We start from the raw sequence: 57671 nt of genomic DNA on the forward strand, positions 1-57671 counted from the left end.
CCGACAAGGCCGACAAGAAGGCCGACAAGGCCGGCGAGAAGAAGGCCGAGAAGGGCAAGTCCTACCCCGACAACCTGGACGGCTGGATCCGTGAGGCCAAGGCCATCATGGACAAGCACGACATCCCCGGCTCCTACGACAGCATCAAACGCAACATCATCCGCGAGTCCGCCGGTGACCCCAACGCCGTCAACGACTGGGACGTCAACGCCCAGAAGGGCACCCCCTCCCGCGGCCTGCTCCAGGTGATCCAGCCCACCTTCGACCAGTACCACGTCAAGGGCACCCCCGATAAGCTCACCGACCCCGTCGCCAACATCGTCGCCGCCTGCAACTACGCAGCCGACCGCTACGGCACCATGGACAACGTCGACTCCGCCTACTGAGCAGAAGGCCCCCAGCCGACAACACCCCACACACCCAGCACACACGCACCACGCATGCGACACCCCGAGCGGGTGGGAGGAACACCCTCCCACCCGCTCGCCGCGTATGCCCCGCGTGGACATGCGGGATCCCGAGGTCTTCTACTGGAGGCCATGAGTCCGCATCCGTCCTGGTCCCGTCTCCGTTCTGCCTCGTCACGCCTGGGTGGGGCCCAGGCCGGGGCTCTGATGGGCGTCGCCTCGATGTCCACCGTCCAGCTCGGTTCCGCCCTGACGGTGCCGCTGTTCGACCGGCTCGGAGCGCCGGGCGCCGCCGGACTGCGGCTGGCGTGGGCGGGCGTGCTCCTGCTGGTGCTGATACGGCCGCGCCGCCGCTCCTTCACCGGGAGGGACCTTTCGGCCTGCGCCGTGCTGGGTGCCGTGACAGCGGGGATGATGCTGTTCTTCATGCTCGCGATCGACCGCCTGCCGCTGGGTACCGCGAGCGCGCTGGAGTTCCTGGGCCCCCTCGCGGTCTCGCTGCTCGGGCCCGGGGGCGGACGCCTCCGCTGGACTGCCGCCGCCGCACTCGGCGTCGTACTGCTGACCGAGCCCTGGCACGGCGGTGTCGACGCGGCCGGAGTGGCTTGCGCGCTGGCCGCCGCCGCGTGCTGGGCCGCCTACATTCTGCTCACCCAGCGTGTCGGGGACCGCGTCACTGGGCTGAGCGGGCTGGCCGTCTCCATGCCCGTGGCCGGCCTCACCGGGCTCGCCGTGGCAGCCCCTTCGCTGGCCGACCGGCTCGCCTGGCAGCCGGTACTGATCATGCTGGGGCTGGCCGCGCTCAGCCCGGTACTGCCCTTCGCTCTGGAGTTCCTCGCGCTGCGCCGCCTGACCGCTTCCGCGTTCGGCACGCTGATGAGTCTGGAGCCGGCCTTCGCCGTGCTGATCGGCCTGCTGGTCCTCGGGCAGGTGCCGGGCCTCGGGCCCGCGGTCGGCGTCGCCTTCGTGGTGGCCGCGGGTATCGGCGCGACCCGCGCCGGTGCCCGTGAGGTCCTGCCCTCACCCGCCGCCGCGCTCGCGCCCGACCCCGCGCCCGACCCGGGCGAGCCGGCCCCCGCGTCGTCGGCATGACGAGCGTGGAGAGGCGGGCCCGGCCGTGCCCGGGACACTGGACGGCACCTCCCCTGTCGCCCTGCGCCGCCCTGCTCCGCTGCGGCGGGTGCGGGGCGCGGATCTGCTGCGGCAAGTGCGGGGCGCGGAGGTGGCGGGCCGCCCTCACGGACTCGGCGGCAGGAAGATCAGCCGGTCCGCGACCGCGTCCAGGTGCCGCGGCGGCAGGTCCGTCGTGACGGACAACTCGGCGACGGAGGAGAAGCCTCCGAGTTGGCCGCGTGCCCGCGCGACCTCCGCTGCGCGGGGCGCAGGGAGGTGCAGCGCCTCCGCCAGCGCGGTCTCCGGCACGTTGTTGACGTCCACCAGACCACCGTCGGGAAACGGGCGGTCGCCGAGGTCCACGCGGCCGATCCGCAACTCCAGAGCCTGCCGCGGGTCGGACGCGGCGAGAGCGCGAGCGGCCTCGCGCGCGGCCTGCGCGTCCCGTTGGGCGGCCAGGGCCTCGCGCTGCTTCTCCAGTAGGGGCCGGAACGTGTGGTGATCCGTGCCGTGCGGTCTCCACACGGCACCGCGGATCGCGAACGCGTGCCCGGTCCCGACGACGAGGTTGAAGAACATCCCCGCTCCGAAGACGGTTTCGCTGGTCGCGGACACGTCCGGGTCGACGGTGAAGACGAGCGCGGTCGCCGCGAGGTAGGGCGCCGTGGCCACCGCCTGCCACCAGCGCTGCATGCGCGCCGCGGCGTGGATCATCATCGGCACCGTCGCGAAGCCGAGTGTGCACACGGGCAGTAGCGCCCACAGTGTCGTCAGTACGGCCCGCAGCAGGCGTGCACGCCTGATCGAGCGCTCCCAGTCGGCCATGCTGCCCCCCGGTGCGGTTCCGCCGTCGGCCAGTCGGTACTGCCGTGGACGATTTTACGGACCCTGCCCGCGCTCGCCGCGTTCCCGAAAGACGCCGACACGCCTTCGTTACCGGCCTGTGCCACCGCGGTCCCACCACCGGGACGGACGGGGCGGTTGGCGCGCCACGACCCGAACGGCCGGGCGGGGGCCGGTCCTGTGGCGCGCCTTCCACGGGAGCAGGCGGGCAGCGGCGACCCTCGAGATCCGGCACGGACACCCACGATTGGGCATGCCCCCTAGGGGTACACGCGCGCCGGACGGTCACCGTGGAAGGGAGCGGAAGGTGCTGAACGGCCCGGTGGGTGGCCTCGCCGCCGCGCTGTCGCTGTTGGCCGTGGTCCTGCTCGCGGTGGGCGGACTCCACGGGGTCTCCCGGCTGCTGCGGGTCTCGGCACAGCCGCTGTCCGCCGTCCCGTTCGGCTCGGGTCTTGAGCCGGCCGAGCACGCGGTCAGCCGGTTCCATGTGCGCTGGTACACGGTCACCATGCTCTTCCTGGCCTTCGACATGGAGATGGTCTTCATGTACCCGTGGACGCGGGTGGTCTCCGCGGTGGGCCCCGGCGCGGTGATCGAGATGTTCGTCTTCTTGGGGATCCTCTTCGCCGGGGTGACGTACGCCTGGCGGGAAGGCGCTCTGCGATGGACCTGACGGGAGCCTTGCTGCGGGCGACGGCTGCCCGGCCGCACGTCCTGCTCGTGACCACGCCGGGCGGAACCGCGGTGCGCCTGGCAGCCGAGCGCCACCTGCGCCGCCTCGACGTGCCGACCGCCGGCACCCCCGCGGACGCCGACGTCCTGCTCGTCGCGGGCCCTGACTGCCCTTCTCTTGAACCGGCGTTCGACCGGCTGTGGCAGGACATGCCCGAGCCGCGCTGCCGGGACCGCGTACGGGGCGCGGACGCGGTCCCCGACGTCGTCGACGACTGCCGCACCGTGCTGGCGTCCGCGACCGGTCGACGCGGAACGGCCGCACACGTCCCGGCGGAGCGCCCGTCGGCCGAGTTGCCGATGGCGGAGGTGGGTCCTGACCGTGACGGGCTGACGCTGGACCGGCTGCACGTGCCGCTGGGCCCCTTGCTGTCCGACTGGCCGACGGGGCTGACGATCCGCCTCACCATGCAGGGCGATGTCGTCGAACAGGCCCGCGTCGAGGGGCTGCCCGCGCAGGCGGCCACGCCCTCTCCCCCGTTCTGGGCGGAGCCCTGGCTGCGTGCGGAGGCCGGGGAGCAGGTGACGGTGGGCGCGGCCGCCCGGCGCCGGGCGGCCGCGCATCTCGACAGCCTGGCCCGGCTTCTGTCGGTGGCCGGGTGGCAGGCCGCGGCGACGACGGCCCGCCGGCTGCGGGACGAGCTGCTGACCGGCGCGGACGCCGCCGCCGTCAGGGCCCGCGTGGAGCGGTTCGCCCGCCGGGTCGGCCGGTCGAGGGTGCTGTACTGGCTGACCCGCGGAATCGGTGAGCTGACCGAGGCCGAGGCACGGCGCGTCGGCGCGCGCACCGGAAACGCGAGGCACGAGGTCGATGAGTGCGCCGGAACCGGCGCGGTGGAGACCGGGTTCGGCCCGGCGGAGGGCCGGGCCCGCGGTGATGTTCCCGCCCGGTACCGGGCCTGGCTCGCCTCCACCGTGCACGCCACGAGCCTGCTGGAGGACGCCAGCCCGCTGGGCGCCGACGGCGAGGGTCCGCGTGGGTGCGTGCGGGACGGCCTGAGGCCCTCGGCCGCCCTGGTCGCCGTCCTGCCTCAGCTGCTGCGGGGCGCTGAGCTGGCGGCGGCCCGGCTGATCGTCGCGAGCCTGGATCCCGACCCCGACGAGCTGGTGACCGCGGCACCGGGGGCAAGGGCCCATGGTTGAGGCGGGAGGGTGGTGGTCGGTGCTGCTCGCCCCGGCTCTGCTCGTGACGGGGGCGCTGCTGGCGGTGGCCGCCGACACGTGTGCGGCCGCACAGCACGCGGGCCGTCGCCGCTCCCTCGGCACGGTCGGGCGGCGGCTGCTGGAGGTCCCGCGGCTGCTGACGGCGCAGCCCCGCACCCTGCCGGCGGCCGACCGGCTGCTGTGGCGGCTCGGCGTGATCGTCGTCCCCGTGGGCGCCGTACTGTCCGTGCTGGTCGTTCCCTTCGGGCACCGTACCGTCGCCGACCTGTCGGTGGGCCTGGTCTGGTTCAACGCGATGGAGGTGCTCACCTGGGCGGGGCTCTGGCTGGCAGGCTGGGGCCCGAACTCCGCGTTCTCCCTGGTCGGCGGCTACCGTTTCGTCGCCCAAGGGCTGGCGTACGAGCTGCCGCTGATGTTCGCGCTGATCTCCGCGGCGACCGGGGCGCAGTCGCTGCGGCTCGGAGACGTCGTCGCGGCCCAGAGCGGCCTGTGGTTCGTGGTGTGGATGCCCGTCGCCTTTTTGGTCCATCTCGCGGGAGTGCTGGCCTTCGCCTTTCTGGGGCCGTTCGCCTACCCGGCAGGCCGCGATCTGGCCGGCGGCGTACTGGCTGAGGTCTCCGGGGTGGACCGGCTGCTGCTCCAGGCGGGCCGGTGGCTGTGGCTGACGGCCGGAGCCGCGATGGCGGTGCCGCTGTTCCTCGGCGGTGGCAACGGGCCGGTGCTGCCCGCCTGGGCGTGGTCGCTGTTCAAGACGCTGGCGGTGCTGGGCCTGCTGGTGTACGGGATGCGCCGGGTGCCGGTGGTGCGCGCCGACCGCTATGTGGAGCTCGCCTGGCTGGTGTTGATGCCGTTGACGATGGTGCAGGTGCTGGCCGTGGCGCTGGTCGTACTGGTCCGCCAAGGAGGTTGAGAGTGGACGCGGTGGTGCTGTGGAGCCTGGGCGTGGTGGCGCTCGCCTGCGCGGTCGCGGTGTTCGTCTGCGACTCGATGGCCCGGGCCACCTTCGCGCTGCTGGGTTCGCTGGTGTGCGTCGGCGGCGTGGTGCTCGTGCTCGGACTTCCCTACCTGGGCGTGGTGATCGTGCTGATGATGGTCATGGAGATGGTCGTGATGGCCGTCTTCATGATCGCCTACATGATGAACCCCGCCGGTCTGATGCCCATGTCGATGCTGCACAACCAGCGCGGCGCGCTCGCGCTCAGCGCCGCGGTGTTCGCGTCGCTGACCGCCGCCGTCTTCCTGGTGCCCTGGCCGCACCGGAGGGGGTCCCCGCCGCGCGACACGACGTTCCAGGTGGGGAAGGCGCTGATGGGCGAGCAGATGCTGACGATGATCGTGCTCGGTTTCGTGCTGCTGGCCACCATGGTCGCGGCCACCGTCCTGGCCCTGCGCCGTGGCCGCTACGACCGTCTCGGCGACGGCCTCGACCGGCGCCCTGCCCGGGATCCGGCCGGTGGAGGGGTCGGCCGATGACCTTCGAGTCGGTGTTCGTCCTCGCGGCAGGACTGTTCTCCGTCGGCCTGTTCGGCGCGCTGTCCCAGCAGTCCATCGTCATGATCATGATGGGCATCGAGCTGATGATCGGCGGGATCGTCGTGGCCGCGGCCGACTTCTGGCACTTCCTGGCTCCGGCCGCCGCTGACGGCCAGGTCGTCATCGTGGCCGCGGTGGTGGCGATGGCGGTGGAGATGGCCATGGGCTTCGCCGTCACCACCGCCCTCTACCGCGCCCGCCAGGTGGACACGACCGACATGGCCCAGGAGCTGAAAGGGTGAGCGCGCTGCTGTGGGCGCTGATCGCTCTCCCCCTGGGTGCGGGGGCCGTGCTGCTCGTGAGCGGACGCCGCTGGAACGCCCTCGCCCCCGGGATCGGACTCGCGGCCGCGGCCGGCACCTTCGGGCTCGCCGTCGCCTCCGCGCTGCTCCGGCCCGAGGCGAGCGCCCCGCTGTTCGCCGGGGTACGGGCCGGGCTGCGGGTCGACGGCCTCTCTGCGGTCCTCGTGGTCGCGGTCGCGGCGGTCACCACGGCGGTGCTCGTCGCCTCGCCCGGGGGGCTGGGGCCGCGGGACAACCGGGGGCGGTTCTTCGGGCTGATGCTGCTGTTCGCCGGTGCGATGACGGTCACGGTCACCGCGACCACCCTTCCCCTGCTGCTCATGGCCTGGGAGGTCATGGGGGCGACCAGTTGGGCGCTGATCGGCTACTGGTGGCGCCGGCCGGACCGGGTGCGGGCGGCCGACACCGCGTTTTTGACCACGCGCGCCGCCGACCTGGGCCTCTACCTCGCCGCGGGCGCCGCCGTGGCCGGCGGGGTGGGCTCCTTGGACCTCACCGCGCTGACCGGGGCTGAGGGAGGGTGGCTGCACGTGGCGTGCGCGGGCCTCGTCATCGCGGCGCTGGGCAAGTCGGCACAGCTGCCGTTCTCGTTCTGGCTCTCGCACGCGATGCGCGGCCCCGGTCCGGTCTCCGCGCTGCTGCACTCGGCCACCATGGTCGCCGCGGGCGCCTACCTGCTGCTGCGCCTGCGTCCCCTGCTGGTGGCCACCGGGTGGGCCGCTCCCCTGGTCGCCTGGGCGGGCGGCGTGACCGCGCTGGCTCTCGGCGTGGTCGCCGTGGCGCAGCGGGATCTCAAGCAGCTGCTGGCGGCGTCGACGTGTTCCCAGGTCGGCTTCATGGTGCTGGCCGCAGGTGTCGGGGCTCCGGCCGGGGGCACGCTGCAACTCCTCGCGCACGCCGCCGCGAAGTCGGCGCTGTTCCTGGCCGCCGGGGCCTGGCTGACGTCGCTGGGCACCGAGCAACTGCCCGCACTGCGCGGGGCCGTGCGCCGTCACCCGCTGATGGGGGCCGGGTTCGTGGCCGGCGCGCTGGCGCTGGCGGGGCTGCCGCCGCTGTCGCTGTGGGTGGCCAAGGACGAGGTCCTGGCCGCTGTCCGCGCGCAGAGCCTGGGGCTGTACGCCCTCGGCCTCGCCGCTGCCGCCGTCGCCGCCGGCTACAGCGTCAAGGCCCTGTGGTACGTCACCCGCCCGCCGCCGCACGACCACGGCGGCGGGCGGCGGCGCGGGACCCGGGGGCTCGGCCGCTCGGTGTCCACGCCTGTGGTGGTGCTCGCGGCAGCCGCCGTGTTCCTGGGCGCGGCGGCGCTGCCAGGCCTTTCAGGACCGCTGCGCGGCGTCGTCGGGGGCGACCGGGGACGCACCCCCGCCCCGTGGGAGATGGGGCTCTCGGCAGCTGTCGCCCTGGCCGCGGCGGGCGCCGCCTGGTGGTGGACGACGCGCTCCGCCCACTCCACCCGCACGGCGTCGCCCGCACAGCGGTGGGCGGCCGGCTGGCTCTGCACGGAACGGGCCGCCCGTGCGGTGCTGGTGCGGCCCGTGCTCGCGCTGGCACGGGCGCTGGCCGCGTTCGACGACCGCGCCGTCGACGGGGCCGTACGCCACCTCGCGCGCGGTGGCCTGGCGTTGGCGCGGGGCGCCGCACGGGCCGACGACCGTGGTGTCGACGGCGCCGTGCGGGCAGTGGCGTACGGCTGCCGCCGGCTCGGCGCGTGGGCGCGCAGACCACAGACCGGACTGCTGCACCAGTACTACGCCCAGGCCGTCGTCGGTTTCACACTGCTGCTCTCGATCGTGCTGTTGGTGAGGTAATCGTCCGTGCTGACCCTCGTCACCTTCCTGCCCCTGCTCGCCTGCGTCGCACTCGCCCTGGCACCGCGCTCGGTGCCCGACAGGGTGTGCGCGTGGGTGTGGGTCGGCACCGCCGCGGCCGATCTGGCGCTGGTCGTCGGCCTGTGGGTGGGCTTCGACCCGCACGGCGGCATGCAGTATCAGCAAAACCACCCGTGGATCCCCGCGGCCGGGGTGGGCTATCACGTCGGCGTCGACGGGCTCTCCCTGCCCCTGGTCGCCATGGCCTGCCTGCTGTTCCTGGCCGGCGCCCTCTACTCGCTGCGTGAGACGCGCCGGGTGCGCTCCTACGTGTGTCTGTTCCTCTTCCTGCAAGCGGTGAGCGTCGGGCTGTTCGTCGCTCTCGACCTGATCCTTTTCTTCGTCTTCTTCGACCTGTCCATCGTCGGGATGTTCTTCGTCGTCGCCGGCTGGGGCCACGGCGGGCGCGCCCGCGCCGCGGCCCTCACCTTCTTCCTGTACACGTTCACCGGATCGCTCGCCCTGCTGCTCGGCTTCATCGGGCTCTCCCTCGCCGCCACCCCGCACACCTTCGACCTGGTGGAGATGGTCCACGGCAACCCGCTCGCGGGACACGGCCTGTACGCGGGTCTCGTCCTGCTGGCACTCGGCGTCGGACTGGCCGTCAAGACGCCCACGGTGCCCTTCCACACCTGGCTGCCGCCCGCCCACACCGAGGCGCCCGCCGCGGGTTCGGCGATCCTGGCGGGCGTCCTGCTGAAGATGGGCGCCTACGGTTTCGTCCGCATCGCCATGCCGCTGCTGCCCGGCAGCTGGCGCCGGTACGCGCTGGTCTTCGTCGTCGTCGGCGCCGTCTCCGTCGTCTACGGCGCGCTGGTCGCGCTGGCTCAGACCGACTTCAAACGCATGATCGCCTACACGTCGGTCACGCACATGGGATACGTCCTCCTCGCCGTCGGCGCCGCGGGCGTCCTCGCCGGAACCGACGCACAGGCCCGTTCCCTGGCGGTGACCGGCGCGGTGGTGCAGATGGTCAGCCACGGTCTGCTCACCGGCGCGCTGTTCCTGCTCACCGGCGTCCTGCACGACCGCGGCGGCACCTACGCCATGGACGCCTACTCGGGGCTGTCCTGGCACGCCCCGCGGTTCGCCGCCGCCACCGGCGTCGCCGCCTTCGCCGGCCTCGGCATCCCGGGCTTCTCCGGGTTCATCGCCGAGTTCCAGATCCTCACCGGCAGCCTCGCCTCACAGGCCGTCGCGACGACGTTCGCGCTCACCGGCCTGCTGATCACCGCCGCGCTGTTCCTGCGCGCGCTCCGCCGCATGTTCCTCGGCCCCTCGCGCCTGCCCCCCGCCGCCCCCGCCACGGGCATCCGCGACCTCGTACCCAGCGAGGCGGCAGCGACCCTACCGCTCCTTGGTGCGGCACTCGTCATCGGCGTCGCCCCGCGCTTCCTGCTGGACGTCGTCGAACCGGCCAGCCGCACCGTGACCCAGCTGGTGGCCAGGTGAACGAGAACCTCACCGCGCTCCTGCCCGAGACGATCCTGCTCGGCGCCGCGGTGGTGGGCCTGCTCGCCGGAAGCCGGCTGCCCCGCCGCCGCCAGTGGGCCGTTGCCGTGCTCGCGGCGGCGGCCTGCCTGGCGGGCGTGGCGGCCACCGCCTGGACCATGGCCACCGGGCGCGAACAGACCGTCTTCGCCCACACGTTCGCCGTCGACGCCGCCACCGGCCTCGGCCGCCTGGCCGTATCGGGCGGACTGCTGCTGATCGTGGCGATGGCCGCGCGGACCGTACGCTCGCACGAGCGCGAGAGCGAGTTCTACGTCCTGCTGCTGATGAGCGGCGCCGGGACGCTCGTCCTGGTAGGCGCCAACGATCTGCTGCTGCTCTTCGCGGGTTTCCTGCTCGCGAGCGTGCCCACGTACGCGCTGGCGGCGTTCGCCAAGGACGGCCCGGGCACCGAGGCCGCCTTGAAGTACTACCTCCTCGGCGCCCTGCTCGGCACCCTCATGCTCGCCGGCACCGCCGTGCTGTACGGCGCCGGGGGCAGCACGCTCTACAGCGACCTGCGCACCACTCTCCCGCACGCCTCCCCCGGCCTGGTCGCCGTCGGCTCCCTGGCCGTGCTGGCCGGGGTGCTGTTCAAGGCCGGGGCGGTCCCCGCGCACTTCTGGGTGCCCGATGTCACCGACGGCGCCCTCGCCCCCGTCGCCGCCCACGTCACCACCCTGACCAAAGTCGGCGGGCTCGTCGCCGCCTACCGCCTCGCCCACCAGCTCCTGTGGGGCACCGAACTCGACTGGCCCTGGCTCTTCGCCCTCCTGGCCGCCCTGTCCATGTCGCTGGGGAACCTGGCGGCGTTCTTCCAGACCTCCGTCCAACGGCTGCTCGCCTACTCGACCATCGGCCAGGTCGGCTACCTCCTTGTCGCCTTCCCCGTCGCCCCGCGGACCGGTCTGGCACAACAGAGCCTGCTCTTCTACCTGCTCGCCTACACGGTGACCAACCTCGGTGCCTTCGCCGTCGTCACCGCGCTCCCCCACGCCCGTACGCTGGAGGACTACCGCGGTCTGGCCCGCCACCGGCCGCCTCTCGCCGCCGTGCTCGTCGTCTGCCTGCTCGGCCTGGTCGGCACCCCACCGACCGGTGTGTTCCTCGGCAAGCTGGAGATCTTCAGCGCCGCCGTCGAGGGCGGCTACACCTGGCTGGCAGCCCTGGCCGTCGCCAACACCGTCGCCTCGCTCTTCTACTACCTGCGCTGGCTCGCCCCCCTCTTCCGCCCCGCCCCCCGCGAGCAACCGGCCGCCGTCCACCGGACCGCGGGCCGCGGCCCCGTCACCACCGCCTGCGCCGCCGCCACCGCCTCCCTCCTCCTCGGCCTCACCGGCGGGACGCTCCTCCCCCTCACGACGGGACCTCTTGTGCGGTGATCCGCCGCCACGAGCCACGCGTGAGGACCCCACGGCCGCGTACGGTCCGTACGCTCGCGGCCACGTGTCGTTCGCAGGGCCGTGCGGCCGGATGCGCTCGTGGGGTCTCGCGGCCAGGCGCGGCTCGCAGGGCCTCGCCGCCATCGGGAGCGAGGCCCCGGCTCGTCAGGACGCGGCCGGCAGCGCCTCCAGAGCGCAGGCCGTCTCCCGGTGGCGGGCGGCCAGTGCCACACCCCGGGAGCCCGGATCTGACGAGTGCCACGTCCCCTCGCAGCCCACCAGCTCCGCCATCGCGTCGCACGTCGCCGGGTAGGCGGCGAGCAACTGCGCGGGACGGCCTCCGGCGCTCCCGCGGCCGGGACGTACGTCCTCGGCCGCGGGTTGTGCCCGCCAGGGCGGCGTCCACGCGTCCAGCGCGTCGAGCCGGCCGGGGAAGGTACGGCCGGCTTCCCGCATCAGCGGGTTGCCGAGCAGTTCGGCGCACCTGGCCCGCAGGTCGGCGCGGGCCAGGTGGCCCAGCTGGGTCTGCGCCGCCCACAGCAGTGCCGTCTTCGAGGCGTCCCGCGGGTGCGACTGGGCGAGCCGCTGGAGACCACGCCCTGCATCCCCCCGTCGGCCAGCTCGACGAACGGCACCTTGGCCAGCTTGCGCGGCCGCGCGGGGCGGTATCACCCGCGCCGCGCTCGCCTTCTCCCAGGCCATCAACGCACGTCCCTCTCAAACCAGTTGGGCTTCCTCGCCCCTGCGGCGAGGACAGGAAGAACATATCCGCGACCACTGACAACGCCGGGGGCCGCGCCTGGGACCGCCCCCGCGCCCGTGTGCCACCTCCACGACGAGCGACCTCCCCGCAAGGCTGCGGATTCCGACGCCCTCTTGGCAGGCGCGTGGGCGCCCGGCACTGTGAACCGCGCACCACAACCCCCCACTTCGGAGTGAACGCATGCGGAAGACACACCCCTCACAGGCGGCCGGGGAAACCCCCGCCGCGCTGCCCGCCCGGTCCACGAGATGGCGCACGAAGGCCCCGGCCGTGGTGGCCGGGGCCTTCGCACTGGTCGTCGCGCTGCCTGGAACGGCACTTGCCGATCCGCCGCAGGCGCTGCCCGCGAACGCGGGCGAGATGGAGAAGAAGTTCCAGCCGGCCTACGACTACGACAGGGACGGCTGCTACGCCACGCCCGCCATCGGCCCTGACGGCACGATCGCACCGGGGCTGAAGATCGGCGGCGACATGAACGGCAACTGCCGCGACGCGACCGACCTGGCGAACACGAACACCTACTCCCGCAGCAAGTGCGACAGCGGCTGGTGCGCCCTCGTCTACGCCTCCTACTTCGAGAAGGACCAGGCGGCACTGGGCGGCGGCAGCGCGGGCCACCGGCACGACTGGGAGCACGTGGTGGTCTGGGTCCACGACGACCAGGTGGAGTACGTCTCGACCTCGAACCACGGAGGGTTCACCGTCCACGCCAAGGACGCCCTGCCCTTCGAGGGGACGCATCCCAAGGTCGTCTACCACAAGGACGGCGTGAGCACGCACTGTTTCCGTGCCGCCAAGAGCGATGGTGGTGACGAGCCGCCCGAGAACCACGAGGGGGCCTGGCAGTATCCGGCGCTCGTCGGCTGGGACGGCTACGCCGCGGGGCTGCGCGAGACGTTGACCGGGGCCGACTTCGGCAGCGCCACACTGGGCATCAGGGACGACACGTTCGCCGACCACCTCGCCGGTGCGAAACCCGACGGCATCCCCTTCGATCCCCGGGCCTGAGGCGACCGGTCCACCACGAGAACCCGGCGGCGTACGACCGGCCGGCCGTGACCGGCTCCGTGGCCGCCTCCGTGGTGGCCGCGGAGCCGGTCACGGTGGGACCGCGTCCCCAACCGGGCGCCGCACCCGCCCGGTCGGGGGCCCGGTCAGCCGTTGCCCGCGCCGTTGCCGGCCAGTACGGGCACGTCGGACAGCAGGTGGGAGAGCGGCTCGTCGCCCTTGTCCTGGGACGAGTTGTCCGCGCACTGCTGGTTTTGCGGGTTCGAGAGAACGTTGACGTCCTGGACGGCCACGTTGGCGATGATGCCGACGACCGACCCCGCGTTGACGTCGGCGGGCAGACCCACGCACAGCTTGTTCAACGACCCCTGGACGAGGTCGAACTGCGGGCTCCCGTTCCCGTGGGTGGCGGCGTTCCCGTAGGTCTGGTCGGCACCGTTGCCGTTGACCGTGGTGGTTCCCCGGTCGTCTCCGATGGCCAGGGCCTGGGGTGCCGCGGCGGCCGACACGCCCACCAGTGACGCCGTGGCCGTGACCGTCGCCCACATCCTCTTCATCGCGTACTCCTTCTCGTCCGAGTCGTGTTGATCACCATGGCGAACACCCGTGGAGGGCGAGCGGTTATCCGGCTTCACTCGAACGGAAGCACGTCACAGGGGCGTTGGCCCGGCCGCCCGGGGGCGCACTCCTCCCGCACGTCCGCCGCATACATGCGGACGAGAGGGGCACTTGGAACTTCCACGAGCTGAGAGGACGCCATGACCCTCATGCACGAGTCGACCGGCCGGGCGGACTCCACACGCAACCCCACGGGGCATTCCGGCGTCGCAGGGGCCGCGCACGGTGAGGAGGAGCCGCCGGAGCTGGCTCGTGAGCGGGTCAACCGAAGATGGAGCGAGACTTTGCAGGAGACCCGCGTCGCCCAGACCGGGGTGCAGATCCTGTTCGGCTTCCTCCTCAGCGTCGCGTTCACGCCGCTCTTCCGCGACCTCGACGTCTTCGACCGCGTCGTCTACACCGTCACAGTGGTGCTCGGTGCCTCGGCGACCGCCGCTTTGATCGCACCCGTCTCCATCCACCGCTTCCTGTCCGGGCAGCGCATGAAGGACGACCTGGTCAACACCGCGAGCCGGCTCATGGTGTGCGGCATGGTGCTGCTCGCCCTCACCATCAGCGGGACACTGCTGCTGATACTCCGCGTGGTGGTGCCGGGGCTGCTGGCGGAGCTCCTGGTCGGCTCCGTCATGCTCTGGTTCGCGGTGTGCTGGTACGGGCTGCCGCTGTGGCTGCGCCGCCGCTCGGGCGGCCGGCCGCGGGGGCCCGGCCGCCCGAGGAGTTGACGCGCCGACGGCTCACCCTCCGCGCGGACGGACGACCCGTTCGCCCTCCGCGCGGACGGACGACCCGTTCGCCCTCCGCCCGGACGGACGAACTGCTCGCCCTCTGCGTGAGCGCGAGAACGGTGCACCGTCCGCGCGGGTTCACGGAGTGACGACGACCTTTCCGTGGACGTGCCCCGCCTGGCTCAGCTCGAAGGCGTCGGCCAGCCGGGTCAGCGGGAAGGTCTCCGCCACCCGAACCGTCAGCTTGCCCGCGTCGGCCAGGTCGGCCAGTGCGCCCAGGTCGTTGCCGTCGGGACGTACCCACATCCACTGACCGCCCGCCCGTGTCACCGTGTCGTCCGCGATGGAGGCGTGCCGGCCTCCTTCGGCGAGGACGGCGGAGGTGGTGTCGAGGACTCCGCCGACAAAGTCGGCGACGACCTCGACGCCGTTCGGGGCGAGCCCGCGCACCCGTTCGACCAGCCCCTCGCCGTAGGAGACGGGTTCGGCGCCCAGTGCCCGCAGCCGGTCGTGGTTGGCCGGAGAGGCGGTCCCGATGACGCGGGCGCCGAGCGAGCGGGCGATCTGCACGCCGAGCGACCCCACCCCGCCGGCCGCGTTGTGGATCAGCACCGTCTCGCCCTCACGCGTGCCCAGCCGGGTGAGTGTCTGGTACGCCGTCAGTCCGGCCAGGGGCAGCCCCGCGGCCTGCTCCCAGGAGAAGGCGGAAGGACGCCGCGCCAGGCACCGTACGGGCACGGTGACGTACTCGGCGAACGTCCCTCCGTGCACGTAGTCCTTGCGGGCGTAGGCGATGACCTCGTCCCCGCGGGAGAACTCGGGCACGTCGATGCCGGTCGCCTCGACGACTCCCGCGACGTCCCAGCCCGGGACGACGGGAAAGACCGTGTCCATGAGGTCCTTCAGACCGCCGGCCATGATCTTCCAGTCGACGGGGTTGACCGCCGCGCCGCGCACCCGGACGAGGACCTCTCCAGGGCCCACCTTGGGCCTCGGCTGCCGCGTCGCCGCCAGCACCTCCGTACCGCCGAACCTGTCGTACGTCATCGCCTGCATCGTCTCGCCGTCGAAGTCGCCGTGAGGCATGCGGTCGCACCCTTCCTTCGGTGATCTGTCCAGAGTCCGAAGAGTACGGGTATGCCCCTGCCACCGTCCGACACCGTGACCGTGCTCACGGGACATCCGCCACAGCGGCGGTAGGCACGTCCCAGCCCCGCGCTCCGGCGCCGCGTGGGGGGCCTGAGCGCCGCTCTGCCGCCGTCACTCTCCCCGGGCGGCCGGCACGGCAAGGACGAGCCGTTCGTGAGGCGGCTCGGGGCCGAGCGGGCGCCACAGCAGGTCGGGATCCGGGGGAAGACCGCTGTGCGGCCGCAGGGCGATCAGGTCGTGGCGGCCGAGGAGGCGGTGACGGAAGAGGGTATGGCCCCCGTCGTCCTCCGCCAGGGTCTCGGGCTGCCAGCCGTGGGCGCGCAGTGACGCCAGGACGGCGGCCGCGTACCCGGGCGCCCGGGCATCGGGAAACCACAGTAGACGCTGCCCGGTCAGCTCCGGCCAGGTCAGCCGCGCCCTGCTCGCGAGCGGGTGTCCGCGGTGCAGGACGGCGCCCAGCGGCTCGTCGCTGAGGACCCGCGGCGACAGCCCCGTGGCGTCCGTGGGGGTACGCAACAGACCGAACGCCAGGGTGCCCGCACACAGGGCCGCGGCCTGCCGCTCGGAGTCCACCTGCCGGCAGACGACCCGCGCCCCACGGCCCCGGGTGACGAGCTCTTCCGCACGGCTGAGGACGGGCTGCGGCACACCCCTGCACACGCCCAGGGTCACCGTGGGCTGCGCGCCACGCGCGGCCGCGCGAACGGGTCGCCGGTACCGGAACGGGTGAACGCGGGCCCACCCGGGAACGGCCCACGCGTCCGCGGCGATGCGGGCCGGGGGCATCGGCGTGAGCGGTGGCCGAACCCTTGACACCTCCGCACGGCCCCTCCATAGTGCTCCCCTCACAGCGCAACGGCGTTGCGCTGAGCGCACCGAGCTGGGTAGTACGGCACGACAGGAGGTGGGCGTATGGCCGGGGCGACCGACCGTTCGCCGCGGGCGGCGAAGCGTTCCGAGACGGCCGAGGGGGCACCGGCCTCGCAAGCCGAGGACTCCGCCAAGCGGACCGCCGCCCACCGGGAGCGCACCACGGGCACCCTGCAATCCGCGGATCGCGCCCTGGTGGCGCTGCTGGACTTCACCGAGCAACGGCCGGAGTGGGGGGTCAGCGAAATCGCCCGGCACCACGGCTGGGACAAGGCCGTCGCCCAGCGGCTGCTGACCACGCTCACCGCCCGTGGCTTCCTGATGTGCGACAGCACCACCCGCCGCTACCGGCTCGGTCCCGCCGTCTCACGCCTGGCCCGGGTCGGCGAGCACAGCGGGGTACTGCCGTCACTGGTCAGACCGGTGCTGGCCAGACTGCTGCGCGAGACCGGGGAGAGTGTGGTGCTCAACGTGCCCAACGGAGGCGGCTACCGGTGCGCCGCCGCCGTGGACGGTACCGGGCCCATCCGCTACACCGCCCTCGTCGGCGCCCTGATGCCCGGGCACGCCGGGGCGTCGGGGCACGCTCTGTTCGCCTACTACCCGGAGGCCGAGATCCGGCAGATCTTCGGGGCCACCGCGTTGCAGCGGTTCACCGACACCACGCTCACCACCGTCGACGCCCTGCTGGAGCGGTACGCGGTCCTCCGCGAGCAGGGCTGGGGCATCAGCCACGGCGAGTACGACGAGGCGGTCACGGCCGTCTCGGCCCCTGTCTTCCAGGCCGGCACCATCGCGGCGTCCCTCACCGTCATCGGCCCGAGCCACCGGGTCAGCAACGCGGCCGACGACATCGTCGAAGCGCTGCTCGCCGGAGCGGCCGAGGCGACCGTCGCCTTCGGCGACTGACCTTCCCCTTCCCTCGACTCCCCTCGACAGTTGCCCTGGGCGGCCGGCTGCCCGCCCCTCCCCCGGGTCCGGCTCGCCGCCGCTCACCCGCTTGTGGCCGCTCCCGGCACACCCGTCCGACCTCCCCTTCGCAGCCGTCCTCCGCCTCAGTCCTCCCCCGTCCTCGGTAACGGCTCCTTCCCGTCACAGCCTGTCGGCGGCGCGCCTCGCGCCGCGACCGGCTCCGCCCTGCCCTGCCCCCGCGAGGTCCGCCATGCCTTCTTCCGTCTCACCGGACACGGACACCACCGCTCCGCCGCCCGGCGGCGCGCCCCCCTCTCATCCGAGAGCGACCGAACCTTTCCTGCTCCTCGTGCTGGTCGCGCTGTCGGCGGTCGGTGCCGTCATCGGGATCGACCTCGTCGCCAAGCTCGGCATCTCCGCGAACACGGCGGTCGTCGGCGCCCTCATCGCCATGCTGATCGGGCGCGTCCCGCTGACGGTGCTGCGCCGGATGCGTTCCGTGCACCGGCAGAACCTGGCCCAGAGCGCCATCTCGGCCGCCACGTTCGCCGCCGCGAACGCGTTGCTGACCTCCGCGGCGGTGCCGTACGTCTTCGGGCGCAAGGACCTGGTCTGGCCGATGCTGGCGGGCTCGTTCGTCGGGCTGCTCATCGACGCCTGGGTGCTCTACCGCTCCTTCGGCTCCCGGCTGCTGCCCGCCGAGGGCCCGTGGCCTCCGGGGGTCGCCGCCGCCGAGACCATCGAGGCGGGTGACAAGGGAGGCAAGCGCGCCGCGGTGCTCGCGGGCGGCACGGTCGTCGGACTGGTCGGTACCCTCTTCCACCTGCCGCTCTCGGCCGCCGGCGTCGCCTTCCTCGGGAACATCTGGGCGTTGTCGATGTTCGGCGTCGGGCTGGGGCTGCGCGAGTTCGGGCCCCAGCTGTTCGGCACCGACCTGGGGGCGGGTTACGTCCCGCACGGGGTGATGGTCGGCGCCGGACTCGTCGCGCTGGGCCAGGCGGTGACCGTCCTGACACGACGCAAGAGCAAACGCGTGAACACCCGGGAGCCCGGCACTGCGGCCACGCCGCCTCCGCCCGTACCCGACCGGGGCGCTGGGCCCACGTCGCCCGTGGTGGACGAGGCCGCGCTGCGGCGCGCCCTGCTGCGCGGCTACGGGCTGTTCACGGCGGGCGCGGTTCTCCTCGCGCTGGCCGGCGGGCTCCTGGGCGAGATGAGCGTGCCCGCGCTGGTCGGGTGGGTGCTGTTCGCGGCGCTGGCCGCGCTGGTGCACGAGCTGATCGTGGGGCTGGCGGCGATGCAGTCGGGCTGGTTCCCCTCCTTCGCCGTCACCCTGATCTTCCTCATCCTGGGGCTGGTCATCGGCATTCCCTCCGTGCCGCTGGCGCTGCTGGTCGGCTACGTCTCGGCCACCGGGCCCGCCTTCGCCGACATGGGGTACGACCTGAAGGCGGGGTGGCTGCTGCGCCGTGACCACCGCCCCTGGGACCCGTGGGAACGGGCGGGCAGGCGCGAGCAGTTCCGTGCCGCGCTGGTCGGCTTCGCCGTGGCCCTGGCCGTGGTGGCCGTGCTGTGGCAGTCCTACTTCCGGCAGGGCCTGATCCCGCCCGTCGCGAAGGTCTACGCCGACACCGTCCGGCACGGTCTCAGCGACGGCGACGCGCTGCGCACCATGCTGCTGTGGGCGGTTCCCGGCGCGCTGATCCAGCTGTTGGGCGGTACGCGACGGCAGATGGGCGTCATGCTGGCGACGGGTCTGCTCATCCTCACCCCGCACGCCTGTGTGCTGGTCCTGGCCGGACTGGCGGTGCGTGTGGTCTACCGGCGGCTGCGCGGCCGACAGGCCGACTCGGAGCTCAACCTCGTCGGCGCCGGGCTCATCGCCGGCAGTTCCCTCGGGGACTCGGCGCAGATCATCAAGGCCGGGTGACTCCTGACGTGACGCCCTCCCGCACACCACGGTGCGTGCCGCGCGCCCGGCCGCCCCCGCCGTGGACGAGCCGCCGCGCACCGCGGCCCGACGCACGACGCACGCAGTACGAGGAGAACCCCATGGAAATGCACAGCCGTCTCGAACCACGCGCCGAGTACCTCGGCTTCGAACTCGCCCTCGCCGCCCGCAAGCTGGTCGAGCAGGTCATGCTGGTCAAGCCGGGCGAGCACGTGGTGCTCACGGGCGACACCAGCAGTGACCGGCGGGTCGTGGACGCCACAGCGCACGCGGTCGCCGCCGCCGGCGCGCACCCTGTCATCGTCTGGTACGAGACGCTGCCGGGCTCTTCCATGGAGCCGCCGCGACCGGTCGCCGGAGCCATCGCGGACGCGGACGTGTGGATCGAGTTCGCCGTCTCCTACCTCATGCACTCCGACGCCTTCCGCGCCGCCATGAGGAACGGCTGCCGCTACACCAATCTGACCGCCATGGACGTGCAGATGCTCGTCGCCACCGTGGGCCGCCCGGACTTCGACGGTGTGATACGGCTCGGCAAGGCGCTGGTGAAGCTGCTGGAGGACGCCGACGAGGTGCGCATCACCTCCGCGAACGGCACCGACATCACAGGGCGCAACGGGACGCGGCCGATCAACCTGCGCGGCAAGCCCGCCGAGAAGCCGGGCGAGACCGTCATGCTCTCCGGGCAGATCTCCTGGAACCCCCTGGAGGAGACGCAGAACGGCACACTGGTCTTCGACGGCGCGCTGTGGCCGCCGGACGAGTTGGGGCTGCTGCGCTCCCCGGTCCGCTGCACCGTCGAGAACGGCGTCGTCACGGCCATCGAGGGCGGGCAGGACGCCGAGACGTTCCGCCGCTGGATGGAGTCGTGGGACGACCCGAACATGTTCCGCGTCGCGCACTGGTCGCTGGGCTTCAACCCCGGGGTGCCGGCGCCCACCGGCCGGATCGTCGAGGACGAGCGGGTCTTCGGCTGTGTGGAGCTGGGCATCGGCACCAAGGGCGCCTGGATCGGCGGCGATCCCTGGGTCGCGGCCGCACACACCGACGGCAGTGTGCTGGGCCCCTCCATCTACCTGGACGGCGAAGCCATCGAGAAGGACGGCCGCTACGTGCACCCGGAGCTGGTCCGCATCTGCGCAGAGCTCGGCGTCGCGGGGTACTGACCGCCGCGTACCCGCTGTCGTTCCGCACGGGGGGAGGGCACCGTCCCCTCCCCCCGTGCGCCCCATCTCCCCAGGAGTCGCCCGATGAACTCCCCTGCCGGCCCACGCGCCCACGCGCCGGTCACCTACCGCCACGACGGCCTCGTGTGCACCGACCACACCCTCGACGTCCCCCTGGACCACACCGATCCCGACGGCCCGACGCTGGCTCTCTTCGCCCGCGAGGTCACCGCGGCCGGCCGCGCACACGAAGACCTGCCGCGGCTGCTGTGGCTCCAGGGAGGGCCCGGCGGACGCGCCGAGCGCCCCAACGCCGCCGGTGCGTGGCTGCGGCGCGCCCTCCAGGACTACCGCGTCGTGCTCATGGACCAGCGGGGCACAGGACGCAGCACCCCCGCGGACCGGCGCACCCTCGCCGCCTTCCCCGACGCCGAGGCGACCGCCGCCTACCTGGCGCACTTTCGCGCGGACTCCATCGTCCGCGACGCCGAGGCGCTGCGCGGCCACCTTCAAGGCGGCTCGGACCCGCGGGACGCGCCGCCTTGGACAGTGCTCGGGCAGAGCTTCGGCGGCTTCTGCGCCCTGAGCTACCTCAGCCTCGCTCCCGAGGGCCTGTCCCAGGTGTTCATCACCGGAGGGCTGCCCACCCTCACCGGGCACGCCGACGACGTCTACCGCGCCGCCTACGCCCGCACCCTCGCGCACAACGAGCGGTACTTCGCGCGCTACCCGGGCGACCAGGCCCTGGCCGACGCCGTCGCCGCGCACCTGGACGGCAACGACGTCCGCATGCCCTCGGGCGAACGGCTGAGCGTGCGCCGCTTCCAGATGCTGGGCATCACCTTCGGCACCGCCGCGAAGTTCGACAGCCTGCACTACCTGCTGGAGAGCGCGTTCGTACCGGGCCCGCGGGGGCCCGAGCTGTCGGATGTCTTCCTGCGCGGCGCCGACGCGGTGCTCTCCTTCGCCGAACGGCCCCTCTACGCACTGCTGCACGAGCCGATCTACGGTCAGGGCGGCAGGCCGACGGCGTGGTCGGCGCACCGGATCCGGGAGGAGTTCCCCGCCTTCGACGCCACGGGGATCGCGCACGGCGGCGCCGGGCCGCTCCGCTTCACCGGCGAGATGATCTACCCCTGGCAGTTCGAGGAGGACCCCGCGCTCGTACCGCTGCGTGAGACCGCCGAGGTGCTGGCCAGGCGCACCGACTGGCCGGCCCTTTACGACGTGGACCGGCTGGCGGCCAACGAGGTGCCCGTCGCGGCCGCCGTCTACTACGACGACATGTTCGTCGACCGTGAGCAGGCGCTCGGGACGGCCTCGCTGGTGCGCGGGCTGCGGCCGTGGATCACCAACACGCACGCCCACGACGGCGTCCGCACCGACCCCGCCGTCCTGGACCGGCTGTTGGCCATGGCCCGCGGCGCGCTCTGAGCGACCCGCTCCGGGCACGGGCGTGTGCGGTGCACGCCCGTGCCCGGAGGGCGTCCGGCCGACCGGCCGGAAGGGGGACGGGTCACTCGAAGGGCGTCAGGGTGAGCGTCATCTCCTTCACCCCGCCGTCCTCGATGTAGGAAGCGAAGCCGCCCACGTCGTCGAAGGCGAAACCGTAGGCCTTGCCGTCCTCGGTGGCGGCGTGCATGGCCTTGGCGTAGTGGTGGGTGAGGTCGCCCTGGTAGAAGGCGGCCGGGTCGGTGGTGGGCTGGTCGGCCGTCGACAGCAGGGTCGTGCGGTTGAAGGCGGCGCCCAGGATGGCGGCCACCGGTCCCGTGGTGCCGTCGTTGGGCGCGGCCAGGGCGCCGTCACAGAAGAGGACGTCCGTGGTGGTCGGCTTGGAGAACGAGACGGAGGCCGGTCCCGTGAAGGACAGCGTGTCGCCCGCCACGCGGCCGGTGAAGTCGCCCGCGTTGGTGGTGACCTTCAGGTCCTTGCCCTGGTAGGCGGACCAGACCTCGTCGATGTAGGACGCGAAGTAGTCCTCGGCGAACAGGCCGGCGCCGATGCCGTGTCCTGGCGCGATGACGCGCTTGTCGTCGATGACGAGCCGGGAGAACGCCTCGACGCCCTTGACCTGGTCGAAGATGCCGGCCCGCGCGCCGGGCTTGAGCGTGCCGGTGGTCTGGTCGGAGGCGCCCTTGAGCCCGATGGCCAGCGGAACGCTGAACATGTCCACCATGGTGGTGTTGCAGTACATGGCGCCGCCCTTGTAGGTGAACTCGGCGCAGTCGTGCACGACGGGGTAGTTCGGGTCGGACTCGACCCAGGCCGCGGGGTAGGCCAGCGCCGCACCCTGCTCGGAGCCGACGGCCTTGAACTTCAGCTTCTCGCCGCAGGAGACGTAGATCCGGCCGGACATCTCGGGCAGCTGCACGGTCGTCTCGTTGCCGGACAGCGAGATGGCGTAGTCGGTGTAGCCGTCAGGACCGTTGTCGGAGAGCTGGACCTGCCGCAGCTCGCCCTCGGGCGTGACGTAGCACTGGTTGGTGCCGTCGTTGCCCACGATGTAGAGGTGGATCGAGGCGTTGTCGTAGGCACCGCTGTTGTTGACGATTTTCAGCGGCAGGCCGGCCGCCTTGGGCTGCGAAGGGCTGCCGGCGCTCGCCTGCTGGGCTATGAGCGCTCCCGCGGGGACGGCGAGTGCGGTCGCTGCGGCGCTGCGCAGCAGTACGCGTCGGCTGAAGGGGGACACGGGATCGAACCTCCGGTGTTCGCGACGGTCACCCGGCCGGCGGGCGGTAACCCGTCGGACCTGGTGTAGGGGCGGGTTGCCTGCCGGGCCGGGCCGCGCCGGCGGGTGCCGTCCGCGTCGCGGCCTGGCAGGTCGGCGTGACGTCGCGCGCTCGCGGACCGCTGGCTCGCGGACCGTGCCGCCGCTCCCGGGCGCCCCGGAGCCGGTGCCCCGTCGGTGGGCACACGTGTGGCCGTCGTCATGACATGCGCTCCTCTTCGGTGGGGGGTGATGAGCGCTCTCACGTCACGGAAAAGCACCGTGTCCGAAGGTATGGACCATCGTCAAGAGGCAGACCGATATTCGCTTTGATCTCGTCTCGGATTGAACCGAACGCGGCCGGCAGCCGTAATGAGACCGGCCCGTCCGGGAATTACGGGCGGGGCCGGCGGATACCCGCGCCGCCGGCCTGAGACGTCAGCCGGGGCGTTCCGCGCTGCCCGCCGCGACTGCGTCCGACAACCCCACCGGCAGCGGGGACCGGTGCAGGATGCCGAGTGTCCGGGTGGCGCGGGTCAGAGCGACGTAGAGGTCGCTCGTGGTGAACTCGGCGGGCTCGACGACCAGGACCTGGTCGAATTCGAGGCCCTTGGCCTGGCGTGGGGTGAGCAGGACGAGGTGCCGGGTCAGGTCGGGGTCGGCGCCCGCGACGACCCCCGGAAGGAGGGCGGCCAGATCATCGTGCAGTCGCCGGGGCGCGATGACGGCGAGGCGTCCCTCCTGCGGGGTCTCGGCGGCCGCTGCCTCGGCAGCGGCCGCCGCCAGGTCGCCGGACACCTGCCTGATCCACGGCAGGGTGCCCTCGGAGCGGACCGAGGAGGGCGGCGTGAATCCGGGCCGCTCGGCGGCCACGACGGCGGCGGCGAGTTCCATCACCTCGCTGGGTGTGCGGTAGTTGACGTCCAGCCGGGAGTGCTCCCAGCGGTCACCGACGTAGGGATCGAGGATGTCCTCCCAGGAGCCGACACCGGATTCCTCGGAGGTCTGCGTGGGGTCGCCGACAAGGGTCATGGAACGGGAGGGGCAGCGCCGCATCAGCAGCCGCCACGCCATCGGGGAGAGTTCCTGCGCCTCGTCGACGATGACGTGTCCGAAGGCCCAGGTGCGGTCGGCGGCGGCGCGTTCGGCCGCCGTGCGGTGGTCGGCCTCCTCGTGGCGCTCGGCCATGCGCTCCGCGTCGATGATGTCGTGCGCGGCGAGGACCTCCGACTCGGTGTCCTCGAACTCGAACGACTCGGAGCCGCGGGCGACCTCCAGGACGCCCTGCGCGTACTCGATGCGCTCCTGGCGTTCGGCCTCCGCCGCGGCCTGCCGCGCGCTGTCGTCCTCGCCGAGGAGTTCGGCGGCCTCGTCCAGCAGCGGTGTGTCCGCCGGGGTCCAGTCGGCGGGCGAGGTGTGGGGTCTGCGGACGGCGGCGGCGTCCTCGTCGCAGAGGTGGGTGGGTTCCGACAGGTAGCCGGCGACGAACTCCACCGGGCCGATCTCGGGCCACAGTTGGGCGATCGCCGCGTGCACGTCGGGGTTGGCGGCGATGGTCTTGCCGAGTTGGGCGATGTCGTCGGGGCCCAGGAGGTTCGGGCCGCCGTAGGGGTCGGTCCCGATGCGCTCGACGAGCTGTGCCGTGAGCGCGTCGACGACGCGGAAGGCGAAGTGCGGCCGGGCCAGGTTGTGCGGGAGCAGGGTGGCGCGTGCGGCCTCGCGGGCCTCGTCGGCGAGGTGCCAGTCGAGGACCAGGTCGCCGTCGTCGTTCGGAATGATCATCGGCTCACCCGGCTCGGGTACCCGCTGCCGGTCGCGGACGGCCAGCCGCAGGATCTCCGCCATCTCGGCGCGGCCCTTGACCTCGGCGGCCCGAGCGCTGTCCGTGCCCCGCGCCTCGATGCCGGGGAACAGCTCGCCGAGGGTGGCCAGCAGCACACCCGTCTCGCCGAGCGACGGCAGCACCTCACCGATGTAGGCGAGGAACGCCGGGTTCGGGCCGACGACCAGCACGGCACGCCTGGCGAGGAGTTCGCGCTGCTCGTAGAGGAGGAACGCGGCCCGGTGCAGCGCCACGGCGGTCTTTCCGGTACCGGGCCCGCCCTCCACCACGAGGACGCCGCGGTGCGGTGCGCGGATGATGCGGTCCTGCTCGGCCTGGATGGTGCGCACGATGTCGCTCATGCGGCCGGTGCGGGCGGCGTTCAGGGAGGCGAGGAGGACGGTGTCACCGCTGGGGTCCTCGTGCCCGGTGCGTGCGGTGTCACCCAGGTCGAGGACCTCGTCGTGCAGCTCGGTGACGGTGCGGCCCTGCGTGGTGATGTGGCGCCTGCGGCGCAGGCCCATGGGGGTGTGCCCGGTGGCCAGGTAGAAGGGGCGGGCCGCGGGCGCGCGCCAGTCGATGAGGATCGGGGTGCGCTCGGGGTCCTTTTCCTCGTCCTCGCGGAGGCCGATGCGGCCGATGTGGTGCGCGGTGCCGCCCGCGAGGTCGATACGGCCGAAGCACAGCGAGCCGTCGACGGAGTTCAGCGCGGTCAGCGACCTCGTGCGTTCCGCCAGGCGCACGTCGCGTTCGACGCGTCCCTGCTTGGTGTTGCCGTCCGGCTCCTGCGCCTGGGCGACCGCCGACTCGGCCCACCGGCGCAGTGTGTCGACACGCGCGTAAAGGTGATCGACGTATTCCTGCTCGCTCCGCAATGCGACGCTTTCCCGGTTTGACAAATCGGCTCCCTGCCCGTTATGCTGGTTCCATTGGTGGCCCCGAATTGGGGCCTTTTTCTGTGGACACACAGAAACAACCAATGTAGCTCATGGAAATCCCCGGTCGCAATTCTGCGACCGGGGATTTCCCGTGCCGGGCGGGGTGCTTCCGCTACGCCTGGGAGAAGCGCAGGGTCACCAGCTCGAAGGGGCCGAGCGCCAGTTCCACCGAGCCGTCCTTAGTGGTGGTCACCGCCTCGCGCCCGGCGGACAGCGGCCGCTCCAGCAGATCGCAGGCCGTCACCCCCGCGAAGGCGAATCCGGGCGTCAGGCGGACCGGTGCGCGCCCGCCGTGCGCCTCGTGGAAGCGCACCACCACGTCGCCGCTCGCGTCATCGGCGAGCTTGACCGCGCTGAGGACCACGGCCTCGTTGTCGACGGCCGCCAGCGGGGCCACTTCTGCCGTTCCCTCGGTCTCGCGTACCGGCAGGTTGATGTGCCAGCCCTCGCGTACCGCGTCCCCGATTCCGGCGCCGGGGAGCAGGGCGTAGCGGAAGCGGTGCACCCCCTGGTCGGTGTGCGGGTCGGGGAACCGGGGCGCGCGCAGCAGCGAGAGGCGCACGGTCGTGGTGGTCCCGCCCGCCGCCGAGGCGTCCTCGCGCATGGCACGCGCCCCGCGGGTGACGTCGTGCCCGTAGGTGGAGTCGGTCACCAGCGCGGCGCCCCAGCCCGGCTCCTCCAGGTGGAGGAAGCGGTGGTTGCATGCCTCGAACTTGGCGGCGTCCCAGCTGGTGTTGGTGTGGGTGGGCCGGTAGAAGTGGCCGAACTGGGTCTCGGAGGCGTACCGGTCGGTGTGCAGGTCGAGGGGGAAAGCCGCCTTGAGGAACTTCTCCGTCTCGTGCCAGTCGACCTCGGTGTCCACGTCGAGCCGCTTGGCCCCGGCCGCCAGGGTGAGCACCTGCGTCGCGGATGAGGCGCCGAAAGAGCGGGTGACCCGCACCGAGGCCGCGGCGGGCCGCCCGGCTCGCGCCGGCTCCTCGGTCAGCGCGACCTCGTCGGCGTCCGTCAGGTCGGTGACGGTGTTGCGGTAGAACGCGTCCACGTCCCAGGCGTCCCACATGTTCGGGAAGTCGGGGTGGAGCTGGAGGAGGTTGGCGGCCTGCCCGGGGGCGACGGCTTCCCTGCGGGCGGCCAGGTCGTAGGCGGAGACGATGAGTCCACGCCCGTCGATCTCCACCCGGAGCAGCCCGTTGTCGAGGGTGAAGCCGCCGCCTTCGCGGGCGGTGGCGGTCACGGTGCCCTCGGGGACGGTGAGCACAGCCGCGCCGCCGGCGGGCACACCGCCGCGCGCGTGCGGGGAGGCGTTGAAGGCGACACGGGTGCCCTCGCCTGCCCCGCCCCTCATGAGGGCCCGCTGTGCGGCGTCGATGATGCCGGTCAGTTCCGCGGCGACCCGCGCGTAGGTCTCCTCCGCCTCCCGGTGCACCCAGGCGATGGAGGAGCCCGGCAGGATGTCGTGGAACTGGTGCAGCAGCACCGTCTTCCAGAGCCGGTCGAGCTGGTCGTACGGGTAAGCGTGTCCCGCGCGCACGGCGGCGGTGGCGGACCACAGCTCGGCCTCGCGCAGCAGGTGTTCGCTGCGGCGGTTGCCCTGCTTGGTCCCGGCCTGGCTGGTGAGGGTGGCCCGGTGCAGCTCCAGGTACAGCTCGCCCGCCCACACCGGCGGGTCGGGGTACTCGGCCTCGGCCTTGGCGAAGAAGGCGGCGGGACTCTCCCACTCGACGGTCGCCGAGCCCTCCAGGTTCCGCATACGGGCGGCCTTGGCGACCATCTCGCGCGTGGTGCCGCCCCCGCCGTCGCCCCACCCCGTGGGCGCCAGCGAGCGGGTGGCCCGGCCCTTGTCCTTGAAGTTGCGGGCCGCGTGGGCGATCTCCGAGCCCTTCATGGAGCAGTTGTAGGTGTCCACGGGCGGGAAGTGGGTGAAGATCCGTGTGCCGTCGATGCCTTCCCAGTTGAACGTGTGGTGCGGGAAGGAGTTGATCTGGCTCCAGGAGATCTTCTGGGTGAGCAGCCACTTGGCGCCGGCCGCCTTGATGATCTGCGGAAGTCCGGCGGCGAACCCGAAGGTGTCGGGCAGCCACGCCTCGTCGTTCTCGATGCCGAACTCGTCCAGGAAGAACCGCTTCCCGTGCACGAACTGGCGGGCCATCGCCTCGGAGCCCGGCATGTTGGTGTCGGACTCGACCCACATGCCGCCGGCTGGCACGAACCGGCCCTCGGCGACGGCCTTCTTGACCTTCGCGTAGACCTCGGGCCGGTGCTCCTTGATCCAGGCGTACTGCTGAGCCTGCGACATGGCGTAGACGAAGTCCGGCTCGTCCTCCAGCAGCGCCGTCATGTTGGAGGTGGTACGGGCCACCTTGCGTACCGTCTCGCGCAGCGGCCACAGCCAGGCGGAGTCGATGTGCGCGTGGCCGACGGCGGTGATGCGGTGCGCCGAGGCGCGGGCGGGGGCGCTGAGGGCGTCGGTGAGGCAGGCGCGTGCCGCGGCTGCGGTGCCGGGGACGTTTTGCAGGTCGAGGGCGTCCAGCGCGCGGTCGAGGGCGCGCAGGATCTCCCAGCGCCGGGCGCCGTCGGCGGGCAGCTCCCGCATCAGTTCGTCCAGCACCTCCAGGTCCATCACCAGGTTCCAGACGTCCTCCTCGAAGACCGCCAGGTCCATGCGGGCCAGCCGGTACTGGGGCTCGCTGCCGGCGGTGTCCTTGTCACCCAGGTCGGTGGGGAGGAAGGGATGGTAGTCGAGGATGACCGGGTTGGAGGCGGCCTCGATGTGCAGGTCGACCGGCTCGCCACCGGCAGCGCTCTCGGTGACGCGCACCCACTGGTTGCGCGGGTTGAGCCCCTTCACCGGCGAGCCGTCGGGGCGGTAGACCAGGCCCTCGCACTGGAAGCCGGGCATGTTTTCGTCGAAGCCCAGGTCGAGGACGGCCTCGACGGTGCGGCCCGCCCAGTCGGCCGGCACGCTGCCGGTCACCCGGAACCAGCTGGTGCCCCAGGGCGCGCCCCACTTTTCCCCCACGGCGATCGGGGAGTGCGGCGCCGCGAGCCCCTCGGCCACCGGGACCGGCTCGCCCGGCGCGTGCCAGACCGTCACCTGGAGCGGGACGGAGGAGGAGTGGACGGCGGGGCGGATCCGTTCGTCGAGGACCCGCTTGAGGCGGCCTTCGGTCAGTGCGCGGTCGTCGTGCATGAGTACTGCTCTCCGTAGGGGTTTCCGGTCGGGCTTACCAAGGGTGGCTGGTGGAGGCGGAGGAAGACGAGTGGGTGTACAGCTCCCCCACGGTGTGCAGGGTGAAGCGGGCGGCCTTCTCGCCCTGTTCGGGTCGCAGCCCGGGTACGTAGAAGGCGTGCTGGCAGGTGGCGCCGAGGAAGCGCCGGGTGCCGTCGGGCAGCAGGCGGTGCAGCGCGTAGTGGCGTACCTGTCCCGGGGCGGGCTGCCAGGCCAGGCGCAGCGCGGTGGTGCCGTCGCCGTCCGGTGCCGCCTCGGTGACGCGCAGCGCGCGGGGCGGTGCGTCAGGCGCCTGATGCCCGTCGCGCACGGCGAGAGCGCCCAGCCGCCAGCTGGTCGCGGGGACGGTGCCGCCGGGTGGCCCGTCGACGGGGGTGACGCGTACGCCCAGCGTCCTGACGGTGCGGGGGCCGGGTACGGGCAGGTGGCGACCGAGGCGTACGGTCGCGGTGACCCAGCCCGCCCCGTCTGGCCTGGCGGTGCCCGCGGGCAGGTAGGTGAAGGGTACCGGCGCGCCCGGGCGGTCGGGTTCCCCGAGGGCGACGGCCAGTTCGACGCTGACGCCCGCCGGGCCTTCCGCTGCGCGGTGGGTGAGCGAGACGGTGGTGTGCGGGCCGACGGGCAGCCGGGTGGAGTACAGCTCGATCGTCACGGGTGCGTCGAGCCTGCCGGCGACCAGCAGGCTGCTGCCGCCGTGCCAGGCGTCGGCGAAGTCGAAGGAGACCTGCGGGCGGGTGCCTTCGGTGGTCACTGCCCAGCGCCGGGCGGGCAGCCGGTCTTGAAGTCCGAGGTGGTTCCACTGCGCGTCGGAGGTCACCCGGCCCTCCTCGTACCACCGCAGTCCGTAGCCGGTGTTGAAGGTGGTGGCGAAGGGGACGGCGTCGATGGTGGAGCGGTCGGCGACCACGGCCGCCGGTGCCCGCCAGTCATCGCCCGGATGGCCCGGCAGTGTGGGGTCGAGCGACCTGCCGGTCCACAACCGGTCGTCGGCGGCGTGGAAGCCCTCGGGGGTGCGCTCCTTCTCCGCAAGGTGGGTGAGGGTCCACTCGGGCCGGTAGAAGCCGTAGCTGACGGTGTGGGGCCCGTCGGTGGGGACGATGGCCTCCCAGTCGACGTCGGTGTTCCAGCCCTCCTGCTCGACGTCGACACCCGCCTGGAGCGCGTAGCGGTCACGGCCGAGGTCCTCGGCGAACCGGCCGGAGGAGTCCAGGCTGTCCGGGGTCCACCTGAAGTCGAGGAACATCGCGTCGCCGACCTTGCCCCGCGCGTCGTGGAAGAAGTCGCGGTTGGCCTCGTTCAGCGCGCCCTGCCATCCCACCTCGCCCTCACGGGTGAGCGCGTCGTACCAGGTGAGACGCAGGCCGTGGTGGTTGCAGAGGGCTCGCATCCGACGCAGGAAGCCGTGCATGTGCCCGGCGAGTGCGGCGTCGCCGCCCTCGGTCTCGGCGTTGACGAACCAGCCGTCGAAACCGTGGGCCACGGCCACCTCGGCCAGCCGGTCCGCCAGTGGGTAGCCGCCCGATGCGTCCCGCCGCACGAGGTCGCGGGTCCAGCGCAGCCTTCCACCGTGGCCGACGGGCGGCAGGAAGACGGTGCCGAGGACGGGCACACCGTTGCGGTGTGCGGCGTCCACGACCGGGGCGTTGGGCGCGAGGATCAGCCCCTCCCCCGCCGAGCCTCCCCAAAAGACCAGCTCGTCCAGGTACGCCCACTGGGTGAAGGCGTAGTAGTCGGCGCTGTCGCCGCCCTGCGCCGGGTTGCCGGCCGTGTGGTCGAAGGCGACCAGGGCGCTGATGCGGGCCTGTTCCGCCCTGGCCGAGGTGTTGGCGGCGACGGGCGTGAAGCGCCGGGCCAGTGGGACGGACGCCTTGTTGAAGGGCAGGTCCGCGTCCTCCTCGGGGCGCCAGTCCTTCAGGCTCCGCCACACGACGCCCTCGCCGGGTGAGCCCGAGGGGAGTGAGTCGGGGAACCAGTAGGAGGCGTGGGGCTGCCCGGCTCCGCCACTCCCGGAGGCGGCGCGGGCGGCGGCGCTCCCGGAGGCGGCACGACCGGAGGCGGGCACGGTGAGCGGGCCGAGGAGGGCGGCGGCGGCCGTCGTGGCCGAGCCCAGGACGGTGCGGCGCCTCATGTCTGCTCCTCGATGGTCTGTGCGGCGGCCTGCTCGACGGTGACCAGGTCGGTGATGCCGCGGGCGGTCAGGTGTGCGGTGTCGCGGGACCGTTCGGCCAGCACCACGGCGGGACGCATCCCCGCGGCGGTCAGCCGGGCGAACGCCTCGAAGAAGGCGCCGCCGGGTGCGCACACGGACCTGCCGGGCCGGGCTCCGTCCGCGTCGCCGCTCCCTCGTGGCCCCTCGGGATGCTTCCCTTCCGGTCCCTCGGGATGCGCGTCCAGGACGAGCGCCGTGGTGCGGGGGGCGGGCGGGCGCGGGGCCGCTTTGTGCTCCCCTACGGCCTCGGCCAGTGCGCGGGCCGCGGGTTTGGGCCGCTGGTCCTCGGTGAACAGGCCGAGGGAGTACTCGAGTTCGGGGAAGTCGGCGAGGCCGCGGGGGACGTCGTGGGAGCACCACCAGGTGACGCCCCACACGTCGGCGCAGTCGAGTGCCGCGTCGACGGTGGCGCGGGTGAAGGCGGCGGCGTGCTCGGCGGGGATGTGCGGTGCGGGCGCTCCCACCTCCTGGAGCCACACGGACCTGTGCGGGTCGTCGGCCCACGCCTTGGACAGCTCGATCAGATAGGCGGCGTGGTGTTCGGTGGCCACCCCCGCGTGGCCGTGCCGCTGCGCGGTGCCGTTGAAGACCCACGAGTGGACGGCGGTCGCCGCGCCGAGGCGGGCGGCGTGCGCGGGGGTGAAGGGGTGCCCGTCCAGGTACCAGGCCGCGTCGTACTCGGCGTGCAGGTGCCACTTGTCGGGGGCGCCGGCACGGCAGGCTTCCAGCATGCGCCGCAGCCACTGTCCAGCCTGGTCCTGGGTGATGCGGTCGGGGTCGGGGTGCGGGTCGCCGGAGAACTGGTTGATCTCGTTGCCCACCGTCATGCCGAGGAAGTTGGGCCGGTCCGCGAGGGCGGCGGCGAGGGCGCGCAGGTAGGTGGCCTCGCCCTCGACGACGTCCGGGTCGGTGAAGAGGTTGCGGCGGTGCCAGGTGCCGGTCCACGCGGGCAGGAAGTCGAAGCTGGACAGATGGCCTTGCAGCCCGTCGACGTTGACGTCGAGGCCGCGCTCACCCGCGGCGTCGACGAGCCGCACCAGCTGTTCGAGCGCGCGGGGCCGCACGAGGGCGCGGTTGGGCTGGAAGAGGGGCCACAGCGGGAAGACGCGGATGTGGTCGAGGCCGAGGGAGGCGATGGAGTCGAGGTCGGTGCGCACCGCGTCAAGGTCGAAGTCGAGCCAGTGGTGGAACCAGTCGCGAGACGGGGTGTAGTTGACTCCGAAGCGCGGGGCGGACGAGGGCGTGGGGGCGGACGTGTGCGTCATCGTGTGGTGGTGTTCCCGGGGTAGGAGGCGGCGTTGTCGCGGTGCGGGCGTCTCAACCCTTGACGGCGCCCTCACCGACGCCGCGGAAGAAGTAGCGCTGGAGACAGGCGAACATCACGATCAGCGGCAGTACGGCGATGATGGTGCCGGCCGCCACGAGCCGCTGGTCGTCGGCGAAGGTGCCGTGCAGGTAGTTGAGGCCCACGGTGAGGGTGAAGTTTGCGGGGTCGCTGAGCACGATCAGAGGCCACAGGAAGTCGTCCCAGGCGGCCATGAAGGCGAAGATCGCCACGACGGCCAGCGTGCCCTTGACGGACGGCAGCGCGATCCGCACGAACCGCTGCCACACGTTGGCGCCGTCCACGAGGGCGGCTTCCTCCACCTCGAACGGCAGGTGGGAGAACGCGTTGCGCATCAGCAGCACGTTCATGGCGCCGACGGCGCCGGGCAGCAGCACCCCGAGCAGGGTGTTGTTCAGGTGGAGCGCCCGCGCCATGGTGAACTGGGCGATGATGATGCTCTCGAGCGGGACGAGCATCGCCATCACGAAGACGACCACGGCGACCCCGCGTCCGCGGAAGCGGAGCCGGGCGAGCGCGTAGCCCGCCAGAGAAGCGCCGACGAGGTTGGTCGCCACGCTGCCGACGGCCACCGTGAGGGAGTTGAGCGCGTAGTCCCACACCGGGATGATCTCGGCGACGCCGGCGTAGTTGTCGAGAGTGGCGTCGGAGGGCAGCAGCTTCGGCGGATAGCTGTAGATGTCCTCGCCCGGCCCCTTGAGCGAGGTGGACAGCTGCCACAGGAAGGGACCGGCCATGACGGCGAACACGACCAGCAGCAGCAGGTAGCGCAGCGCGGTCTGCCACCCGGGGGGCCGTCTGCCGTCCTCCCCCGCCGGTCCCCGCAGCCGGCGGGGACCGGGGCTGCCTGGGCGGCGCACTCCGCCGCGACCCGCTCCCTCGGCGTCCGGTCCTGTGCGCGGCGCCGGATGCGCGGTGACGGCTCCCATTACGCGTCCTCCTTCCGGTTGGCCCGCAGCACCAGCAGCATCAGGCCGAGCGTGATGACGAAGACGACGACGGAGAGCGCCGAGGCGTACCCCACGCGTCCGTTGAGTCCGGTACCGACCTGCTGGACGAGCTGCACCAGCGTGGTGTCCTCGCCCGCGGGGCCGCCGTTCTCCCCCGCGAGGAGGTAGACCTCGGAGAAGACCTTGAAGGCGCTGACCGAGGAGAGCGCGGCGACCAGCACCATCGTGCTGCGCAGGGCGGGGACGGTGACGCTGAGGAAGCGGCGTACGGGCCCCGCGCCGTCGACGGCGGCGGCCTCGTGGAGCTCCCTGGGCACGTTGTTCAGCACCGCCAGGTAAATGATCATGTAGTAGCCGAGGCCCTTCCAGACCGTCAGCAGCATCGCGCTCACCAGGATCAGCGTCGCATCGCTGAGGAAGCCCACCGGGCTCGCTCCCAGCGCCTCGAGAATGCCGTTGACCAGCCCGCGGTCGTCCAGCATCCAGGACCAGATCAGCCCCACGACCACGACGGAGGCGACGACGGGTGTGTAGAAGGCCGCCCGGAAGAAGGCGATACCGGGGATGTGCCGCCTCACGAGCATCGCGAGCAGCAGCGGCAGCAGCACCAGCAGCGGCACGGTCACCAGCACGTACAGACAGCTGTTGCCAAGCCCCGTCCAGAACATCTCGTCGTGCACGAGCTGGCGGAAGTTGGCGAACCCGACGAAGGATCCTGGCACCAGTGTCCGGTTGTCCGTGAAGGAATTCCCCACGGTGAGGAGGAAGGGAGCGAGGCTGAAGGCGGTGACGGCCAGCAGACCGGGCGCGAGGAACAGCCACGGGCTGGTGGGCAGGTGTCTGCGCACGCGCCGGGGCGCCGCCTTGGGCGCTGTCCCGGGTGGTGCGGGGGTGGCTGACGTCATTCCGGTTCCTGGTCCTTCGATCGGCTCGGCTCAACTCGTCGCGTGCCGGTCCGCGCCTGTGCGATGCGGTGCGGCGCGGTCCCGCGCCCGGCCGCTGTGCGGCCGGATCCCGCGTCTCAGCCGAGTTTCAGCAGGCGGTTGCATTCCTCGGCGGCGCGGTGCAGCGCCTTCCCGGGCGATTCGTCACCACGCAGCGCCCGGGTGACGGCGTTTTGCAGGACCGTCTTCATGTCGTCGCTCAGCAGCACCGGGGTGTAGTTGACGGCCTTCTCCAGTGACTTGGCGGAGGCGACGCGCACCCGCGTCTTGTCGGTGCCGTCCTGCTCGGTGAAGAACTTCTCGTCCAGCGCCCCCTCGGTGCTGGGGAAGACGGTGGTCTCGTGGGCGAACGCCCTCTGGTTCTCGGCGTTCGTCACGAAGTGCGCGAAGGCGACGGACGTGGCCTTGTTGTCACCCGCCGCGTTCACCATCAGACCCTGCACGTACATGTTGGGATGCCCGGTGTTGTTCGGCGCGTCGGTGATACCGATGTGCTCGTAGAGACTCGGTGCGTCCTTCTTGAACTTGTCCAGGTCCAGGGCGCTGCCGGGGTTCATCGCCACCGACTGCTGCATGAACTTCCGCCCGGCCTGCTCGGGCGTGGAGGTGAACGCCTGGGAGTCCAGGGCCCCGGCCCGGTAGAGCTTCTTGTAGCGCTCCAGCAGTTCGACGCCCTTGGGCTCGTCGAAGGTGAAGGCGGTGCCCGAGGGGTTCATCACCCGCACGCCGTAGCGCCCGAAGTCCTCGATGGTGGGCACGTTGGCCAACGTCGCGATCTTCCCGTCACTGCGCTCGGCCATCGTCAGCGCGGCGTCGAAGAGTTCGTCGTAGGTCCGCGGCGGATCGTCCGGGTCGAGGCCGGCCTTGTCGAAGAGACGCTTGTTGTAGAAGAGCGGCCCGGTGTTGAGATACCAGGGGAAGGCGTAGGTGCCCTTCATGCCGGGTATCTTCGTGCTGTTCCACGCGGCCGGCAGGTACTCGTCCCGGTACTGCGGGGCCGCGCTGTCGAGATCGAGCGCCATGTGGGCCTTCGCCAGCGGGGCGGCGAGATCGGGTGAGACGTTCACGACGTCGGGCAGGGTGCCGCCCGCGGCATCCGCGCTGATCTTGTCCGCGTAGCCCTCCGCGGGCTGGTCGACCCACTTCACGTGCGTGCCCGGATACCTCTTCTCGAACTTGTCGATCAGTTTCTCGAAGTAGTCCCGGTAGGCGGCCCGCAGGCTCCAGGTCTGGAAAGTGATCGTCCCGCGCACCTCGCCCTCGGCGCTCGTGGTGTCCACCTGCTGTGTCCCCACAGTGCACGCGGAGAGGGCCAGGACCCCCACGAGGGCGAGGGCGGCTGTGCGGGAACTGCGCACGGCTTCGCGGGACTTGCGCACGACGAACAGCTCTCCTTCGAGCAGGACGGAAACACGCCGCGGAGCGGCCGGCGTCCGGCGAACGCGTGGGCAGGGGGCTCCGGGCGGGACGGCGCTGACATCGATGTCAGGCGTCGGCGCCGAGAAATAAGCTGCATTGCCGCGACGGGAAAGTCAATAGCTCCCCGGAAAGGCGCCCTTCGCCCTGCCCGTGACGCGTGCCGGGGCTCGGGGCCGCTCTTGCGTTCGTGAGCTAATGCGCTTTAGCTTGGGAGTGCTTAAGCGGTTTAGCTGTGGCCTCCGGCCGCCGTCCGCCAGGGACGGGCCGCCCCCGGGCGCGGTGGTGGGACCGGGGTGCGGGCGGGCCACGGGGCGTTGGCGGCGGGCTGCACGCTGCGAGCAGCGGGCGATTGCTGCCAGGATTGACCGCAGGCCGCCGGAACGACCGACGCCGTCGCGGGGAGGCTGCCGGGACGACCGGGGCGGTCGGGGAACCGGGACGAGGCGAGACGAGGGGCGGGCTGACGTGGATTCCGTGGACGCGGTGCACACGGAAGGAGCCGTCGAGGCGGAGAGCGCGGACGCGACGGCGGCAGCGGCGGACCATACGCGAGAGGCCGGACCCGCGCCCGCGGCGGACGGCGCCGAGAAGGGTGGAGCCACGGCAGCGGTGAGCGCCAGTACCCACGCCTCCGGACCGTCAGGCACGGGCAACGCGCCTGAGGCCAGGGACACGAGTGACGACGGCCACGGCCCAGGCACGACGAGCATCGGCGCCTCCCCTGGCCCGACGGGCGGGAGTGACACCCCGGGCGGAAGCAGCACAAACGCAAGCAGCCCGAGCGGCACGGGCGCAGGCCCGGAAGCGACCGGAGCGGTCGGCGGCTCCGAGGTGCCGGCGCAGCGGCGTCGTCCGACCATCAAGGACATCGCACGGCGGTCAGGGGTGTCCGAGAGCGCCGTCTCGTTCGCGCTCAACGGCCGCCCAGGGGTGTCGGAAACCACCCGCGCGCGGGTGCGCCGGGTGGCCGAGCAGGTCGGTTGGCGGCCCAGCACCGCCGCCCGGGCGCTGTCCGGAGAGGGCGCGGCCACCATCGGCCTGGTACTGGCACGCCCCGCGCGCATGCTCGGGGTCGAATCGTTCTTCCTCCAGCTCATCTCCGGCGTCCAGCAGGTGCTCGCGCAGCGCAGGCTCGGCCTGCTCTTCCAAGTGGTGGAGGACGTGACGGCCGAGTGCGCGATGTACCGCCACTGGTGGGCCGAGCACCGCGTCGACGGTGTCCTGCTGGTCGATCCGCGCTCGGCGGACCCGCGGCCCGGGATCCTGGAGTCGCTGGGGCTTCCCGCCGTCGCCATCGGAGGCACCCAGACCCGGCACCGCCTCTCCGCCGTCTCCGCCGACGACGCGAAAGCCATGACGTCGGTCGTCTCCCACCTGTACGAGCTGGGGCACCGCGACATCGTGCACGTCGCGGGGCTTGCCGGGCTGGCGCACACCGAACGCCGGATCGCCTCCTTGCGGGCCGAGGCCGGGCGGCGCGGCCTGCCGCGTGCCAGGTCCCTGACGACCGACTACTCGGATGCCGAGGGCGCGGCGATGACCCGGCGGCTGCTCGAGGAGGACACGCCGCCGACCGCGGTCATCTACGACAACGACGTGATGGCCGCCGCGGGAGTGGCCGCCGCGGCCGAGCGGGGTCTGGCGGTCCCTGGTGACCTGTCCATCGTCTCCTGGGAGGACTCCGTGCTCTGCCGCATGGTGCACCCGTGGCTGACCGCGCTGGCCCGCGACCCGGTCGCCTTCGGGCGCGGCGCCGCGCGGGAGCTGACCCGTCTCCTGGACGGCTCGCCCTCGCGTACCGTCAGGGTGCCGCTGCCCGAACTGCTGGTGCGGGAGAGCACGGCGGCGCCCAAGAGCCGTGCGGCTGCGGGCCCTCCCGGCCCCGGCCTCCCTGGCAAGGACACGGACTCGGAGTGGGACTCGGCTTGACCCTCACGCCGCGTGAGGCCGAAAGGTGGGGTCCATGAGCGACTACTACAACGCGTTCGAGATGAGCCCCGTACCCGCTCCCGGCCCGGACGCCGTCCCTCCGGAGCCGTTCCGCGGCATCTACGGCATGCCCGCTTTCGCGACGATCCCGACGGGCGACTTGGCGGAGTCGCTGGACTTCTGGACCCGCGGACTCGGCTTCGTCGACCTGTTCAGCATCCCCAGTCAAGTCGTGCATCTGCGCCGGTGGGCGTTCCAGGACGTCCTCCTCGTCCCGACGACGAGCGTCCCGGAACAGCCGGCGGGGCCGAGCCTGAGTTTCGCTTGCGTGCTCGGTCAGGTCGATGCGGTCGTCGGGGCCTGTCGTGCGCTGCGCCCGGACTCGGTGGAAGGGCCACGAGACACCCCCTGGAACACCCGCGACGTCGTCGTGACCACGCCGGAGAAGGCGTGGATCGTCTTCACCGCGGCGAAGCCCTTCGACCCGTCCAGCCAGGAGGCGCGCCACCTCGCAGCCGTCGGGATCGAACCGCCGGGCGCCGGTCGCGGCGACAATGGCAGGCATGCCTGATACCACCGACGTCGACGGCCTGACCGTCGGTCAGGTCTCGGCGCGGCTGGGCGTGACGGTCCGCGCGCTGCACCACTGGGACGAGATCGGCCTGGCCCGGCCCTCACTGCGCACGGCTGCCGGATACCGGCTCTACACCGCCGGTGACCTCGAGCGCCTCCACCGCATCGTCGTCTACCGCGAGATCGGTCTCGGCCTGGACCGGATCCGGGCCGTGCTGGACGACTCGGCGGACGTGCCCGGTGCCCTGCGCGCGCAGCGCACCCGGGTCGCCGAACGGATCGAACGCCTCCAGCGGCTCAGCGCCGGACTGGATCGGATGATCGACGCCCACGAGCGCGGCCTGCTGCTCACCCCCGATCAGCAGGCCGCGGTCTTCGGCCCGCAGTGGGATCCGGACTGGCCTGCCCAGGCCCGCCGGCGCTACGGGGATACGACGCAGTGGCGGCAGTACGCCGAACAGTCGGCGTCCCGCGGCCCGGAGGAATGGCAGGCCGTCGCCGATGACGTCGCCGGCTTCGACCGCGCCCTCGCGGAGGCGATGGACGCCGGCGTCACACCCGGCAGCCCGGAGGCGCATCGACTCGTCGAGCGGCACCGGGAGGTCTTCGCCTCGTACTTTCCGCTGACCAGGCAGATGCAGGTCTGTCTCGGCCGCATGTACGAGTCCGATCCGGGCTTCGCCGCCCACTACGACGGCATCCGCACCGGTCTCGCCTCGTGGTTCCGCCGCCTGGTCGACGCCGGCGCGCGCGCCCACGGCATCGACCCGGACACCGCGACCTGGGAGTAGCGGGTCCGGTACGCAAGTCCGCCCCATGGGGCGTCCTCGGGCGCCCCTGAGGGTGCGGGGGCCCGGGTGGACTTCACGGCCTGCCGCGGCCTTCCGCCGCGTCGAACGCGGGTGCCAGCGGAGCCATCGCCGCGCGCAGCAGGCCGGGCAGCGAGCCGGAGGGCACGACCAGCCCGCCGGCACCGGAGCCCCCCTCGGGCCCACAGGCACCGGTGGCACCAGCGGCCTCGTCGGCCCCACTGGCCCCGGCCGACCGGAGCCAGCCCTCCAACGCGATGCGCACCGCCGCGGCGACGCTCGCCGCGAGGACGCGGGCTGTTTGCGCTCCGGTGTCGGCGAGACGTTCGGCGAACACCGCCGTGAGAGGGGGCTCGATCCCGGTGGCGGCGTCGAGGAACGCCTCGCGCAGCGCGGTCCCGGTGGCGATCAGCAGCAGCGCCTCGCGCTCGCGCTCACCGGCGTTCGTGTACTGCTCGATCACCGCCTCGGTGACGGCATCGGCCAGTCGCACTCCTGCGGGCCGTGCCGCAACCGCCGCCGCGATCCGCGTCTCCCGGTCCGCGGTGACGGCGGCGACGATCGCCTGCTCGCGGCTGGCGAAGTAGTTGTTGTAGGTGCGGGGCGAGACCCCTGCCGCCTCCGCGATGTCCTCGACTCGCACCTGGTCGGGTCCGTGCTCCACGGCCAGGCGCAGAGCCGCCTCACGCAGCGCTTCCCGCGTGGCTCGCTTCTTCCTCTCCCGCAGCCCTGGGGGTGGTGTCGTCACGGGCGTCAGCGTTCCACACGGATATGCGTACACGCAAACTTGCGCATACGCAAACTTGCGTGCGCGCATTTTTCTTGTCAGTCTCGACGCCACCCAGGAGCGGCGGCGACCTCGGCCCGCCCGGGAGCGACAGGGAGGACAGCGCATGCGAGCAAGAGGAATGACCTACGACACGGGATTCGTCGTGCACGGCCAGACGTCCCGCGAACACTTCGACCCTGAGGTCGTCCGGCGTGAACTCGCCCTCATCCGCGACGATCTGCACTGCGACGCGGTCCAGGTCATCGGCGGCGATCCGGAGCGGCTTCAGCTGGCGGCCGGCGCCGCCGCCGAGCTCGGCCTGGAGGTCTGGTTCTCGCCCTACCCGCTGGAGCTGGACCCCGACCGCATCCTCGCGCTCTTCAGGGACTGCGCGGAGCGGGCGGAACGGCTGCGACGCGAAGGGGCCGCGGTCGTGTTCGTCGCGGGGGTGGAGCTGAGCGTGATGAACCGCGGGTTCCTCCCCGGCGAGAGCCCGGAGGAGCGGGTCGGGCAACTCATGCGACACCCCGAGCAGCGGCCCGAAGCCCTGCGCCAACTCGGCGTACGCGTGAACGCGTTCCTCCGCGACGCCGCCGCCACGGTGCGCGAGCGCTTCGGAGGCGGACTGACCTACGCGGCCATCCAGTTCGAGCAGGTCGACTGGGCCCCCTTCGACTTCATGACGTTCGAGTTGATCCGCTCCGCCGAGGTCGCCGACGGATTCCGCGACGCGGTGCGCACCCTGGCCCGCGGCCCGAAACCGCTCGCCCTCACCGGATTCGGCACAGCGGCCTACCGCGGCGCGGGAGACAGAGGCGGGCGGGTGCTGGAGGTGGTCGAGCACGACCCGGACACCAGAGCTCCGGTACGCCTGAACGACGTGTACGAGCGCGACGAGGCCGGCCAGGCCGCCTACCTGAGCGAACTGCTGGAGATCTTCGAGACCGAGGGCGTGGACAGCGCCTTCGTGTTCCTGTTCGCCCTCGCCGACTATCCGCACCGCCCCGACGGCGACCCCAGGGACGATCTGGACCGGGCAAGTCTGGGCATCGTCAAACCCCTCGAAGGACGCCGGGGCCGCACCTACCCCGACATGGAGTGGGAACCCAAGGAGGCCTTCGCGGCGGTGGCCCGGCGGTATCGGAGGTGACAGCCCCCACGGCTCGATCGGCGGCCCCTCGGCCGATGGCGACGCCCCTCGGCCGATGACGACGGACCACGCCTCCGGGCTCGCCTCGTCCCTGTCGGGCCTCGCCGCCTACTCGGAGCGGTGACCGCCGCGCAGGGTGGCGCCGGCAGGCGGGCCGCCGGGGGCGTTCCCGCCCTTCCCGCGGGGCAGCGGCCCGCGCCGCAGCGGCTCGGGCCAGGCGTTTCGCGATCAGGGGCCGTGGATACCCGTGCAGTCGCGCAAGCTGTGTGAAGGCCGAGCCGTGGCCACCGGCTTCGACCGGGCCCCGACGCCGCCGGCCCGGCCAGAACCGTGCGGCGTGACCTGCTCCCGACGCATCTTTTCCACGTCATGTCTCAGCCACACGAACCCCCGCGAGAACCGCAGGCACCACAGGAACCGTACGGGCCGGGCGGGCCGCACGGCCCCGTGCGGCCGTCGCACCCGGACCCCACGCCGCCGAACCCCGGCCCCGGGCCGGGTCCGCCCGCCCCGGAACCCGGCCCCGCTCCGGGCCCCGCGCCTCCGCCGGGACCGGACCCGGTGCCGCCGAAGCCACCACCGCCGGGCCCCGACCCGGTGCCGCCGCACCCGCAGCCGCCCACTCCGGGGCCCGAGCCCGGTCCGGCTCCCGACCCGGTGCCTCCCGTCCAGCCGCAGCCCGACACCGGCGGCTCGGACACCAGCGCATTACGGTCCCGGTCGGAGGGAGCGTAGAAAAAGAGGGACCTTTGCGGTGAACTTTTCACTCCGTGCGCACATCCCACTCTGTGGACGCAGGAAGCGCCCTGTAGAGACAGAGAGGGGACGGACCGCATGACTGAGCACAGCACCAGCACCGCACGGGGGCGGGTGGCCAGGCGCGCCGCGGGGGCGGGCCTGGCCCTCCTCGCGACCGCAGGCGTCGGGATCGCCGGGGCCGGATCGGCGCAGGCGGCGGAGGCGCGGAGCACCACACCGACCTGCACCACCTCGGGGCTGACCGCCTCGTTCGGGCAGAAGCTGGGCGGCGGGATGAACCACGAGGGAGTGGTTCTCGAGCTGAAGAACACCAGCGGACACAGCTGCGCACTGCGCGGATACGCGGGGCTGGGCCTGGAGGACTCCGAGCACCGGACGCTGAGTTCGACCGCGGAGTGGGGCAGCACCTGGTACGCGCAGGACCCCGGTAAGGAGACGCTCACGCTCGACGACGGCGAGAGCGCGGAGGCCGTCGTGTCGTGGACGCACGCCAACACCGGCACTTCCGAGGCCCGTCACGCCTCCTACCTCCAGGTCACACCGCCCGCCAACACCGCTCACAAGACGCTGAAGCTCCCGGCATGGGTGGACAACGGCCGCCTCCAGGTGACGGCGTTCTCGCCGCACGCCGAACTCAACGGCTGAGGCGGGGCGGGCCAGGCGAGGTCCATCGGCAGACGAAGAGGGCGCACCCGGACGGGTGCGCCCTCTTCCGCGTTCCCGGGTGACGTGTCCGGGAGGTGTACGAAGCCGTCCCGGCAGCCACGGGGGGAGCTGCCGGGACGGCGCTTCACACCCTACGGGCCCTCCGTGGCGGTGAGCATCCCTTGGACACAACCCGGCCATGCCCTGGACACAGGAGGGCCCTGCGTGGGCATGTCGCCCCACGGCACCACCCAGCACCCAGCACCCAGCACCCAGCACCCAGCACCCAGCACCCAGCACCCAGCACCCAAAGAGTCACACGAGCCACAGACACCACAAGCACCACAGACATCACTTCTCACACAGAAGTCACACCGATGTATTGACGTCCATTCACGTGACCCTCAGCATGAATACATTCATGCAGTCCGGCGAAGGGAAGGTGCGACGCAATGGCCGGTGTGGTGGAGCGGCGCTCGATCGATGTCGTCCCGGACGCGGAGCGGTACGGCACGGCCTTCAGTCAGTTCACGCTCTGGCTGGGCGCCAACCTCCAGATCACCGCCGTCGTGACGGGCGCCCTCGCCGTCGTCTTCGGCGTACAGGCGTTCTGGGCGATACTCGGCCTGCTGATCGGCAACCTGCTGGGCGGCGCGGTGATGGCACTGCACTCCGCGCAGGGCCCCCGGCTGGGCCTGCCGCAGATGATCTCCAGCCGCGCCCAGTTCGGAGTCCGGGGCGCGGCGGTGCCGCTCGCGCTGGTCATCGTGATGTACATCGGCTTCTTCGCCAGCGGCAGCGTCCTGGCGGGCCAGGCGGTCGGCGAGCTGACGCACCTCGGGGAGACTCCCGGCATCGTCCTGTTCGCGCTCATCACGGCCGTGGCCGCCGCCGTCGGGTACCGGGTGATCCACGCGCTGGGCAGGATCGCGGGCCTGGTGTGCGCGGCCACCTTCGTCTACCTGGGCATCCGGCTGCTCCAGCGCGCCGAGCTGACCGACCTGCTGGCCGACCGCACCTTCTCGTTCCCGCTCTTCCTGCTGGCCATCTCCCTGGCGGCCTCCTGGCAGCTGGCCTTCGGCCCGTACGTCGCCGACTACTCGCGCTACCTGCCGCGTTCCACCTCGGCGCGGGCCACGTTCTGGTGGACGCTCGGCGGTTCGGCGCTGGGCTCGCAGTGGTCCATGACGTTCGGGGCGCTGGCCGCGGCGGCGGCCGGGTCCGGCTTCGTCGGCAACGAGGTGGGTTACGTGGTGGGGCTGGGCGGGGCCGGCGTGGTCGTCTCGTTCCTGTACTTCGTCATCGCGCTGGGCAAGCTGACGATCAACGTCCTCAACACCTACGGCGGCTTCATGTCCGTGGTGACGGGCGTCAGCGGTTTCCGCGGCCAACGGCAGCTGGGGCCGCGCGCCCGGGCCTGCTACATCGCCGGAATCATGGTCGCGGGCACGGCGGTGGCGCTGCTGGGGAAGGACAGCTTCCTGACGTCCTTCAAGGACTTCCTGCTCTTCCTGCTCACCGCGTTCACGCCTTGGTCGGCCATCAACCTCGTCGACTACTACGTGATCGCCAAGGAGCGCTACGACCTGCCCGCGCTCAGCGATCCGCACGGCCGCTACGGCGCCTGGCGGTGGAAGGCCCTGACCGTCTACGCCGTCGGGCTCGTCGCGCAGTTCCCCTTCCTCGCCACCCACTTCTACACCGGGCCGCTGGTGGACCCGCTCGGCGGTGCCGACATCTCCTGGCTCGTCGGCCTGGCCGTCCCCGCCGTCCTCTACTGGCTGGTGACCCGCCGGGACACCGGCCACATACCGGAGCGCACCATCCTGACCGTCCCCGCGGCGGCGGCCGAACAGCAGGAGACGGCGCAACCGGCGGGGTGAAGGGCGCGGGGTCCGGCCGGCGCGGCCCGGACCCCGCGCCTGCCAGGGCGTTCCCTCCCGTCCACCGTTATGGTTTAACCTTCAACCAGTTACGGGCGCCGTTCCGCAGCCCACCCGCCACCCCGGGCGCCGGCTCCGCGGCGGCCGTACGGACGACACCGAGGGAATGGGAGACAACACCGTGAGCACCCCGACGAAGCTCGCCGTCATCTACTACTCGGCCACCGGCACCATCGCCGAGATCGCCAAGGAGATCGCGCGCACAGCGGAGCAGGCCGGCGCCGAGGTCCGGCTGCGCCGAGCCGCCGAGCTCGCCCCGCAGGAGGCCATCGACTCCAACCCGGCGTGGGCCGCGAACGCCGCCGCCACTGCCGACATACCTCTCGCCGCCCCGGAGGACATGGTGTGGGCCGACGCCGTCGTCTTCGGCACGCCGACCCGCTACGGCAACGTCGCCTCGCAGCTGAAGCAGTTCATCGACACGCTGGGCGGCCTGTGGGCCGAGGGCAAGCTGGCCGACAAGGTCTACAGCGGCTTCACCTCGTCCGCCACCAGCCACGGCGGCCAGGAGTCGACCCTGCTGGCCCTCTACAACACGGTGCACCACTTCGGCGGCATCCTCGTCGCCCCCGGTTACACGGACCCGGCCAAGTTCGGTGACGGCAACCCCTACGGCACCTCCCACGTCGACGCGCAGGGCAACAACCCGGTCGACGACACCACGCGTACCGCCGCCCGTATCCAGGCCGAGCGCGTCGTGAAGGTCGCCGCCGCCCTGACCTCCGGCGGCGCCACCGGCTGACCTTCCGCGCCGCCCGCCACCGCGGGCGCCGGGCCCCCACCGCGCGGGGCCCGGGACAGCCGCTTCGGGCGGTGGGTACGCGGTCAGCGCGTCTCCCACCGCCCGGTGCGGTCAGGCGTCGACAGCCGCGGGCTCGGCAGCGGCGGGAGACGGCGCGGCATCGGACCCGCTGCGGCGGGCGGCCGGGATCGCGGCGGCGACGGCAGCGGCGACCAGCGCGACACCGCAGCCGATCAGCAGCCCGGTACGGAAGCCGCTCTGCGAGGTGAAGGTGTAGCCGCCCTTGGTCAGGGTCATCTGTGCGAGGACGACGCCGACCACGGCGGCGCCGATCGACGTGCCCAGGGAGCGCATGAGGGTGTTGAACCCGTTGGCGGCCGCCGTCTCGGACTGCGGGACCGAGCCCATGATCAGGGCCGGCATCGACCCGTAGGCGAGCCCGACCCCGCTGTTGACCACGATCATGACGACCATCAGCCCCCAGGCCGTGCCCATCAGCGGGAGCGACAGCCCGTAGCCGAGGGCGATGACCAGGACGCCGCTGATCAGCGTCGTCTTGGGGCCGCGGGCGTTGGTGAGCATGCCGCCGAGCGGGGAGACGAGCATCATCATGATGCCGCCGGGTGCCATCCACAGACCGGCGGCGAGCATCGACTGCCCCAGCCCGTACCCGGTGGCCTCGGGGAACTGCAGGAGCTGGGGGATGACCAGCATGCTCGCGTACATGCCGAAGCCGACGAAGACCGAGGCGACGTTGGTGAACAGCACGCGCGGGCGGGCCGTGGTGCGCAGGTCGATCAGCGGGTCGTGAGTGCGCACCTCCCAGGCGCCCCAGCCGACGAGGACCACGGCAGCGGCGGCGAACAGCCCCAGAGTGGTGCCGGACGCCCAGCCCCAGTCGCCGCCCTTGGAGACGGCCAGCAGCAGGCAGACGAGGCCGACGGCGAGCCCCAGCGCCCCGGGGCCGTCGAAGCGCTGCCCCTTGGCGGCGGCGGGCACCTCGGGGACGAACGACCAGAGCAGGACGGCGACGAGTGCCGCCATCCCCGCCGCGCCCCAGAACAGGACGCGCCAGTCGGCGTACTGCGCGATCGCGGCGGCGATCGGCAGGCCCAGACCACCTCCGATCCCCATGGAGGCGCTGACCAGGGCGATGGAGGAGCTGAGCTTCTCCTGCGGGACCACGTCGCGCAGCAGGGCGATGCCCAGCGGCACCATGCCCATCCCCATCCCCTGGAGGCACCGGCCGACGATCATGGGCACCACCGTCGACGACAGGGCGCACACCACGGAGCCGGCCATCAGCGGCACGGCGCACACCAGCAGCATGCGGCGCTTGCCGACCATGTCACCGAGGCGGCCGAAGACGGGCACGCAGACGGCACCCACCACCAGCGTGGCCGTGATCACCCAGGCGGCGTTCGACGCGCTGGTGTGGAGAATCTTCGGCAGCTCCGCGATCAGCGGGGTGACCAGCGTCTGCATGATCGCTGCCGTGATGCCCGCGAAGGCGAGCGTGGCAACCACGCCGCCCGCACGGGCTGAGGGCTCGGTGGCCTCCATGCCGGAACTCCTCGTTGTCTGGCCGGACATTGATGTGCATCGTACATGCAATGTGGCCCATGCATTTCTCATGTCCCATACACAGCTATGAGAGAATGCCGTCGGGCAGCCGACGCCGCCGGGCGCCCATGGCTCGCAGGGAAAAGCAGGAGGCAGCACGGCACATGAGCAACCGCACCCACGAAGTCGAGTACGAGCAGATGCTGCTGAGCCGCCACGGGCTGTGGCAGCACAAGGGCGGCCGCGGCAAGGACGGGCTGGTGGAGCGGAGCGCCTACATCCTGCTCAGCCGGATCCGCGTCCAGGGTCCGATGTCCATCGGCGAACTCAGCGACGCCTTCGGTCTCGACGCCTCCACGCTCAACCGCCAGACGGCGGCGGCGATGCGCTCAGGGCTGGTCGAGCGGATCCCCGACCCCGCGGGCGGCATGGCACGCAAGTTCCGGATCACCGACAAGGGCGCCCGCATGCTCGACGAGAAGCGGGACTACTTCGTCCATGCCCTCGACAAGGTGATGGCCGACTGGTCGGACGAGGACATCGCCCACTTCGCCTCCTACCTCAGGCGTTTCAACAGCGACATCGAACGCATCGAGGGCCGCCCGTGGCCCCGCCCCGGAACCGACGGTCCCTGAGGACGGTTGGCGCCCCCGCCCGGCGCATCGCCCCCGCACGCCCCTGGTAGAACAACCGGAGTGTCCCAGCAGGCTCCGCTCCCCCTCCCCCACCCCGTCGCGGCCGTACTGGCCGAGCGAGCGGCGGCTGACAGCCGCCCAGGGGCCCGAACGGACGGGTACCGGGTGGCGTTGGCCATCGAGGGCGGCGGCATGCGCGGGACCGTCATGGTAGATCAGGTGCAGCACGTTGCAGACCAGCCACACCACTGCGGTGGTACGGACGAGGGCGTCGTCACGGGCGGCGCGGAGCGCACGCCCTCGCGAGCGGGCGTACGCGTTTTCGAGGGCGCGGCCCTCATGTGCCCGGTCGGACCGTGGAGATGACCGAATCCGTGCCCGAAGAGAGGCTGAACGGCCGCCGTTGACGTACCGGCGGCGTGACGGCGCCCGTTCTCACCCGCACCGTGTTGACCTGCGACCGTTCCCCCACCTGCCCGATCGCACATCAATCGATGTTCCGTACGATCGGAGTCCTCCGCACGGTGCGTCCCTTTCGTACACACCGTGAAGCCGCAGTGCGCGCCTCGACCCGGCAGTGCTGCCCACGGTCCGCGCAGGGGAGGCGGACCGGCCTCGCCGGGCACCCGAGGCGCCAGTCAGCAAGAGAAGGACCGCAGAACGAAGATGCAGATGTCTCCCACGTCCAGGCCGGTCGACTCGCGCGGGGAGCAACTGGCGGCGTTGCGGAGAACTCTCTTCACCGGAAGGGAGGCCGAGCTGCGCGTCTTGCGCGATCTCCTGCTCAACGACCGGCGCGGCTGCTTCGTGGTGTGGCTGCACGGCACGGCGGGCGTCGGGAAGACGGCGCTGCTCCAGCGCTTCGGGGACGAGGCCCGGCAGCACGGCCGCACCTGCCGCACGGTCGACATGCGCTGCACCGAGCCCACCCCCGAGGCGTTTTCGGCAGCGCTGGAGGCGCAGGGCCCGCCGGAGGTCACGGGGGTGCTGCTGGTGGACTCGGGGGAACTGCTGGGTCCGCTCGAACAGTGGCTGCGCCACGTCTTCCTGCCGGGCATGCCCACGGACGCGCTGCTCGTCGTCGCCGGCCGCACTCCTCCCGCCGCCGAGTGGCGTACCGACGCACAGTGGTGGCACGCGCTGCGCAGTCTGCACCTGCCGAGCCTGGACGACGGGGAAGCCGCCGTGCTGCTGCGCGTAAGGCGGGTGCCGGAGGCGGACATACCCGTCGCCGTGCGTGCCGCGCACGGGCTGCCGCTCGCCCTGACGCTGATCGCCGACGCGAGGGCACGCAGTGCCGGGACCGGGGAACGGCGCCCGCACTGGGAGCTGCGCCACTCCCCCGACCTGGTGCGCGAACTGCTGCGCCTGCTCCTGCGCGAGACGCCCTCCCTGGCGCAGGCCGACGCGCTCTACGTCCTCGCCCTGGCCAGGATCACCACGGAGGAACTGGTGCGGCACGGGCTGGGGACGTCGGCCCAGGAGGCGCGGCAGCTGTGCGCCTGGCTACGGGGGCTCTCGTTCGTGCGGAGCACCACGGAGGGGCTCGTCCCCCACGAGCTGGCGCGCGACGCGCTGCTGGCCGACCTGCGCTGGCGGGGCGCCGAGAAGTACGAACGGCTGCTGGGACAGCTGCACGGGTACCTCGCACACCGGCTGTCCCAGCGGACGGGCGACCGCTGGTCGAACGGTGCCGACCTGGCGTACGTGGGACGGGACAACCGCGTCCTGCGGGCAGCCTTCGACTGGCGGGGCGCGCACCGTCTGATGCCGCGCCCCGCCCGCCAGGACGACCTCAAGACCGTCCTGGCCGGCGTCGAGGAGGAGCACGGCGATCAGGCGGTGCTCCTGGCCGAGCAGTGGTGGGCCCATCAGCCGTCCGCGTTCACCGTCTTCGAAGACGCCCGGCGGGAGGTCGTGGACTGGCTGATCGCCCCCTGTCTGGAGGCCGGTACGGCGGAGATGCCCGACGACCCGGTCGCGCTGGCCGCCCTGGAGCAGGTCAGCGCCTGGGCGCCGCTGCGCCGCTCGGAACGGCTGCTCCTGCCCCGCTGGAGCACCGGTGCGCACGGTGCGTCGCCCGCCGTCGCCTTCGGTCTGACGACGCTGTGGGCGACCACGCCGGGCCTCGCGGTCAGCTGGACCGCCACCGTCGGAGAACCGGCGTCCCTGCCGTCCGTCCTCGCGCTGTACGGACACCAGCCGGCCGACTCCGTCCTCGACGTCGACGGCCGGCGGGTGACACCGTTCGTGCACGACTGGCGCCTTGTTCCCTTCGGACGGTGGAGCCACACCCTGCCGACGAGGCTGCTGACGGACGAGCCGCCGGCCGCCCGCGCCCCCGCCGTCGCGCCCGGACCGCCGATGCCGTGGCCGGACTTCGCGGACGCCGTCAAGCAGGCCTACCGCAGCATGCGGGACACCCGGCGGCTGGCAGAGAACGCGCTGCTGGACACCCGGCTGGTCCCGCCCGGGAGCGGCGCCTCGGCGCTGCGCGACGTGCTGACCGAGACGGTGGCCCGGCTGTGCTCCAGCCCCGGGCAGCAGCAGTTGGGCACCGTTCTCGACCTCACCTACGTCAGCGGCCCCCGCTCCCAGCAGGCCGCCGCGAGCCGTGCGGCCCTCTCCTTCAGTACTTACAGGCGCCGGCTGTCGACCGCGCTGACGAAGGCGGCCGAACTGCTGCGCGAGCGTGAACTGTACGGACAGCACGGGGAGTGAACGGCGCCGCCGGCCGACGACGCCACTCGCCGGACGCGTGTCACCGGCCGGGCGGGCCGAGCCTCACTTGCCGCGTGCGTGGCGGAAGCGGTCGAGGCCGTCACCGAGGTCGACGATGGGCTCGGGGTAGCCCAGGGCGGCGAACTCCTCCTCGCCGAGCTTCCACGGCTCGTGCACGTACCGCTTGTGCACGTCGGCCAGTTCGGGCACCCAGCGCCGTACGTAGCCGCCCTCGGGGTCGTACTTCTTCCCCTGGGTGATCGGGTTGAGCACCCGGTTGGGGCGGGTGTCGGTACCGGTTCCTGCCATCCACTGCCAGTTCATCTGGTTGTTGGCGATGTCGCCGTCCACCAGGTGGTCCAGGAAGTGCCGTGCTCCCACCCGCCAGTCCACGTACAGGGTCTTGGCCAGGAAGCTGCCGACGAGGAGGCGCCCCCTGTTGTGCATCCAGCCCTCGTGCCGCAGCTGCCTCATGGCGGCGTCGACCACGGGATAGCCGGTGCGTCCCTGGCGCCACGCCTCGGCCTCACGGCCTGCCTGCTCTCCGGTGCGCCAGTGGTCGTGGTGCGTACGGTAGTCGGCTCGGGCGGTGTGCGGCCGTGCCGCGAGGACCTGGTGGTGGAAGTCCCGCCAGGCCAGCTGCCGGACGAAGGCCTCGGCTCCGGGCCCGCCCTGGCGGCGGGCGCGAGCGACCAGTTCGGCCGGTGAGAGGGTGCCGAAGTGCAGGTGGGGTGAGAGGCGCGAGGTGGCGTCTGCGGCCAGGTCGTCGTGCCGGTCCTCGTAGGCGTCCATGCCGGAGCTGAGCCAGTCCGCGAAGCGCTCGCGTCCCGCGCTCTCCCCGCCCTCCGGCACCCCCGGCGAGACCCCCTTCGTGCGTGTGCGCGACGGCACCTTCTCGGACTTGAGCCCCTCGACGGCGCCGATCCGCCGTGGCGCTCCCAGCGGGTCGCGCCGGTGGGTGTCCTCCCAACGGCGGAAGTAGGGGGTGAAGACGGCCATGTGGTCCTTGCCCGACGCAGTGATCTCACCCGGGGCGACGGCCGTGACGACCCGGTCGTGGACGCACAGCCGCCTCCCGGCGGACTCCAGCGCGGCGCGGAGCCGCTCCTCGCGACGGGCGGCGAAGCCGCTGACGTCCGCGGCGACGTGGACCTCGGCGGCGTCCGCCTCGTGTGCGACCCGGCAGACCTGTTCGACGACCTCTCCGGTACGCACGATCAGCCGGGCTCCGCGCTGCCGCAGCCCGTGGTCGAGATCGGTGAGGCAGTCGGCGAGGAACGCCAGCCTGTTGGGGGCGGCGTAGCCCGCGGCGTCGATGCCGGTGTCGCGCACGAAGAGCGGAACGACGGTGTCGGCCGCCTTGCAAGCGGCGCGGAGCGGTGGGTTGTCGCGGAGCCGTAGGTCACGGGTGAAGAGCGCGACGGCGGCGGTCATGGAGCTGCTCCAGCGTCGGTGGCGGGGCCGGGGGCGGCCCGAGGTGCGGCCACCCCCGGTGCGGCGGGGCGCGGACGCTCCAGCATCCCGTCCCGCGTACGCGGGAGGGGCCGATACGTCCGCCCCGGCGTGTCGGCACAGCCTCTCCGCCGCCAGGCGCGCGTTCCCCGGCCGGCACCGCCCCGCGCCGGGGCGGAGCGCGTGAGCGCCGGTCAGCCGCCGTTCGTGTAGCGCGCGAAACCGTCGATGAGGCCCTGGCGGCTGGGGTTGTTGAACTCGCGTACCGAGAAGTCCCGCATCAGCGAGGTCTCAGTGGGCCGGTAGAGGCCCTTCTCGTAGTAGCCGGCGCCCTCGAACGTGCCGGTCTGCCCACCCGCCGGATCGTCCTTCCCGAGCCAGGAGTACCACTTGGTCTGCCGCTGCGCCATCTCCTGCGCGCTGTAGGTGCTGATGTTGACGTCCTCCGGCTCGGGCCCCTGGTAGGTGCCGGATTCGCCGTAGCCGTACTCGTCGGCGAGCCTGCCGATGGAGTGCGCCATCTCGTGTACGGCGATGAGGCCGGAGGCGGAGTTGTCCGAGGAGAGGGTGGAGACCCCGTCGAAGGGGTAGCCGGTCAGCCGGTTGTACCCGGCGCCGCCGTACTTGGTGGAGTTGGCGACGACCACGACGATGTCGGCCGCGGGTGCCTGCGCGGCGTACGCGTTGACCTTGTCGAGGTCCGCGCACAGCAGCCGCTCCAGCCCGTCGCACCAGAAGTACGAGCTGAGCGCGGTGTCCCGCTTCACCTCCTGTGAGGGGTCGCCGGAGACGCCGGACTCGTTCGAGACGGCGTCCACGGTCCACACGTTCATCTTGTCAGTGTTGCTGCCATACGGTTCCACGGCGGTGACCTCGGCCCACTGGGCCTCGGCGTCCGCACGGAAGTCGGCGAGCTGGTCGGCGGTGTAGCCGTCGCCGACGAGGACCAGGTCGAGCCGCTCCGCGCTGGGCCCGGTGCGCCGCAGCGCGGAGACGCGCCCGTCGGCCGCGCTCTCCCCGGCGTCCAGGGCGGTGTGCGGGGCGACGGCGTCCTGGGGCGCGGCGGTGGGCACGCCGGTCCGGTGTCCTGTGGGTCCGGAGGGCCGGAAGGACTCCACTGTCTGGCTGTCGGCGACGTGGGCGGGCCGCGCCGTGGCCTGGGGATGGTGTGGGGACGGCTCGGCGCGGGCGCTCGCGGTGACCGCGGTGGCGGACAGCAGGGTGGTCGCGGCGGCGAGGGCGGCGAACCGGCGTATGCGGGTGCGCGCGGCGGATCGTACGCGTCTGGGCACGGCTGCTCCAGGGGTGGGGGGCTGCGCGGCCACAATTGATAAGCCGCTTGGTAAACGTGCTTAACTGGCCGCTCAACATAGGACGTTGGGCAGGACCCGACAAGACTCCGTGCCCGGGCCGCGCTCGCGGAACCGGGCCGGGCCCGGCGAGGAGTGTGGACGTACCGTGGCCGAACGGTCCGAGACGGTGGGCGAGCGCGTGTACCGGCTGCGTACCCAGCGGGGCATGACGCAGCGCCAGGTGGCGGCCCCGTCCTACACCGCCGCCTACGTCTCCACCGTGGAGGCGGGCAAGGTGCGCCCCTCGCAGAAGGCGCTGCACCATCTGGCCGGCCGGCTGGGCGTGGACAGCCGGGAACTGCTCACAGGACAGCCCGCTCACCTGGCCACCGGCCTGCGGCTCGGCCTCACGGGCGCCCAGCACACCCTCGCCACCGGAGACACCGCCGAGGCGGCCCGCGAGTTCACCGGGCTGCTGGCCGAGGCCGAGGGGTACGAGCTGACCGAGGAGAGCGCCGCCGCGCAACTCGGCCTCGGTGAGTGCGCCCTGGAATCCGGTGACCTCGCGCAGGCGCACACGTGCTTCGAGGCGGCGGAACGGCTCCTCGCCGACGCGGCACCGGCCCGGCGCGCCCCCGCGGTGCGCGGGCGGGCCGTCGCCCACCTGCTGGCCGGCGAACTGCGCTACTCCTGCTACCTGCTGGAAAACGCCCTGGACGAGCTGAACAACTCGGGCCACCACGATCCGGACGCGCTGCTCCTGCTCTACACGGCGGCCATCGCCCCCTACCTCGACATGGGCGCGCACGCGCGCGCGGCGCACGCGGCCGAGCAGGCGCTGTCCCTGGCGCCGTCGGCCACCGACAGCGCACGTGTCGCCGCCCTGCACCGCTCGGTGGCCCGCACCCTGCTGGCGGAGAACCGGATCGCCGAGGCCGACGCCTCCCTCGCCAAGGCCGCCGAGCTCTACCGCACGCTGCGTCTGCGCACGGAGCTGGCCCACTGCCACTGGATGCGCGGTTACGTGCACGCGCAAAGCGGCGATCTGGAACAGGCCGAGCGTGAGATGCGGACCGCGCGCGAGATGCTCGCCGCCAAGCGGGCGACGCTCTACGCGGAACAGGTCGAGGTGGAGCTGGCCGACGTCGTACGGCGCCGGGGCAGGACGGACGAGGCCAGGGAGCTTCTGCGCGGTGTGCTGGCCACGGCGGGCCAGGAGCGTGCGGCGGTGCACGCCGGGGCGGCGCACCGGCTGCTGGGGCTGATCGCTCAGGAGGCCGGGGAGCTGGAGGGCGCGGAGGAGCACTACGTGTCGGCGCTGTCGCTGCTGGAGCGGGCCGGAGCCGCCGGCGACCTGGCCGACGTGTGCCGCCTGCTGGGTGACCTGCTGCGCCGCGCGGGCAGGACGGAGGCGGCCATGGACGCCTACCGCACCGGCCTCGGACCCCGCATGACGCGGGGCGTCACCACCCTCGGCCCGGCCCCCGCCGAGCCGCCCGCGTAGGCGTCCGCGAGACCGTCGCGGCCACGCGGGGGACGGGCTGGGGCGCGGCGGGACGGTCCGGGGAGCGCAGGCGCGGGCGGGGGCGTTGTGTACGCTTCCCCGGCAGCGCGCTCGGGTGTCCCGCACCGATCGATGTGATCGTTTCGTAGTCTGGACGCTCGAGGGCGTACACCGTGCCGCAAGGGGTACGGTTGCGTCGGTCTCACGCCCACGATTCCCGAGGAGCTCCGCGAAATCCCCCATGACTGCTGACCCGGACAAGGCTGAATTCGACCTTCTCTACGAGGACGCGAAAGCCGGCGTCGCCGAGGCGCGGCGGCGCGTGCTCGACGCCTCCGCCGACGGGCCCGACAGCGACCGGCTGGCCGACGCCCTCGACGAGCTGGAAGCGGCGCTCGCCCACCGCGAAGCGGCCCGGCTGCGCACCCGCGACGACGCCTGGCTGCTGACCGCGCTCGGCGCGGCCAACGCCATCGACCCCGAGTTCCACGGCGACGCGGCTCCCGGCCCCGAAGGACCCGCCGACTGAGGCGTCCCACCTCCCCGGCGAAACCCCCGCCGGACGACCGGCGGCGGGACCATGCCCCCGGCAATCGGCCCGTTGGCCGAGAAGCGCCGCCACGGGGCCCGGTCGCCCTGCGCGGTCTTGTGGGTTCGGCCCGGTAGCGGTTTCAGTGTGGTGAGCAGCTCACGTCCGGTACGCCACCACCACGTGGACCGAGGGGGCGGGCATGACCGTCATCGCGTCAGGGGAAGTGCGGGAACTGCTCACGGAGGAGGCGGCGCTGGCGCGGGTGCACGGCATCTGCTTCAAGACCGGGCCGCCACGCCGGGTCGGCGTCGAACTCGAATGGCTGGTCCACCCCGTCGACGGTCTCCCACCGGCACCGCGGACGGGCAGTGTGCGGCAGGCGGCCCCCGGACGTGAGCACGTCGGCGCGGCCGCGCTGGAAGCGGCGGTGTCCGAGTTGCGGGCCCTGCCGCTGTCGTCGGTGGTGTCCCTGGAGCCCGGCGGACAGGTCGAGTTCAGCTCCCGCCCGTCGGAGTCCCTCCCCGCGTGCATCGAGGCGGTCGGCGCCGACCTGACCGCCGCCCGGGCCCGGCTGGCCCGCCACGGCATACGGCTGGTGGGCAGGGGGCTGGACGAGCGGTGCGGCCCCCGGCTGCTGGACGCCCCGCGCTATCGCGCGATGGAGAGCTTCTTCGACCGCACGGGCCCGGCCGGCCGGACCATGATGCGCTCCTCCGCGTCCGTGCAGGTGTGTGTGGACGCGGGCGTCGCGGGGCGCGGGCCCTTCGGGCTCCGGCGGCGCTGGTTCCTCGCCCACGTGCTGGGGGCCGTGCTGACGGCCGCGTTCGCGAACTCTCCCGTGGTGGAGGGCGACTGGGCGGGCTGGCGGTCGGGCCGCCAGGCCGTGTGGGCGGCCCTGGACGGCTACCGCAACCTCTCCCCCGCTCCGGTGAGCCGGGAGAACCCGCGTTCCTCGTGGGCCCGGCACGCGCTGGACGCGCCGGTGCTGTGCGTACGGTCGCGTGAGGGCCCGTGGACCGTACCCCGGGACGGCATGACCTTCCGCCAGTGGATCGGTCACTGGTCGGGCCGCGGCCGGCGGCACGGCTCGGCCCCAGGCCCCGACTGTGCCGCTCTCAGGCCGCCGGGGCTGGCGGACCTCGACTACCATCTGACCACGCTCTTCCCGCCGGTACGGCCCTGCGGCCACCTGGAACTGCGCATGATCGACGCCCAGTCGGGTGACGACGGCTGGATCGTACCGCTGGCCGTGACGACCGCCCTGTTCGACGACGCCGTCGCCGCGCAGGCCGCCTTCCGGGCCGTACGGCCGCTGGCCAGCCTCTGCGCCGGCGCGCAGGCGCCACGCAACGCCCTGTGGCAGCGGGCGGCCAGGGACGGGCTGAGCGACCCCGGGCTGCGGGCGGCCGCCGCCGCCTGCTTCGCCGCCGCGCTGGAAGCGCTGCCGCGGATGGGCGCGGACCGGACCGTCGTCGCGGCCGTCGGCGACTTCACCGCCCGCTACGTGACCCGGGGCCGCTGCCCCGCCGACGACACCCTCGACGCGTGCGGCAGCGCGACCCATGCCGCCGCTCCCCCACCTGCCGCGCCGCCCCGCCCAGAGGGCGACGCGGGGAAGGAGAGGTCTCGATGACCGCCGGCATCACGGAAGACGGCGCCGGGCCGCGCGCACGGGCCCTCGACGCGCTGGACGCGGCGCGCCGGCGCACCCTCGGCCTGGCCGACTGCGTCGAGGACGGAGAACTGACGGCACAGCACTCGCCGCTGATGTCGCCGCTCGTGTGGGACATGGCGCACATCGCCAACCAGGAGGAGCAGTGGCTGCTGCGTGCCGCCGGCGGCCAAGACGCGCTCCGTCCGGAGATCGACTCACTCTACGACGCGTTCGAGCACCCACGCGCCGAACGCCCGACCCTGCCGCTGCTGCCGCCTGGCGAGGCGCGCGGCTATCTGACCGAGGTGCGCTTTCGCGCCCTCGACGTGCTGGAGCGGGCCCGCTTCAGCGGGACCGGCCGGCTGCTGCACGGCGGATTCGCCTTCGGGATGATCGCCCAGCACGAGCAGCAGCACGCCGAGACCATGCTGATCACCCACCAGCTGCGGCGCGGCCCCGCCGCACTGGGCGCTCCCCCTCCGCCGCCCGCGCCGTCCGACGTGGCGTCGCTGCCGCCCCAGGTGGCGATACCCGGCGGCCCGTTCACCATGGGCACCGACGACGAGCCGTGGGCGCTGGACAACGAGCGCCCGGCCCACCGCCGCGAGGTGGACGCCTTCCACATCGACACGCTGCCGGTCAGCAACGGCGCCTACCTGCGGTTCGTCGAGGACGGCGGCTACCGCCAGGAGCGCTGGTGGCACCCGGCGGGCTGGGAGCAGGTGCGCCGCCACGGGTGGCGGGCGCCGCTGTTCTGGCGCCGGGACGGTGCGGGCGGGTGGTGGCGACGGCGCTTCGGAGTGGCGGAGCCGGTACCGGCTGACGAACCGGTACTCCATGTCAGCTGGTACGAGGCGGACGCGTACGCCCGGTGGGCGGGGCGGCGGCTGCCGACGGAGGCCGAGTGGGAGAAGGCGGCCCGCTTCGACCCGGACACCTCGAGCAGCCGCCGCTTCCCGTGGGGCGCACAGCCGCCGGGCCCGCGCCACGCCAACCTGGGCCAGCGCCATCTGCGGCCCGCCCCGGTGGGCAGCTACCCCGAGGGGGCTTCCGCGACGGGCGCACGGCAGCTGCTGGGCGACGTGTGGGAGTGGACGTCGAGCGACTTCGCCCCCTACCCGGGCTTCATCGCGTTCCCCTACCGGGAGTACTCCGAGGTGTTCTTCGGTCACGGGTACAAGGTGCTGCGGGGCGGGGGTTTCGGGGTGGGTTCCGTGGTGGCGAGGGCGACGTTCCGCAACTGGGACCACCCGGTGCGCCGGCAGATCTTCTCGGGGTTCCGCACGGCCTGCGCGCCGGCCTGCCGGGACTGCGGCTGATGTGCCGCCACCTCGCCTACGTGGGGCCCGCGCGCGCCCTGCGGGACCTCCTGGTGCGGCCCGAGTTCTCCCTGGTGCGCCAGTCGTGGGAGCCGCGCCGTCAGGGCCACGGGACGGTGA

General features: G+C 72.6%; 46 protein-coding genes and 1 pseudogene (1 of these 47 running past the window's edge). 30 read left to right on the forward strand and 17 right to left on the reverse strand.

Translation table 11 applies throughout. The features are described from left to right. Together DQ392_RS07755 and DQ392_RS07760 are read left to right on the forward strand one after the other, a co-directional pair. Positions 1-386, forward strand: a 386-nt coding sequence (locus DQ392_RS07755; RefSeq protein ID WP_114014776.1) for a transglycosylase SLT domain-containing protein, incomplete at its 5' end; no start/stop codon positions are given. Between the two features lie 153 nt (positions 387-539). Continuing rightward, positions 540-1499: an EamA family transporter gene (locus DQ392_RS07760; RefSeq protein ID WP_245981252.1), complete on the forward strand. Its 960-nt coding sequence runs from the start codon at positions 540-542 to the stop codon at positions 1497-1499. Positions 1500-1643: 144 nt separating this feature from the next. Here DQ392_RS07760 and DQ392_RS07765 read toward each other — a convergent pair whose 3' ends face one another. Next, the gene (locus DQ392_RS07765; protein ID WP_114014778.1) at positions 1644-2345 is read right to left on the reverse strand and encodes a helix-hairpin-helix domain-containing protein; all 702 of its coding nucleotides are present in this window, start codon (positions 2343-2345) and stop codon (positions 1644-1646) included. 340 nt (positions 2346-2685) lie between these two features. On the opposite strand from DQ392_RS07765, the gene DQ392_RS07770 reads away from it, so the two are divergent. Genes DQ392_RS07770 through DQ392_RS07805 form a run of 8 tightly spaced genes read left to right on the forward strand, consistent with a single transcriptional unit; the run spans position 2686 to position 10835 of the window. Beyond that, on the forward strand, positions 2686-3036 hold the full coding sequence (locus tag DQ392_RS07770) for an NADH-quinone oxidoreductase subunit A (protein WP_245981272.1): 351 nt from the start codon (positions 2686-2688) through the stop codon (positions 3034-3036). Continuing rightward, positions 3027-4238, forward strand: a complete 1212-nt coding sequence (locus tag DQ392_RS07775) for a hypothetical protein (RefSeq protein WP_114014780.1) — start codon at positions 3027-3029, stop codon at positions 4236-4238. The genes DQ392_RS07770 and DQ392_RS07775 overlap by 10 nt, the downstream gene beginning before the upstream one ends. Continuing rightward, on the forward strand, positions 4231-5169 hold the full coding sequence (locus tag DQ392_RS07780; RefSeq protein WP_114014781.1) for a complex I subunit 1 family protein: 939 nt from the start codon (positions 4231-4233) through the stop codon (positions 5167-5169). Before DQ392_RS07775 ends, DQ392_RS07780 begins: the two co-directional genes overlap by 8 nt. A 2-nt stretch (positions 5170-5171) precedes the next feature. Then, positions 5172-5732, forward strand: coding sequence for an NADH-quinone oxidoreductase subunit J (locus DQ392_RS07785; protein ID WP_114014782.1), 561 nt, complete (start codon positions 5172-5174; stop codon positions 5730-5732). Further along, positions 5729-6034, forward strand: coding sequence for an NADH-quinone oxidoreductase subunit NuoK (locus tag DQ392_RS07790; protein WP_114014783.1), 306 nt, complete (start codon positions 5729-5731; stop codon positions 6032-6034). Before DQ392_RS07785 ends, DQ392_RS07790 begins: the two co-directional genes overlap by 4 nt. Next, a complete protein-coding gene (locus DQ392_RS07795) occupies positions 6031-7902 on the forward strand; it encodes a proton-conducting transporter transmembrane domain-containing protein (protein WP_181856324.1) in 1872 nt (623 codons plus the stop codon). Before DQ392_RS07790 ends, DQ392_RS07795 begins: the two co-directional genes overlap by 4 nt. A gap of 6 nt (positions 7903-7908) precedes the next feature. Beyond that, positions 7909-9414 carry a complex I subunit 4 family protein gene (locus DQ392_RS07800; protein WP_114014784.1) on the forward strand — a complete coding sequence of 502 codons (1506 nt, stop codon included), beginning with the start codon at positions 7909-7911 and terminating at the stop codon, positions 9412-9414. After that, on the forward strand, positions 9411-10835 hold the full coding sequence (locus DQ392_RS07805) for an NADH-quinone oxidoreductase subunit N (protein WP_114014785.1): 1425 nt from the start codon (positions 9411-9413) through the stop codon (positions 10833-10835). The genes DQ392_RS07800 and DQ392_RS07805 overlap by 4 nt, the downstream gene beginning before the upstream one ends. 165 nt (positions 10836-11000) lie before the next feature. Here the strand turns inward: DQ392_RS07805 and DQ392_RS34015 are convergent. Continuing rightward, a pseudogene (locus tag DQ392_RS34015) lies at positions 11001-11417 on the reverse strand (hypothetical protein); the annotation flags it as partial. A 361-nt stretch (positions 11418-11778) separates the two neighbouring features. Between DQ392_RS34015 and DQ392_RS07820 the strand changes: the two are divergent. Then, on the forward strand, positions 11779-12606 hold the full coding sequence (locus tag DQ392_RS07820; protein WP_114014788.1) for an NPP1 family protein: 828 nt from the start codon (positions 11779-11781) through the stop codon (positions 12604-12606). 146 nt (positions 12607-12752) lie between these two features. Here DQ392_RS07820 and DQ392_RS07825 read toward each other — a convergent pair whose 3' ends face one another. Then, on the reverse strand, positions 12753-13163 hold the full coding sequence (locus DQ392_RS07825) for a rodlin (protein WP_114014789.1): 411 nt from the start codon (positions 13161-13163) through the stop codon (positions 12753-12755). A gap of 201 nt (positions 13164-13364) precedes the next feature. On the opposite strand from DQ392_RS07825, the gene DQ392_RS07830 reads away from it, so the two are divergent. Further along, the gene (locus tag DQ392_RS07830) at positions 13365-13946 is read left to right on the forward strand and encodes a DUF6328 family protein (protein ID WP_245981253.1); all 582 of its coding nucleotides are present in this window, start codon (positions 13365-13367) and stop codon (positions 13944-13946) included. Positions 13947-14087: 141 nt separating this feature from the next. On the opposite strand, the gene DQ392_RS07835 is transcribed toward DQ392_RS07830, so the two are convergent. Beyond that, entirely contained in the window at positions 14088-15035 is a 948-nt protein-coding gene (locus tag DQ392_RS07835) for an NADP-dependent oxidoreductase (protein WP_114014790.1), read from the reverse strand. A gap of 174 nt (positions 15036-15209) precedes the next feature. Further along, entirely contained in the window at positions 15210-15884 is a 675-nt protein-coding gene (locus DQ392_RS07840) for a LysR substrate-binding domain-containing protein (protein WP_114014791.1), read from the reverse strand. A gap of 126 nt (positions 15885-16010) precedes the next feature. Here DQ392_RS07840 and DQ392_RS07845 point away from each other — a divergent pair, with 126 nt between their 5' ends. The 4 genes from DQ392_RS07845 to DQ392_RS07860 all read left to right on the forward strand — a co-directional run bounded on the left by DQ392_RS07845 (position 16011) and on the right by DQ392_RS07860 (position 21431). Next, positions 16011-16877 (forward strand): IclR family transcriptional regulator, encoded by an 867-nt coding sequence (locus tag DQ392_RS07845; protein WP_114014792.1) that lies wholly within the window; start codon positions 16011-16013, stop codon positions 16875-16877. Between the two features lie 253 nt (positions 16878-17130). Further along, complete coding sequence (locus DQ392_RS07850; RefSeq protein WP_114014793.1) at positions 17131-18810, forward strand: OPT/YSL family transporter; 1680 nt, start codon at positions 17131-17133, stop codon at positions 18808-18810. Between the two features lie 122 nt (positions 18811-18932). Beyond that, on the forward strand, positions 18933-19997 hold the full coding sequence (locus tag DQ392_RS07855) for a 2,5-dihydroxypyridine 5,6-dioxygenase NicX family protein (RefSeq protein WP_114014794.1): 1065 nt from the start codon (positions 18933-18935) through the stop codon (positions 19995-19997). 84 nt (positions 19998-20081) lie between these two features. Then, entirely contained in the window at positions 20082-21431 is a 1350-nt protein-coding gene (locus DQ392_RS07860; protein ID WP_114014795.1) for an alpha/beta fold hydrolase, read from the forward strand. A gap of 82 nt (positions 21432-21513) precedes the next feature. On the opposite strand, the gene DQ392_RS07865 is transcribed toward DQ392_RS07860, so the two are convergent. The 8 genes from DQ392_RS07865 to DQ392_RS07900 all read right to left on the reverse strand — a co-directional run bounded on the left by DQ392_RS07865 (position 21514) and on the right by DQ392_RS07900 (position 35520). Continuing rightward, a complete protein-coding gene (locus DQ392_RS07865; RefSeq protein ID WP_114014796.1) occupies positions 21514-22686 on the reverse strand; it encodes a beta-1,3-glucanase family protein in 1173 nt (390 codons plus the stop codon). 456 nt (positions 22687-23142) lie between these two features. After that, positions 23143-25401 carry a HelD family protein gene (locus tag DQ392_RS07870; protein ID WP_114014797.1) on the reverse strand — a complete coding sequence of 753 codons (2259 nt, stop codon included), beginning with the start codon at positions 25399-25401 and terminating at the stop codon, positions 23143-23145. Positions 25402-25576: 175 nt separating this feature from the next. Beyond that, positions 25577-28654 carry an alpha-mannosidase gene (locus DQ392_RS07875; RefSeq protein WP_114014798.1) on the reverse strand — a complete coding sequence of 1026 codons (3078 nt, stop codon included), beginning with the start codon at positions 28652-28654 and terminating at the stop codon, positions 25577-25579. Positions 28655-28688: 34 nt separating this feature from the next. Then, complete coding sequence (locus DQ392_RS07880; RefSeq protein WP_114014799.1) at positions 28689-30821, reverse strand: endo-beta-N-acetylglucosaminidase; 2133 nt, start codon at positions 30819-30821, stop codon at positions 28689-28691. Beyond that, positions 30818-32167, reverse strand: coding sequence for a glycoside hydrolase 5 family protein (locus DQ392_RS07885; protein WP_114014800.1), 1350 nt, complete (start codon positions 32165-32167; stop codon positions 30818-30820). Before DQ392_RS07885 ends, DQ392_RS07880 begins: the two co-directional genes overlap by 4 nt. 52 nt (positions 32168-32219) lie before the next feature. Next, positions 32220-33176 carry a carbohydrate ABC transporter permease gene (locus DQ392_RS07890; protein WP_114014801.1) on the reverse strand — a complete coding sequence of 319 codons (957 nt, stop codon included), beginning with the start codon at positions 33174-33176 and terminating at the stop codon, positions 32220-32222. Then, positions 33176-34102 (reverse strand): carbohydrate ABC transporter permease, encoded by a 927-nt coding sequence (locus tag DQ392_RS07895; protein WP_114014802.1) that lies wholly within the window; start codon positions 34100-34102, stop codon positions 33176-33178. The genes DQ392_RS07890 and DQ392_RS07895 overlap by 1 nt, the downstream gene beginning before the upstream one ends. A gap of 116 nt (positions 34103-34218) precedes the next feature. Next, positions 34219-35520 (reverse strand): ABC transporter substrate-binding protein, encoded by a 1302-nt coding sequence (locus DQ392_RS07900; RefSeq protein ID WP_425470501.1) that lies wholly within the window; start codon positions 35518-35520, stop codon positions 34219-34221. An 871-nt stretch (positions 35521-36391) separates the two neighbouring features. Between DQ392_RS07900 and DQ392_RS35110 the strand changes: the two genes are divergently transcribed. The 3 genes from DQ392_RS35110 to DQ392_RS07915 are packed head-to-tail and all read left to right on the forward strand — an operon-like array spanning position 36392 to position 38853. Continuing rightward, on the forward strand, positions 36392-37489 hold the full coding sequence (locus DQ392_RS35110) for a LacI family DNA-binding transcriptional regulator (protein WP_114015002.1): 1098 nt from the start codon (positions 36392-36394) through the stop codon (positions 37487-37489). 34 nt (positions 37490-37523) lie between these two features. Then, positions 37524-38060, forward strand: coding sequence for a VOC family protein (locus DQ392_RS07910; protein ID WP_114014803.1), 537 nt, complete (start codon positions 37524-37526; stop codon positions 38058-38060). Beyond that, a complete protein-coding gene (locus DQ392_RS07915) occupies positions 38053-38853 on the forward strand; it encodes a MerR family transcriptional regulator (protein ID WP_181856326.1) in 801 nt (266 codons plus the stop codon). Before DQ392_RS07910 ends, DQ392_RS07915 begins: the two co-directional genes overlap by 8 nt. Positions 38854-38926: 73 nt before the next feature. Here DQ392_RS07915 and DQ392_RS07920 read toward each other — a convergent pair whose 3' ends face one another. Then, entirely contained in the window at positions 38927-39619 is a 693-nt protein-coding gene (locus DQ392_RS07920; protein ID WP_220182599.1) for a TetR/AcrR family transcriptional regulator, read from the reverse strand. 145 nt (positions 39620-39764) lie between these two features. Between DQ392_RS07920 and DQ392_RS07925 the strand changes: the two genes are divergently transcribed. From DQ392_RS07925 to wrbA, 4 genes are all read left to right on the forward strand, one after another. Further along, positions 39765-40790: a hypothetical protein gene (locus DQ392_RS07925; RefSeq protein ID WP_245981255.1), complete on the forward strand. Its 1026-nt coding sequence runs from the start codon at positions 39765-39767 to the stop codon at positions 40788-40790. A gap of 834 nt (positions 40791-41624) precedes the next feature. Continuing rightward, positions 41625-42194 carry a DUF4232 domain-containing protein gene (locus DQ392_RS07935; protein WP_114014807.1) on the forward strand — a complete coding sequence of 190 codons (570 nt, stop codon included), beginning with the start codon at positions 41625-41627 and terminating at the stop codon, positions 42192-42194. 452 nt (positions 42195-42646) lie between these two features. After that, positions 42647-44077 (forward strand): purine-cytosine permease family protein, encoded by a 1431-nt coding sequence (locus DQ392_RS07945; protein WP_114014808.1) that lies wholly within the window; start codon positions 42647-42649, stop codon positions 44075-44077. A gap of 181 nt (positions 44078-44258) precedes the next feature. After that, positions 44259-44879: an NAD(P)H:quinone oxidoreductase gene (wrbA, locus tag DQ392_RS07950; RefSeq protein WP_114015003.1), complete on the forward strand. Its 621-nt coding sequence runs from the start codon at positions 44259-44261 to the stop codon at positions 44877-44879. A 111-nt stretch (positions 44880-44990) separates the two neighbouring features. On the opposite strand, the gene DQ392_RS07955 is transcribed toward wrbA, so the two are convergent. After that, positions 44991-46442, reverse strand: a complete 1452-nt coding sequence (locus tag DQ392_RS07955; RefSeq protein ID WP_114014809.1) for an MFS transporter — start codon at positions 46440-46442, stop codon at positions 44991-44993. A 164-nt stretch (positions 46443-46606) separates the two neighbouring features. Between DQ392_RS07955 and DQ392_RS07960 the strand changes: the two genes are divergently transcribed. After that, complete coding sequence (locus tag DQ392_RS07960) at positions 46607-47077, forward strand: MarR family winged helix-turn-helix transcriptional regulator (protein ID WP_114014810.1); 471 nt, start codon at positions 46607-46609, stop codon at positions 47075-47077. Between the two features lie 672 nt (positions 47078-47749). After that, positions 47750-49798 (forward strand): AAA family ATPase, encoded by a 2049-nt coding sequence (locus DQ392_RS07970; RefSeq protein WP_114014812.1) that lies wholly within the window; start codon positions 47750-47752, stop codon positions 49796-49798. 63 nt (positions 49799-49861) lie between these two features. On the opposite strand, the gene DQ392_RS07975 is transcribed toward DQ392_RS07970, so the two are convergent. Both DQ392_RS07975 and DQ392_RS07980 read right to left on the reverse strand, forming a co-directional pair. Continuing rightward, positions 49862-51232: a cryptochrome/photolyase family protein gene (locus DQ392_RS07975; RefSeq protein ID WP_114014813.1), complete on the reverse strand. Its 1371-nt coding sequence runs from the start codon at positions 51230-51232 to the stop codon at positions 49862-49864. A 212-nt stretch (positions 51233-51444) separates the two neighbouring features. Further along, a complete protein-coding gene (locus tag DQ392_RS07980) occupies positions 51445-52542 on the reverse strand; it encodes a M64 family metallopeptidase (protein ID WP_245981256.1) in 1098 nt (365 codons plus the stop codon). Positions 52543-52708: 166 nt separating this feature from the next. Between DQ392_RS07980 and DQ392_RS07985 the strand changes: the two genes are divergently transcribed. The 5 genes from DQ392_RS07985 to egtC all read left to right on the forward strand — a co-directional run. Then, positions 52709-54046: a helix-turn-helix domain-containing protein gene (locus DQ392_RS07985; RefSeq protein WP_114014814.1), complete on the forward strand. Its 1338-nt coding sequence runs from the start codon at positions 52709-52711 to the stop codon at positions 54044-54046. Between the two features lie 241 nt (positions 54047-54287). After that, positions 54288-54575, forward strand: a complete 288-nt coding sequence (locus tag DQ392_RS07990) for a hypothetical protein (protein WP_245981257.1) — start codon at positions 54288-54290, stop codon at positions 54573-54575. A gap of 202 nt (positions 54576-54777) precedes the next feature. Beyond that, positions 54778-56211, forward strand: coding sequence for an ergothioneine biosynthesis glutamate--cysteine ligase EgtA (gene egtA, locus DQ392_RS07995; protein WP_114014815.1), 1434 nt, complete (start codon positions 54778-54780; stop codon positions 56209-56211). After that, the gene (egtB, locus tag DQ392_RS08000) at positions 56208-57551 is read left to right on the forward strand and encodes an ergothioneine biosynthesis protein EgtB (RefSeq protein WP_114014816.1); all 1344 of its coding nucleotides are present in this window, start codon (positions 56208-56210) and stop codon (positions 57549-57551) included. Before egtA ends, egtB begins: the two co-directional genes overlap by 4 nt. After that, positions 57551-57671, forward strand: partial view of an ergothioneine biosynthesis protein EgtC gene (gene egtC / locus DQ392_RS08005; protein WP_114014817.1) — the start only. It continues 632 nt past the right edge of the window; 121 of the gene's 753 nt are visible here — the first part of the coding sequence; its start codon is at positions 57551-57553; its stop codon lies beyond the right edge, outside the window. The genes egtB and egtC overlap by 1 nt, the downstream gene beginning before the upstream one ends.

The sequence above is a fragment of the Streptomyces reniochalinae genome (assembly GCF_003323735.1).
Lineage (GTDB): Bacteria > Actinomycetota > Actinomycetes > Streptomycetales > Streptomycetaceae > Streptomyces > Streptomyces reniochalinae.

What these genes read in the sequence shown, in the direction of transcription:
- DQ392_RS07955 (WP_114014809.1), bottom strand. Translation starts at nt 46,442, where the DNA reads ATGGAGGCCACCGAGCCCTCAGCCCGTGCGGGCGGCGTGGTTGCCACG.
- DQ392_RS07910 (WP_114014803.1), top strand. Translation starts at nt 37,524, where the DNA reads ATGAGCGACTACTACAACGCGTTCGAGATGAGCCCCGTACCCGCTCCC.
- DQ392_RS07885 (WP_114014800.1), bottom strand. Translation starts at nt 32,167, where the DNA reads ATGACGCACACGTCCGCCCCCACGCCCTCGTCCGCCCCGCGCTTCGGA.
- DQ392_RS07970 (WP_114014812.1), top strand. Translation starts at nt 47,750, where the DNA reads ATGTCTCCCACGTCCAGGCCGGTCGACTCGCGCGGGGAGCAACTGGCG.
- egtB (WP_114014816.1), top strand. Translation starts at nt 56,208, where the DNA reads ATGACCGCCGGCATCACGGAAGACGGCGCCGGGCCGCGCGCACGGGCC.
- DQ392_RS07945 (WP_114014808.1), top strand. Translation starts at nt 42,647, where the DNA reads ATGGCCGGTGTGGTGGAGCGGCGCTCGATCGATGTCGTCCCGGACGCG.
- DQ392_RS07830 (WP_245981253.1), top strand. Translation starts at nt 13,365, where the DNA reads ATGACCCTCATGCACGAGTCGACCGGCCGGGCGGACTCCACACGCAAC.
- DQ392_RS07850 (WP_114014793.1), top strand. Translation starts at nt 17,131, where the DNA reads ATGCCTTCTTCCGTCTCACCGGACACGGACACCACCGCTCCGCCGCCC.
- DQ392_RS07990 (WP_245981257.1), top strand. Translation starts at nt 54,288, where the DNA reads ATGACTGCTGACCCGGACAAGGCTGAATTCGACCTTCTCTACGAGGAC.
- DQ392_RS07825 (WP_114014789.1), bottom strand. Translation starts at nt 13,163, where the DNA reads ATGAAGAGGATGTGGGCGACGGTCACGGCCACGGCGTCACTGGTGGGC.
- DQ392_RS07835 (WP_114014790.1), bottom strand. Translation starts at nt 15,035, where the DNA reads ATGCCTCACGGCGACTTCGACGGCGAGACGATGCAGGCGATGACGTAC.
- DQ392_RS07925 (WP_245981255.1), top strand. Translation starts at nt 39,765, where the DNA reads ATGCGAGCAAGAGGAATGACCTACGACACGGGATTCGTCGTGCACGGC.
- DQ392_RS07975 (WP_114014813.1), bottom strand. Translation starts at nt 51,232, where the DNA reads ATGACCGCCGCCGTCGCGCTCTTCACCCGTGACCTACGGCTCCGCGAC.
- DQ392_RS07875 (WP_114014798.1), bottom strand. Translation starts at nt 28,654, where the DNA reads ATGCACGACGACCGCGCACTGACCGAAGGCCGCCTCAAGCGGGTCCTC.
- DQ392_RS07935 (WP_114014807.1), top strand. Translation starts at nt 41,625, where the DNA reads ATGACTGAGCACAGCACCAGCACCGCACGGGGGCGGGTGGCCAGGCGC.
- DQ392_RS07960 (WP_114014810.1), top strand. Translation starts at nt 46,607, where the DNA reads ATGAGCAACCGCACCCACGAAGTCGAGTACGAGCAGATGCTGCTGAGC.
- DQ392_RS07895 (WP_114014802.1), bottom strand. Translation starts at nt 34,102, where the DNA reads ATGACGTCAGCCACCCCCGCACCACCCGGGACAGCGCCCAAGGCGGCG.
- DQ392_RS07915 (WP_181856326.1), top strand. Translation starts at nt 38,053, where the DNA reads ATGCCTGATACCACCGACGTCGACGGCCTGACCGTCGGTCAGGTCTCG.
- DQ392_RS07765 (WP_114014778.1), bottom strand. Translation starts at nt 2,345, where the DNA reads ATGGCCGACTGGGAGCGCTCGATCAGGCGTGCACGCCTGCTGCGGGCC.
- DQ392_RS07840 (WP_114014791.1), bottom strand. Translation starts at nt 15,884, where the DNA reads ATGCCCCCGGCCCGCATCGCCGCGGACGCGTGGGCCGTTCCCGGGTGG.
- DQ392_RS07820 (WP_114014788.1), top strand. Translation starts at nt 11,779, where the DNA reads ATGCGGAAGACACACCCCTCACAGGCGGCCGGGGAAACCCCCGCCGCG.
- DQ392_RS07880 (WP_114014799.1), bottom strand. Translation starts at nt 30,821, where the DNA reads ATGAGGCGCCGCACCGTCCTGGGCTCGGCCACGACGGCCGCCGCCGCC.
- DQ392_RS07780 (WP_114014781.1), top strand. Translation starts at nt 4,231, where the DNA reads ATGGTTGAGGCGGGAGGGTGGTGGTCGGTGCTGCTCGCCCCGGCTCTG.
- DQ392_RS07860 (WP_114014795.1), top strand. Translation starts at nt 20,082, where the DNA reads ATGAACTCCCCTGCCGGCCCACGCGCCCACGCGCCGGTCACCTACCGC.
- DQ392_RS07845 (WP_114014792.1), top strand. Translation starts at nt 16,011, where the DNA reads ATGGCCGGGGCGACCGACCGTTCGCCGCGGGCGGCGAAGCGTTCCGAG.
- egtA (WP_114014815.1), top strand. Translation starts at nt 54,778, where the DNA reads ATGACCGTCATCGCGTCAGGGGAAGTGCGGGAACTGCTCACGGAGGAG.
- DQ392_RS07890 (WP_114014801.1), bottom strand. Translation starts at nt 33,176, where the DNA reads ATGGGAGCCGTCACCGCGCATCCGGCGCCGCGCACAGGACCGGACGCC.
- DQ392_RS07760 (WP_245981252.1), top strand. Translation starts at nt 540, where the DNA reads ATGAGTCCGCATCCGTCCTGGTCCCGTCTCCGTTCTGCCTCGTCACGC.
- DQ392_RS07775 (WP_114014780.1), top strand. Translation starts at nt 3,027, where the DNA reads ATGGACCTGACGGGAGCCTTGCTGCGGGCGACGGCTGCCCGGCCGCAC.
- DQ392_RS07855 (WP_114014794.1), top strand. Translation starts at nt 18,933, where the DNA reads ATGGAAATGCACAGCCGTCTCGAACCACGCGCCGAGTACCTCGGCTTC.
- DQ392_RS07790 (WP_114014783.1), top strand. Translation starts at nt 5,729, where the DNA reads ATGACCTTCGAGTCGGTGTTCGTCCTCGCGGCAGGACTGTTCTCCGTC.